The sequence below is a fragment of the Pseudomonas sp. K2I15 genome (assembly GCF_002204795.1).
In the GTDB taxonomy this organism is placed as follows: Bacteria; Pseudomonadota; Gammaproteobacteria; order Pseudomonadales; family Pseudomonadaceae; genus Aquipseudomonas.
Genome location: NZ_NIXO01000023.1, coordinates 1 through 57,671 on the forward strand (window position 1 = coordinate 1; position 57,671 = coordinate 57,671).

46 protein-coding genes and 1 other RNA gene are annotated in these 57,671 nt (G+C 61.2%); 22 read left to right on the top strand and 25 right to left on the bottom strand.

Translation table 11 applies throughout. The annotated features are described in order from the left end of the window. The first annotated feature begins 330 nt into the window (after positions 1 to 330). From ccoG to hemN, 6 genes are all read left to right on the top strand, one after another. Positions 331 to 1,746, top strand: coding sequence for a cytochrome c oxidase accessory protein CcoG (gene ccoG, locus CEC48_RS15485; RefSeq protein ID WP_088424533.1), 1,416 nt, complete (start codon positions 331 to 333; stop codon positions 1,744 to 1,746). A 30-nt stretch (positions 1,747 to 1,776) separates the two neighbouring features. Next, positions 1,777 to 2,316 carry a FixH family protein gene (locus CEC48_RS15490; RefSeq protein ID WP_088424534.1) on the top strand — a complete coding sequence of 180 codons (540 nt, stop codon included), beginning with the start codon at positions 1,777 to 1,779 and terminating at the stop codon, positions 2,314 to 2,316. Between the two features lie 8 nt (positions 2,317 to 2,324). Continuing rightward, positions 2,325 to 4,775 (top strand): heavy metal translocating P-type ATPase, encoded by a 2,451-nt coding sequence (locus CEC48_RS15495; RefSeq protein ID WP_088424535.1) that lies wholly within the window; start codon positions 2,325 to 2,327, stop codon positions 4,773 to 4,775. 22 nt (positions 4,776 to 4,797) lie between these two features. After that, a complete protein-coding gene (gene ccoS / locus CEC48_RS15500; RefSeq protein ID WP_003219033.1) occupies positions 4,798 to 5,016 on the top strand; it encodes a cbb3-type cytochrome oxidase assembly protein CcoS in 219 nt (72 codons plus the stop codon). Next, the gene (locus CEC48_RS15505; protein ID WP_088424536.1) at positions 5,009 to 5,692 is read left to right on the top strand and encodes a sulfite exporter TauE/SafE family protein; all 684 of its coding nucleotides are present in this window, start codon (positions 5,009 to 5,011) and stop codon (positions 5,690 to 5,692) included. The genes ccoS and CEC48_RS15505 overlap by 8 nt, the downstream gene beginning before the upstream one ends. 103 nt (positions 5,693 to 5,795) lie before the next feature. After that, entirely contained in the window at positions 5,796 to 7,178 is a 1,383-nt protein-coding gene (gene hemN / locus CEC48_RS15510) for an oxygen-independent coproporphyrinogen III oxidase (protein ID WP_088424537.1), read from the top strand. Between the two features lie 7 nt (positions 7,179 to 7,185). Here the strand turns inward: hemN and CEC48_RS15515 are convergent, their stop codons facing one another. Then, positions 7,186 to 7,671 carry a hypothetical protein gene (locus CEC48_RS15515; protein WP_088424538.1) on the bottom strand — a complete coding sequence of 162 codons (486 nt, stop codon included), beginning with the start codon at positions 7,669 to 7,671 and terminating at the stop codon, positions 7,186 to 7,188. 154 nt (positions 7,672 to 7,825) lie between these two features. Here CEC48_RS15515 and fnr point away from each other — a divergent pair, with 154 nt between their 5' ends. Next, positions 7,826 to 8,560, top strand: coding sequence for a fumarate/nitrate reduction transcriptional regulator Fnr (gene fnr / locus CEC48_RS15520; RefSeq protein ID WP_003219044.1), 735 nt, complete (start codon positions 7,826 to 7,828; stop codon positions 8,558 to 8,560). A gap of 80 nt (positions 8,561 to 8,640) precedes the next feature. Then, the gene (locus tag CEC48_RS15525; protein WP_010176387.1) at positions 8,641 to 9,189 is read left to right on the top strand and encodes an adenine phosphoribosyltransferase; all 549 of its coding nucleotides are present in this window, start codon (positions 8,641 to 8,643) and stop codon (positions 9,187 to 9,189) included. Positions 9,190 to 9,268: 79 nt separating this feature from the next. Here CEC48_RS15525 and CEC48_RS15530 read toward each other — a convergent pair whose 3' ends face one another. The 5 genes from CEC48_RS15530 to dnaX form a co-directional block, all read right to left on the bottom strand. Continuing rightward, positions 9,269 to 10,417: an acyl-CoA dehydrogenase family protein gene (locus tag CEC48_RS15530; protein ID WP_088424539.1), complete on the bottom strand. Its 1,149-nt coding sequence runs from the start codon at positions 10,415 to 10,417 to the stop codon at positions 9,269 to 9,271. Between the two features lie 200 nt (positions 10,418 to 10,617). After that, positions 10,618 to 11,220 (bottom strand): recombination mediator RecR, encoded by a 603-nt coding sequence (gene recR / locus CEC48_RS15535; protein WP_088424540.1) that lies wholly within the window; start codon positions 11,218 to 11,220, stop codon positions 10,618 to 10,620. A 65-nt stretch (positions 11,221 to 11,285) separates the two neighbouring features. Further along, positions 11,286 to 12,320, bottom strand: a complete 1,035-nt coding sequence (locus tag CEC48_RS15540; RefSeq protein WP_088424541.1) for an NADP-dependent oxidoreductase — start codon at positions 12,318 to 12,320, stop codon at positions 11,286 to 11,288. Positions 12,321 to 12,459: 139 nt separating this feature from the next. After that, entirely contained in the window at positions 12,460 to 12,798 is a 339-nt protein-coding gene (locus tag CEC48_RS15545; protein WP_003193199.1) for a YbaB/EbfC family nucleoid-associated protein, read from the bottom strand. Between the two features lie 43 nt (positions 12,799 to 12,841). After that, the gene (gene dnaX / locus CEC48_RS15550) at positions 12,842 to 14,899 is read right to left on the bottom strand and encodes a DNA polymerase III subunit gamma/tau (RefSeq protein ID WP_088424542.1); all 2,058 of its coding nucleotides are present in this window, start codon (positions 14,897 to 14,899) and stop codon (positions 12,842 to 12,844) included. A 132-nt stretch (positions 14,900 to 15,031) separates the two neighbouring features. Here dnaX and CEC48_RS15555 point away from each other — a divergent pair, with 132 nt between their 5' ends. After that, positions 15,032 to 15,781 carry an ABC transporter substrate-binding protein gene (locus CEC48_RS15555; RefSeq protein WP_088424543.1) on the top strand — a complete coding sequence of 250 codons (750 nt, stop codon included), beginning with the start codon at positions 15,032 to 15,034 and terminating at the stop codon, positions 15,779 to 15,781. A gap of 120 nt (positions 15,782 to 15,901) precedes the next feature. On the opposite strand, the gene CEC48_RS15560 is transcribed toward CEC48_RS15555, so the two are convergent. Together CEC48_RS15560 and CEC48_RS15565 are read right to left on the bottom strand one after the other, a co-directional pair. Next, positions 15,902 to 17,593 carry a bifunctional diguanylate cyclase/phosphodiesterase gene (locus CEC48_RS15560; RefSeq protein ID WP_088424544.1) on the bottom strand — a complete coding sequence of 564 codons (1,692 nt, stop codon included), beginning with the start codon at positions 17,591 to 17,593 and terminating at the stop codon, positions 15,902 to 15,904. Between the two features lie 18 nt (positions 17,594 to 17,611). Beyond that, positions 17,612 to 19,177: a PAS domain-containing methyl-accepting chemotaxis protein gene (locus CEC48_RS15565; RefSeq protein WP_088424545.1), complete on the bottom strand. Its 1,566-nt coding sequence runs from the start codon at positions 19,175 to 19,177 to the stop codon at positions 17,612 to 17,614. 460 nt (positions 19,178 to 19,637) lie between these two features. Here CEC48_RS15565 and CEC48_RS15570 point away from each other — a divergent pair, with 460 nt between their 5' ends. Both CEC48_RS15570 and CEC48_RS15575 read left to right on the top strand, forming a co-directional pair. Then, complete coding sequence (locus CEC48_RS15570; protein ID WP_088424546.1) at positions 19,638 to 19,952, top strand: helix-turn-helix domain-containing protein; 315 nt, start codon at positions 19,638 to 19,640, stop codon at positions 19,950 to 19,952. A gap of 147 nt (positions 19,953 to 20,099) precedes the next feature. Further along, positions 20,100 to 20,471, top strand: coding sequence for a VOC family protein (locus CEC48_RS15575; protein ID WP_088424547.1), 372 nt, complete (start codon positions 20,100 to 20,102; stop codon positions 20,469 to 20,471). Here the strand turns inward: CEC48_RS15575 and CEC48_RS15580 are convergent. After that, the gene (locus tag CEC48_RS15580; RefSeq protein WP_088424548.1) at positions 20,385 to 21,353 is read right to left on the bottom strand and encodes a DMT family transporter; all 969 of its coding nucleotides are present in this window, start codon (positions 21,351 to 21,353) and stop codon (positions 20,385 to 20,387) included. The genes CEC48_RS15575 and CEC48_RS15580 overlap by 87 nt on opposite strands. 97 nt (positions 21,354 to 21,450) lie before the next feature. On the opposite strand from CEC48_RS15580, the gene CEC48_RS15585 reads away from it, so the two are divergent. Together CEC48_RS15585 and CEC48_RS15590 are read left to right on the top strand one after the other, a co-directional pair. Further along, the gene (locus tag CEC48_RS15585; RefSeq protein WP_088424549.1) at positions 21,451 to 22,314 is read left to right on the top strand and encodes a LysR family transcriptional regulator; all 864 of its coding nucleotides are present in this window, start codon (positions 21,451 to 21,453) and stop codon (positions 22,312 to 22,314) included. A 61-nt stretch (positions 22,315 to 22,375) separates the two neighbouring features. After that, on the top strand, positions 22,376 to 23,287 hold the full coding sequence (locus tag CEC48_RS15590) for a DUF2167 domain-containing protein (protein ID WP_088424550.1): 912 nt from the start codon (positions 22,376 to 22,378) through the stop codon (positions 23,285 to 23,287). Between the two features lie 57 nt (positions 23,288 to 23,344). On the opposite strand, the gene CEC48_RS15595 is transcribed toward CEC48_RS15590, so the two are convergent. The 8 genes from CEC48_RS15595 to CEC48_RS15630 all read right to left on the bottom strand — a co-directional run bounded on the left by CEC48_RS15595 (position 23,345) and on the right by CEC48_RS15630 (position 34,714). Beyond that, positions 23,345 to 23,956 carry a hypothetical protein gene (locus CEC48_RS15595; RefSeq protein WP_088424551.1) on the bottom strand — a complete coding sequence of 204 codons (612 nt, stop codon included), beginning with the start codon at positions 23,954 to 23,956 and terminating at the stop codon, positions 23,345 to 23,347. Between the two features lies 1 nt (position 23,957). Continuing rightward, positions 23,958 to 25,004 (bottom strand): N-acetylmuramidase family protein, encoded by a 1,047-nt coding sequence (locus CEC48_RS15600; protein WP_088424552.1) that lies wholly within the window; start codon positions 25,002 to 25,004, stop codon positions 23,958 to 23,960. A 312-nt stretch (positions 25,005 to 25,316) separates the two neighbouring features. Continuing rightward, an RNA gene (ffs, locus tag CEC48_RS15605) (signal recognition particle sRNA small type) lies at positions 25,317 to 25,413 on the bottom strand. Between the two features lie 208 nt (positions 25,414 to 25,621). Further along, a complete protein-coding gene (locus CEC48_RS15610) occupies positions 25,622 to 26,785 on the bottom strand; it encodes a putative zinc-binding metallopeptidase (protein ID WP_088424553.1) in 1,164 nt (387 codons plus the stop codon). 222 nt (positions 26,786 to 27,007) lie between these two features. Next, positions 27,008 to 29,365, bottom strand: coding sequence for an NAD-dependent DNA ligase LigA (gene ligA / locus CEC48_RS15615; protein WP_088424554.1), 2,358 nt, complete (start codon positions 29,363 to 29,365; stop codon positions 27,008 to 27,010). 87 nt (positions 29,366 to 29,452) lie between these two features. Continuing rightward, positions 29,453 to 30,304 (bottom strand): cell division protein ZipA, encoded by an 852-nt coding sequence (zipA, locus tag CEC48_RS15620; RefSeq protein WP_088424555.1) that lies wholly within the window; start codon positions 30,302 to 30,304, stop codon positions 29,453 to 29,455. A gap of 259 nt (positions 30,305 to 30,563) precedes the next feature. Further along, positions 30,564 to 34,052, bottom strand: a complete 3,489-nt coding sequence (smc, locus tag CEC48_RS15625) for a chromosome segregation protein SMC (RefSeq protein WP_088424556.1) — start codon at positions 34,050 to 34,052, stop codon at positions 30,564 to 30,566. A 2-nt stretch (positions 34,053 to 34,054) separates the two neighbouring features. After that, complete coding sequence (locus CEC48_RS15630; RefSeq protein ID WP_088424557.1) at positions 34,055 to 34,714, bottom strand: GntR family transcriptional regulator; 660 nt, start codon at positions 34,712 to 34,714, stop codon at positions 34,055 to 34,057. Between the two features lie 279 nt (positions 34,715 to 34,993). Between CEC48_RS15630 and xdhA the strand changes: the two genes are divergently transcribed. The 4 genes from xdhA to guaD all read left to right on the top strand — a co-directional run bounded on the left by xdhA (position 34,994) and on the right by guaD (position 41,111). Beyond that, complete coding sequence (gene xdhA, locus CEC48_RS15635) at positions 34,994 to 36,442, top strand: xanthine dehydrogenase small subunit (RefSeq protein WP_088424558.1); 1,449 nt, start codon at positions 34,994 to 34,996, stop codon at positions 36,440 to 36,442. Beyond that, complete coding sequence (gene xdhB, locus CEC48_RS15640; RefSeq protein ID WP_088424559.1) at positions 36,435 to 38,834, top strand: xanthine dehydrogenase molybdopterin binding subunit; 2,400 nt, start codon at positions 36,435 to 36,437, stop codon at positions 38,832 to 38,834. Before xdhA ends, xdhB begins: the two co-directional genes overlap by 8 nt. A gap of 122 nt (positions 38,835 to 38,956) precedes the next feature. Next, positions 38,957 to 39,799: a xanthine dehydrogenase accessory protein XdhC gene (xdhC, locus tag CEC48_RS15645; RefSeq protein ID WP_088424560.1), complete on the top strand. Its 843-nt coding sequence runs from the start codon at positions 38,957 to 38,959 to the stop codon at positions 39,797 to 39,799. A gap of 7 nt (positions 39,800 to 39,806) precedes the next feature. Then, complete coding sequence (gene guaD, locus CEC48_RS15650; protein ID WP_088424561.1) at positions 39,807 to 41,111, top strand: guanine deaminase; 1,305 nt, start codon at positions 39,807 to 39,809, stop codon at positions 41,109 to 41,111. A 123-nt stretch (positions 41,112 to 41,234) separates the two neighbouring features. Here guaD and CEC48_RS15655 read toward each other — a convergent pair whose 3' ends face one another. After that, positions 41,235 to 41,999 carry a GntR family transcriptional regulator gene (locus CEC48_RS15655; RefSeq protein WP_003219095.1) on the bottom strand — a complete coding sequence of 255 codons (765 nt, stop codon included), beginning with the start codon at positions 41,997 to 41,999 and terminating at the stop codon, positions 41,235 to 41,237. A 332-nt stretch (positions 42,000 to 42,331) separates the two neighbouring features. Here CEC48_RS15655 and CEC48_RS15660 point away from each other — a divergent pair, with 332 nt between their 5' ends. Next, positions 42,332 to 43,522, top strand: coding sequence for a benzoate/H(+) symporter BenE family transporter (locus CEC48_RS15660; RefSeq protein ID WP_088424562.1), 1,191 nt, complete (start codon positions 42,332 to 42,334; stop codon positions 43,520 to 43,522). A gap of 55 nt (positions 43,523 to 43,577) precedes the next feature. On the opposite strand, the gene CEC48_RS15665 is transcribed toward CEC48_RS15660, so the two are convergent. Continuing rightward, on the bottom strand, positions 43,578 to 43,922 hold the full coding sequence (locus CEC48_RS15665) for a YggL family protein (RefSeq protein ID WP_003219101.1): 345 nt from the start codon (positions 43,920 to 43,922) through the stop codon (positions 43,578 to 43,580). A gap of 237 nt (positions 43,923 to 44,159) precedes the next feature. Between CEC48_RS15665 and dacB the strand changes: the two genes are divergently transcribed. Continuing rightward, entirely contained in the window at positions 44,160 to 45,620 is a 1,461-nt protein-coding gene (gene dacB / locus CEC48_RS15670; protein WP_088424563.1) for a D-alanyl-D-alanine carboxypeptidase/D-alanyl-D-alanine-endopeptidase, read from the top strand. Between the two features lie 157 nt (positions 45,621 to 45,777). Here the strand turns inward: dacB and CEC48_RS15675 are convergent, their stop codons facing one another. After that, complete coding sequence (locus CEC48_RS15675) at positions 45,778 to 48,177, bottom strand: diguanylate cyclase (protein ID WP_088424564.1); 2,400 nt, start codon at positions 48,175 to 48,177, stop codon at positions 45,778 to 45,780. 139 nt (positions 48,178 to 48,316) lie between these two features. Next, positions 48,317 to 50,581 (bottom strand): bifunctional 23S rRNA (guanine(2069)-N(7))-methyltransferase RlmK/23S rRNA (guanine(2445)-N(2))-methyltransferase RlmL, encoded by a 2,265-nt coding sequence (gene rlmKL, locus CEC48_RS15680; RefSeq protein ID WP_088424565.1) that lies wholly within the window; start codon positions 50,579 to 50,581, stop codon positions 48,317 to 48,319. 531 nt (positions 50,582 to 51,112) lie between these two features. On the opposite strand from rlmKL, the gene rmf reads away from it, so the two are divergent. After that, positions 51,113 to 51,328 (top strand): ribosome modulation factor, encoded by a 216-nt coding sequence (rmf, locus tag CEC48_RS15690; protein WP_002553055.1) that lies wholly within the window; start codon positions 51,113 to 51,115, stop codon positions 51,326 to 51,328. Between the two features lie 134 nt (positions 51,329 to 51,462). Here the strand turns inward: rmf and CEC48_RS15695 are convergent, their stop codons facing one another. From CEC48_RS15695 to sctC, 4 genes are all read right to left on the bottom strand, one after another. Beyond that, positions 51,463 to 52,488 carry a quinone-dependent dihydroorotate dehydrogenase gene (locus CEC48_RS15695; protein ID WP_088424566.1) on the bottom strand — a complete coding sequence of 342 codons (1,026 nt, stop codon included), beginning with the start codon at positions 52,486 to 52,488 and terminating at the stop codon, positions 51,463 to 51,465. Between the two features lie 86 nt (positions 52,489 to 52,574). Continuing rightward, complete coding sequence (locus tag CEC48_RS15700; protein ID WP_088424567.1) at positions 52,575 to 53,036, bottom strand: transglycosylase SLT domain-containing protein; 462 nt, start codon at positions 53,034 to 53,036, stop codon at positions 52,575 to 52,577. Further along, complete coding sequence (locus CEC48_RS15705; RefSeq protein ID WP_088424568.1) at positions 53,033 to 53,398, bottom strand: winged helix-turn-helix domain-containing protein; 366 nt, start codon at positions 53,396 to 53,398, stop codon at positions 53,033 to 53,035. Before CEC48_RS15705 ends, CEC48_RS15700 begins: the two co-directional genes overlap by 4 nt. A gap of 173 nt (positions 53,399 to 53,571) precedes the next feature. Beyond that, on the bottom strand, positions 53,572 to 55,035 hold the full coding sequence (gene sctC / locus CEC48_RS15710) for a type III secretion system outer membrane ring subunit SctC (RefSeq protein WP_088424593.1): 1,464 nt from the start codon (positions 55,033 to 55,035) through the stop codon (positions 53,572 to 53,574). Between the two features lie 237 nt (positions 55,036 to 55,272). Between sctC and CEC48_RS15715 the strand changes: the two genes are divergently transcribed. Both CEC48_RS15715 and CEC48_RS15720 read left to right on the top strand, forming a co-directional pair. Next, the gene (locus CEC48_RS15715) at positions 55,273 to 56,472 is read left to right on the top strand and encodes a CmpA/NrtA family ABC transporter substrate-binding protein (RefSeq protein ID WP_088424569.1); all 1,200 of its coding nucleotides are present in this window, start codon (positions 55,273 to 55,275) and stop codon (positions 56,470 to 56,472) included. 12 nt (positions 56,473 to 56,484) lie between these two features. After that, a complete protein-coding gene (locus tag CEC48_RS15720) occupies positions 56,485 to 57,060 on the top strand; it encodes an ANTAR domain-containing response regulator (RefSeq protein ID WP_088424570.1) in 576 nt (191 codons plus the stop codon). The last annotated feature ends 611 nt before the right edge of the window (positions 57,061 to 57,671 follow it).

A 57,671-nucleotide genomic window follows, 5' to 3' on the forward strand; every position in this document is an offset into this window, starting at 1 on the left:
GTGTATCAGTAACCAATAAGTTGACTGACACTGCGCATTCGCGAGCAAGCCCGCTCCCACATCAGACCTGCTTTGTTTTGAAGATCCGGGTCTCTTGGGTGACTGCATTCAGGGCCTGTCCGCCCACCGCAACAGCAAAAACCGTCCATACTTCACAAGTCAATTGATCCAGATCATGTACACCATCAATTGATTTCCCCCAACGCGACCAAAGGTCGCACCCTTTGAAGGGGATCAGGGGCGTATCATTACGCCACTGCAACACCCCTATTTTGACCCCGGCTGGCACGTACTGGCCGAGGCAAATCTCCACTGCCGTGGGATGCAATGATGAGCAATCAGATTCCGGTACAGAACGTTACCCCGCCTGCCAAAAATTCGAATAACACCGTCGATCTCTACGCGTCCCGAGAAAAAATCTACACCCGTGCCTTCACCGGTTTGTTCCGCAATTTGCGGATGCTCGGGGGTGCCGGTTTGTTCCTTCTCTACTTCGGCACGGTGTGGCTGAACTGGGGCGGCCACCAGGCCGTATGGTGGAACCTGCCGGAGCGTAAATTCTTTATTTTTGGCGCGACCTTCTGGCCCCAGGATTTCATCCTGCTATCGGGCATCCTGATCGTGGCGGCGTTTGGCCTGTTCTTCATCACGGTGTACGCCGGCCGCGTCTGGTGCGGTTACACCTGCCCGCAAAGCGTGTGGACATGGATTTTCATGTGGTGCGAAAAGGTCACCGAAGGCGACCGTAACCAGCGTATCAAGCTGGACAAGGCGCCGATGAGCGCCAACAAGTTCCTGCGCAAATTCAGCAAGCACAGCCTGTGGCTGATCATCGGTTTTGTCACCGGCATGACCTTCGTCGGCTACTTCTCGCCGATTCGTGAACTGGTGTTCGACTTCTTCACCGGCCAGGCCGATGGCTGGTCATATTTCTGGGTCGGCTTCTTCACCCTCGCCACCTACGGCAACGCCGGCTGGCTGCGCGAGCAGGTGTGCATCTACATGTGCCCGTATGCGCGCTTCCAGAGCGTGATGTTCGACAAGGACACCCTGATCGTCTCCTACGACCCGCGCCGTGGCGAAGCCCGTGGCCCGCGCAAAAAAGGCATCGACTACAAGGCCGAGGGCCTGGGGGATTGCATCGATTGCACGATGTGCGTGCAGGTGTGTCCCACCGGCATCGACATCCGCGACGGCCTGCAAATCGAATGTATCGGCTGCGCGGCCTGCATCGACGCCTGCGACAACATCATGGACAAGATGGAATACCCGCGCGGGCTGATCAGCTACACCACCGAGCACAATTTATCGGGGCAGAAAACCCATAAGCTGCGCCCGCGCCTGATCGGTTACGCGCTGGTGCTGCTGGCAATGATGAGCTTGTTGGCAGGCGCATTCTTCATGCGCTCCCTGGTAGGTTTCGACGTCAGCAAGGACCGCGTGCTGTACCGCGAAAACGCCGAGGGCCGGATCGAAAACGTCTACAGCCTGAAGATCATGAACAAGGACCAACGCGACCACACCTACGTGCTCGACGCCGCGGGCCTGCCGGACCTCAAGCTGCAAGGCCGGCGCGAGATCAAGGTGGCTGCCGGGGAAATCTTCAGCATGCCGGTCGAGTTGTCGAGCGCACCGGAGCAACTGCCGTCGAGCACCAACGAGGTGAAATTCATCCTCAAGGATGCCGATGACGACAGCGTTCACATTGAAGCCAAGAGCCGATTCATCGGCCCACAAGTCCGCTAAATAAAAAGCCGTTAACAAGAGAGCAGAACGATGCCCGCAGCTACTGCCGCAAGCCCCTGGTACAAGCACCTCTGGCCCTGGATCATCATTGGGATCCTGACCTGCTCGGTGACGTTGACCTTGTCCATGGTGACCATCGCGGTGAACAACCCCGACAACCTGGTCAACGACAACTACTACGAGGCCGGTAAAGGCATCAACCGCTCCCTGGACCGCGAACTGCTGGCCCAGACCCTGCAACTGCGCGCCAAGGTGCACCTGGACGCGCTGACCGGCGAAGTCGAATTGCACCTGACCGGCAACAGCGGGCCCACCACCCTGGAACTGAACCTGATTTCGCCGACCCAGCCGGAGAAGGATCGCAAGATCATCCTCACCCGCAGCGACAGCGAACCCGGCCGCTACATCGGCCAGGTGACCGACAAGGTCGAAGGCCGCCGCTTCGTCGAATTGCTGGGGGTGGAAGGCGACAGGACCTGGCGCATGTTCGAAGAAGAACAGGTCAGCCATGACAAGGACTTGCTGCTGGGCGACGAGCCGCTGCAGGGTGCTGAAGACCTGAAAAAATAGCACCGGCCATGAGCACCCCAATCCCTTGCTACCACTGTGCCCTGCCCGTCCCGCCGGGCAGCCGGTTCACCGCCGTGATCCTCGGCGAGTCCCGCGAGCTGTGCTGCCCGGGCTGCCAGGCGGTGGCCGAGGCGATTGTCGCAGGCGGCCTTGAAAGCTATTACCAGCACCGTAGCGAAGCCTCGGCCAACCCCGAAGCTCTGCCGGTGCAACGGGTGGACGAGCTGGCGCTGTATGACCGTGCCGATGTGCAAAAGCCCTTCGTGCGCCACGACGGCGATCTGTCGCAAGCCACCCTGTTGATGGAAGGCATCAGCTGCGCCGCCTGTGGCTGGTTGATCGAAAAACACCTGCGCAGCCTGCCGGCCGTGTCCGAGGCGCGCCTGAACCTGTCCAACCACCGCCTGCACGTGCGCTGGGCCGACGGGCAATTACCGCTGAGCCAACTGCTCGGCGAGTTGCGCCATATCGGCTACGCCGCCCACCCGTATCAAGCCGACCGCGCCGCCGAACAACTGGCCAGCGAGAACCGCCTGGCCTTGCGCCAATTGGGCGTGGCCGGGCTGCTGTGGTTCCAGGCGATGATGGCGACGATGGCCACCTGGCCGGAATTCAATATCGACCTGAGCCCGGAGCTGCACGTGATCCTGCGTTGGGTCGCGATGTTTCTTACGACGCCGATCGTGTTCTACAGCTGCGCGCCGTTTTTCAAAGGCGCGATGCGCGACCTGCGCACCCGCCACCTGACCATGGATGTTTCGGTGTCGCTGGCGATCGGCGGCGCTTATCTGGCCGGAATCTGGACCGCCATCACCGGCACCGGCGAACTGTATTTCGATGCGGTCGGCATGTTTGCCCTGTTCCTGCTGGCCGGGCGCTACCTGGAACGCCGCGCACGGGAACGCACAGCGGCGGCCACCGCACAGTTAGTCAACCTGTTGCCGGCCTCGTGCCTGCGCATGAGTGCCGATGGGCAAAGTGAACGCATCCTGCTCAGCGAACTGGCCCTGGGCGACCGGGTGCTGGTGCATCCGGGTGCGGTGCTGCCGGCAGACGGCATCATCCTCGACGGCCAGTCGAGCATCGACGAATCGCTGCTGACCGGCGAGTACCTGCCGCAACCGCGACAGGTTGGCGATGCCGTCACCGCCGGCACCCTCAATGTCGAAGGCGCGCTGACCGTTGAAGTGCGCGCCCTGGGTCACGACACGCGCCTGTCGGCCATCGTGCGTCTGCTGGAGCGAGCGCAAGCGGAGAAACCCCAGCTGGCAGAGATCGCCGACCGCGCCGCCCAATGGTTCCTGTTGTGCTCGTTGATCGCCGCTGCGGTGATCGGCCTGGTGTGGTGGGAGCTGGATTCGTCACGGGCGTTCTGGATTGTCCTGGCGATGCTGGTTGCGACCTGCCCTTGCGCGCTCTCCCTGGCAACACCCACCGCCCTGACGGCAGCCACCGGCACCCTGCACAAACTCGGCCTGCTATTGACCCGGGGCCACGTGCTGGAAGGGCTGAACCAGATCGATACAGTGATTTTCGACAAGACCGGCACCCTTACCGAAGGTCGCCTGGCCTTGCGTGCTATCCGTCCGTTGAGCGTGCTGGGCAGCGATGAGTGCCTGAGCCTTGCGGCAGCGTTGGAGCAACGTTCGGAACATCCGATTGCCCGCGCTTTTGGCCGTGCACCACTGGCGGCGGATGAGGTGCTCAGCACGCCGGGCCTGGGGCTGGAAGGACGCGTCGGCAAGCGCCAATTGCGCATTGGCCAGCCGGGCTTTGTCTGCGAGCTGAGCGGTTGTGCCCTCCCCGCCTCGCCGGAGGAAGCTGGGCAATGGTTGCTGCTGGGCGACACCGGCGGCGCCCTGGCCTGGTTTGTCCTGGATGACCGCCTGCGCAGCGACGCACCCGCCTTGCTCGCCGCCTGCAAGGCACGCGGCTGGCGCACCTTGCTGCTGTCGGGGGACAGCTCGCCGATGGTCGCCAGCGTCGCCGCTGAACTGGGTATCGACGAAGCCCATGGCGGCTTGCGCCCCGACGACAAGCTGCAAATGCTGCAACAGTTGCACAAGGAAGGCCGCAAGGTGCTGATGCTCGGCGATGGCGTCAACGACGTGCCGGTACTGGCCGCCGCCGACATCAGCGTGGCGATGGGCTCGGCCACCGACCTGGCCAAGACCAGCGCCGACGCGGTGCTGCTGTCCAACCGCCTCGATGCCCTGGTGCAAGCCTTTACCCTGGCCCGGCGCACCCGCCGGGTAATCATTGAAAACCTGCTGTGGGCCGGGCTGTACAATGGCCTGATGTTGCCATTCGCCGCCCTCGGCTGGATCACCCCCATCTGGGCCGCGATCGGTATGTCCCTCAGTTCGTTGACCGTGGTGCTCAACGCCCTGCGCCTGACTCGCATGCCGAGCGCGCCGGCCGCAAACGCCGCCCCCGTAACCCGTCCGTTGCCGGCTTGAGCCGCGCGGGCATGGAGTGCAGATGCCAGCTCTTTACGTGATGATCCCGGCGGCGCTGTTGATCGTGGCCATCGCCATTTACATCTTCTTCTGGGCGGTGGACAGCGGCCAGTACGACGATTTAGACGGCCCGGCACACAGCGTGCTGTTCGACGACCAGGACCCCAATCACCTGGCGGCCGTCGATGAAGCCAACGGCCCTGAGCAACCGCCCAAGCCCAAAGACCCGCCCCATGCTTGAACTGGCGCCCTTACTGGTCTCGGCGGTGATCCTCGGCCTGCTGGGCGGCGGCCATTGCCTGGGCATGTGCGGCGGGCTGATGGGCGCGCTGACCCTGGCGATTCCCAAGGAGCAACGCAGCCGGCGCTTTCGCCTGCTGCTGGCCTACAACCTCGGGCGCATCCTCAGCTACGCCACCGCCGGCCTGTTGATCGGCCTGGCCGGCTGGGCGGTGGCCAACAGCCCGGCGGCGATGTTCATGCGCATCCTCGCCGGGCTGCTGCTGATCTGCATGGGGTTGTACCTGGCCGGCTGGTGGAGCGGCCTGACTCGTATCGAAAGCCTCGGGCGCGGCCTGTGGCGCCATATCCAGCCGATTGCCAACCGTTTGCTGCCGGTGTCCAGCCTGCCCCGGGCATTGCTGCTGGGCGCGCTCTGGGGCTGGTTGCCGTGCGGGCTGGTCTACAGCACCCTGCTATGGGCTGCCAGCCAAGGCAATGCGCTGGACAGTGCAGTGCTGATGCTCGCGTTCGGCCTCGGTACATGGCCAGTGCTGCTCGCCACCGGGCTGGCAGCCGAACGTGTCACAGCGCTGTTACGCAAACGCAGCGTGCGCATGACCGGTGGCCTGCTGGTGATTGTGTTTGGCCTATGGACGTTGCCAGGCCCGCACCAGCACTGGCTTATGGGCCACTAGATCGCCATGTGGCATAGCGCCGCTCCCCGTTGATGCAAATCAAGATGGCCTCTGCACCCTGCCCCTAGACTCGGCCCACTAGCCTATCCGGGGGAACGCCCGCATGCTCGACGCCATTCGTTGGGACACTGATCTGATTCACCGCTACGACCTGGCGGGGCCGCGCTACACTTCGTACCCCACCGCCGTACAATTCGACAGCCAGGTCGGCACCTTCGACCTGCTCCACGCCCTGCGCGACAGTCGCAAGGCCGCACGGCCATTGTCGCTGTATGTGCATGTGCCGTTCTGCGCGAATATTTGCTACTACTGCGCCTGCAATAAGGTCATCACCAAGGACCGTGGCCGGGCCCACGCCTACCTGCAACGCCTGGAGCAGGAAATCCAGCTGGTGGCCTGCCACCTCGACCCCAAACAGCCGGTGGAGCAACTGCACTTTGGCGGCGGCACCCCGACTTTCCTCAGCCACGACGAGTTGCGCCAGGTAATGGCCCGGCTGCGCCAGCACTTCAACCTGCTGGACGATGATTCCGGCGACTACGGGATTGAAATCGACCCACGGGAAGCCGACTGGGCGACCATGGGCCTGCTGCGCGAACTGGGTTTCAACCGCGTCAGTATCGGCGTGCAGGACCTTGACCCCGACGTGCAGCGCGCGGTGAACCGCCTGCAAAGCCTGGAAGAAACCCGGGCGGTAATCGACGCGGCGCGCACCCTGCAATTTCGCTCGATCAATATCGACCTGATCTACGGCTTGCCCAAGCAGACGCCGCTGAACTTCGCGCGCACCGTGGAGGAAGTGATCAAGCTGCAACCGGATCGCCTGTCAGTGTTCAACTATGCGCACCTGCCGGAGCGTTTCATGCCCCAGCGGCGGATCAACACCGACGACCTGCCCTCCCCGGCCGAAAAACTGTTGATGCTGCAAACCACCATCGAACAGTTGACCCAGGCGGGCTACCGCTACATCGGCATGGACCACTTTGCCCTGCCGGATGACGAACTGGCCGTCGCCCAGGAAGAAGGCAGGCTGCAACGCAACTTCCAGGGCTACACCACCCACGGGCATTGCGATTTGATCGGGCTTGGGGTGTCGGCGATCAGCCAGATTGGCGACCTGTACTGCCAGAACAGTAGCGATCTGAATCAGTATCAGAACGCCTTGGCCTGCGCGCAACTGGCCACCAGCCGTGGCTTGTTGTGCACCACGGATGACCGGTTGCGTCGGGAAGTGATCCAGCAGTTGATCTGCAATTTCAGCCTGGCATTCGAGAAGATCGAACAGGCTTTCAATATCGATTTTCGCGGCTATTTCGACGAACTTTGGCCGCAGCTGGAGGCAATGGCCGAGGACGGGCTGATCGAACTCGACCCACAGGGCATCCGCGTACTACCGGCGGGACGCCTGCTGGTGCGGTCGGTGTGCATGGTGTTCGACGCCTACCTGGAGCACCAGAACCGGCAACGCTTCTCGCGGGTGATCTGAACGTGTGTTACTTCGCCATCAGGCTCATTGCTTCCATCTGAGCCTGAGGCGGCTCGTCTTTCAGGACTTTGGCCAATTGCGTCTGGGCTGTCATCAAGCCGGCCTGAATGGTCGCCACTTCGCCCTGCAAGCCTGCCACTTTGGCCTGGCGCGCCTCCGGGCTCATGGAGGTGTCAGCCATGGCCGCGGAGAGTTCGGCCATCTTTTCGGCCAGTTGCTTTCTCAGCTCGCGGATCATTTTCAACAGTTGCTTGGCGCTGTCGCTCAGGCTGCTTTCATCAATATCGCTATTGGAGGATTTCGCCGCCGAGGCCATGCCCATCCCCGCACCGGAAATGGTGACCTTCACGCCTTCAGTGGCACTGGGCTCGGCAGCCTTGGTTTCAGAAGCCGGGGCCTTGGCGTCGTCTTTTTCCTTGGCTGCATCGGCAGCCTTCCAAATCGACACCGCTGGCGTGTTGATAATCGGGTTTTGGACAGTACTGACTGACATGATCTGAGTTCCAACGTGTAAGAGGTACAACCTTGTATCGGCCTCGACACAATTTCCTTTATACCGTTGCTGCTTTTTTGTACACGCTGGTCGGATCGTCCCCCAGTGCGGTACCCTTACGTCTTATGTGTGTTTTCCCACAAGGATTTAAGAAATGTCCGAGCCAGTCAAACTGCGCGCTCATAGCCAGGCCCATTGCAAGGATTGCAGCCTGGCCCCCCTCTGCCTGCCACTTTCGTTGAATTTGGAAGACATGGAAGCGCTGGACGAAATCGTTAAACGTGGTCGCCCACTGAAAAAAGGCGAGTTTCTGTTTCGCCAGGGCGACAAGTTTGATTCCGTTTATGCAGTACGCTCGGGTGCGTTGAAAACCTTCAGCCTGAGCGATGGCGGCGAAGAACAGATCACCGGTTTCCACCTGCCCAGCGAGCTGGTCGGGCTGTCAGGCATGGACACCGAGATTCACCCGGTGTCGGCCCAGGCCCTGGAAACCACGTCGGTGTGTGAAATCCCGTTCGAGCGCCTGGATGAACTGGCCCTGCAGTTGCCGCAATTGCGCCGCCAACTGATGCGTGTGATGAGCCGTGAAATTCGCGACGACCAACAAATGATGCTGCTGCTGTCGAAGAAAACCGCCGACGAACGGATCGCCACCTTCCTGGTCAACCTCTCCGCGCGTTTCCGCGCCAGAGGCTTCTCGGCGAACCAGTTCCGCCTGAGCATGTCGCGCAACGAAATCGGCAACTACCTGGGCCTGGCGGTGGAAACCGTGTCCCGCGTATTCACCCGCTTCCAGCAGAACGAGTTGATTGCGGCCGAAGGCAAGGAAGTGCATATCCTCGACCCGATCCAGCTCTGCGCATTGGCTGGCGGTTCACTCGACGGTTGATCCAGACGCTTGCGGCCGAGCCAATCGGCTGGGCCGCAGGTATACTTCGAGTCCGTTTTCCTGCCCAGGACTCTTCGACGATGGTCTTCGATTCGTTCGACATCAAATCCCTGATTCGCCCAGTCATCGACTTCCCCAAGCCCGGGGTGATCTTTCGCGACATCACGCCGCTGTTCCAGTCGCCCAAGGCCTTGCGCCTGGTGGCCGACACCTTCGTGCACCGCTACGTCGAAGCAGAATTCACGCACATTGGTGCGATGGATGCGCGGGGCTTTTTGATCGGTTCGATCATTGCCTACCAGTTGAACAAGCCGCTGATCCTGTTCCGCAAGCAAGGCAAATTGCCGGCTGACGTGCTGGCCGAGGGTTATCAGACCGAGTACGGCGAAGCCTTTCTTGAAGTGCACGCCGACAGCCTGTGTGAAGGTGATTCGGTGCTGATGTTCGATGACCTGATCGCCACCGGCGGCACGCTGATCGCGGCGGCTAACCTGGCGCGACGCATGGGTGCGCGGATTTTCGAAGCGGCGGCAATTATTGATCTGCCGGAGCTGGGTGGGTCCCAGCGCCTGGAAGACATGGGGATCCCTACGTTCTGCCTGACGCAGTTTGCTTTAACAGATCGTTAAACCCAGATGCGTGTGGCGAATGATTCGGGGCTGCTTCGCAGCCCAACGGGAGCAAGCTCCCTCGCCACAAAAGCCCTTTTTATAGCCCCATCTGTTTGCTGATGATTTCATTCATCACTTCCCGAGTCCCGCCACCGATGGACAGGATGCGGTTGTCGCGATACAGCCGCTCCACCAGGTTGCCGCGCATGTAACCCTGGCCGCCGAGTATCTGCACCGCATCAAAGGTCACGCGGTCGGCGGTGTCGGTGGCGAGGTTCTTGGCCATGGAAATTTCCTTGATCACACTTTTGCCGGCGGCCATTTTGGCGGCCTGGCGGTAGGTGAATTCCCGGGAGACTTCCACCGCCGTGGCCATTTCCGCCAGGCGATGCTTGAGCACCTGGAATTTGCCGATGGGTTTGCCGAAGGCCTCGCGCTGGGCCGCCCACTTCAGGCTTTCCTCCAGGGCCATCTGCGCCGTCATGTTGGCCATCAAGGCCAGGGCCAGGCGCTCGCTCTGGAAGTTGCCCATGATGCAGGCGAAGCCCATGTTCTCGGCGCCGATCAGATTGCCTACCGGCACGCGGCAATCGTCGAAGAACAGTTCGGCAGTGTCCGACGCCCACCAGCCCATTTTCTTCAGCGGTGTGCCGGTGGTGAAGCCGGGCGTGTCCTTTTCGATCAATAGCAGGCTAATACCGCCAAAGCCCCGCCCGCCGGTGCGTACCGCAACAGTGTAGAAGTCGGCGCGCTGGCCGCTGGTGATAAAGGTTTTGCTGCCGCTGACCCGATAGTGGGCGCCGTCACGCACGGCACGGGTTTGCAGGTTGGCAACATCAGAGCCGCCGCCGGGCTCGGTGACGGCCAGGGCGGCGATCTTCTCGCCGGACAAAACCTGCGGCGCGACGCGATCGCGCACTTCAGGCCGAGCCCATTTGACGATGGGCGGCAAGCCGATATCCAGAGAGCCCAACCCCGCCACCACACCGCCGGAGCCGCAGCGCATCAGCTCTTCGCTGGCCGCGACCTTGGCGAACAGATCACCTTCGTGGCTGCCGCCCAGGGCTTCGGGATAACCGATCCCCAGAATCCCCGCCGCGCCCGCCTTAAGGTACAACTCACGGGGGAAGCTCTCGGCTTCCTCCCACTGCTCGATACCCGGCAACAGCTCGCGCTCGACGAAACGTCGCACGCTGTCACGGACCAATTGGTGGCTGGGGTCGAAGTATTCCTGATAGGCAGACATCGGCAAGCTCCACGGGAAGGTGGAGCGAACTTACCAAGCGCTTGCTTGGTTATCAAGCAAGACGAACGACTCGTGAACACCACAAAACAAATGTGGGAGCGGGCTTGCTCGCGAAGGCGGTGTGTCAGTCGCCAGATGAGTCGACTGAACCAGCGTATTCGCGAGCAAGCCCGCTCCCACATTTTGTCCTGCGGTGTTTGTTACAGGGCGATCGGCTTACGCCCGGCAAACGAATGCGCCAAGGTGCCGCCATCCACCAGTTCCAGCTCACCACCCAGCGGCACGCCATGGGCGATACGTGAAGTGATCAGGCCTTTGTTGGTCAGCAACTGGGCGATGTAATGGGCCGTGGCTTCACCTTCCACCGTAGGGTTGGTGGCCAGGATCACCTCGACAAAGGTGCCCTGCTGCTCGATCCGCGTCACCAGTTGCGGAATACCGATAGCTTCCGGCCCCAGCCCGTCCAGCGGCGACAGGTGGCCCTTGAGCACAAAGTAGCGCCCGCGGTAACCGGTCTGCTCCACCGCGTACACGTCCATGGGCCCTTCAACCACACACAGCACCGTGTCATCGCGACGCGGGTCGGCACATTGCGGGCAGAGTTCTTCCTCGGTCAGGGTGCGGCACTGGCGGCAGTGGCCTACCCCTTCCATCGCCTGGCTCAAGGCCAGGGCCAGCCGGGAGCCGCCGCTGCGATCACGCTCCAGCAATTGCAGCGCCATGCGCTGGGCGGTTTTCTGGCCCACGCCTGGCAAAGTGCGCAGGGCGTCGATCAGTTGACGAATCAGGGGGCTGAAGCTCATGGGCAAAGGTCCGACAAAACAACGAGACGCGGTTTATACCCGCGCCCCGGATTAGCGTCAAATGCTCAATCTTGTGCGACGCGCACCACCAACTTGCCGAAGTTGCGCCCCTCCAGCAAACCGATAAAGGCTTCAGGCGCCTGCTCCAGGCCTTCCACCACGTCCTCGCGGAACTTGATCTTGCCGTCGCGCACCCACGGCGCCATGGCGCTGAGGAATTCCGGCTGGCGGTCGCCGTAGTCGTCGAACACGATAAAACCCTGGATCCGCACACGCTTGGTCAGCAAGGTGCGTTGCAACGCAGGCAGCCGGTCGGGGCCGCTCGGCGCTTCGTGAGCGTTGTAGCCGGCGATCAGGCCGCACAGCGGGATCCGCGCCTTGGCGTTGAGCAGCGGCACGACCGCGTCGAATACCTTGCCGCCGACGTTTTCAAAGTAGATGTCGATGCCCTTGGGGCAAGCATGGGCCAGTTCCTCGGCAAAGTTGTCGCTCTTGTGATCGACGCAGGCGTCAAAACCCAGTTCGTCCACCACATAACGGCACTTGTCGGCGCCACCCGCCACGCCGACCACGCGCAGGCCCTTGATCTTCGCCACCTGGCCGACCACCGAGCCCACCGCGCCGGAAGCCGCTGCCACCACCAGGGTTTCCCCGGACTTGGGTTGGCCGATATCCGTGAGGCCCATATAAGCGGTCATGCCGGGCATACCCAGCACACCCAAGGCCATGGACGGGCTGGCCAGGCCCTTGGGCACCGGTATCAGGTTACGGCCATCGCAGATGCTGTGGCTCTGCCAGCCGGTGGAGCCAACCACCAGGTCACCCACTTCGAACTTGGGATTACGCGATTGCTCGATACGGCTGACAGCGCCGCCGGTCATAACCTCGTCGATTTCTACAGGCGCGGCGTAGGACGGCGCATCACTCATGCGCCCGCGCATGTAGGGATCCAGCGACAGGTAAAGGGTTTTCAGCAGCACCTGGCCGTCAGCCAGTTCCGGCAGCGCGACGCGCTCCAGGCGGAAGTTTTCCGGCACCGGTGCGCCGTGGGGGCGTGAGACCAGCACGATGCGCTGGTTGAGGGTCAATGACTCGGTCATCAGCGAGGCTCCTTCTATCGGTGATTGAATTCAACGGTATAGGGTGCAGACAGCATCCAAGCGTTACGCGTTCGATCAGCTTACGCCCAAAAAAAATGCCAGGCACAGGGCCTGGCATTTTCAGTATCGGGCTTGCCGATCAGAACGGCAGCTTCATACCCGGAGGCAGTTGCATGCCAGCGGTCACGCCAGACATCTTGTCCTGGCTATTGGCTTCGATCTTGCGCACGGCGTCGTTGACGGCCGCGGCGAACAGGGCCTCGAGCATTTCCAGGTCGTCTTCGCCCACGCCTGGCAATACGCTTGGGTCGATGCTCACGCGCTTGATGTCGTGACGACCGGTCATCACCACGCTGACCATATCGCCACCGGCTTTACCGGTGACTTCGGCGTTGGCCAGTTCTTCCTGCATCTTGGCCATTTTTTCCTGCATCTGCTGCGCCTGCTTCATCAGGCCGGCCATGCCACCTTTCATCATGGGAATCACCTCAAAAGTACGTGGATCAATTATTGGCCCCGGCTTATGACGCTTGGGGAACCGGGGCTTCTACAGGTTCAATAGTATCGTGACGCACCACCGCGCCAAACTGCTGCATCATCTGCTGGATGAGCGGATCACCGTGGATCGACTCTTCAGCCTCGCGCTGGCGGTTGACCCGGCGACGGGACGCCGCCTGGGCCGGGGTTTCCTGCTCGGGCTTGATCAGCTCGATGCTGATGGTCAGCGTGCGTTCGTGGAACTGGTTCAGGGCATCGTTGAGCCGGCGCTGCTGGGTCGCGTTGAACAGGGCGCTGTGGGCCGGGTCCAGGTGCAGCAACCAATGGTCGCCGTCCACGGCAATCAACGTGCAGTTGGCGGCGATGCTGCCGGTCATGCCGGAAATCGGCAGTTTCGGGAACAGCTCCAGCCATTGCAACGCCAGGCCGGTGGCCGGCATGGCAGCCGGTTCGGGCTCAGGCTCCGGGCCAGGCTCGGCGGTGTGTTCGCTGGCCAGGTCGTCCAGGTAGCTGTAGGCCGAATCGATGTCCGGCTCGATGTAGTCTTCGTCCAGCGGCGGCTCGTCGTCGAGGTCGGTGCCCGGGGTGGCGGCGTCCACTTGAGCGACGGTCGGCTCCGGTACCGGGGCCGCCACCCACTCGGGCGCGTCCGGCACCACGCTGTCCGGGGTTGGAGACGGCATCGGCGTCAGTTCGGGCTGCTCGGCGGCGGTTTCCAGCACGGGCTCGACGGCCGGCTGCAGCTCGACCTCGGCTTCTACCGGGTCGTTCCACGGCAAATCGACTTCAGGCACGGGCGCAGGCTCAACCACCGGCTCAGGCACGACCACAGGCGCTACTGGTTCGGCGACAACGGGTGCAGGCGCAGGTGCAACAGGCGAAGGCGGTGCAACCACTGGCGCGACAACAGCCGGGCCAGCCACTGGTTTGGCGGAATCAACTGTGGCCTGGCTGATCCCCACTGGCTTTAGCGGCCGTCTCGGCGCATCCGCCGTGTCGGCGGGCCTGAAGGCCAGCATCCGCAGCAGGACCATTTCGAAGCCGCCGCGCGGGTCGGGTGCCAACGGCAAGTCACGTCGGCCAATCAGGCCCATCTGGTAGTAGAACTGCACATCTTCGGCCGGCAACGCCTGGGCCAGGGCCAACACGCGGTCGCGGTCGCCATGGCCGTTGTCGACACCCTCAGGCAAGGCCTGGGCGATGGCGACGCGGTGCAGCACGTTGAGAATTTCCGAGAGCACGCCATTCCAGTCCGGGCCTTGCTCGGACAGGTGGCGCACCGCTTCGAGCAGCGCCTTGGCATCGCCTTCGATCAGCGCGTGCAGCACATCGAACACCTGGCCGTGGTCCAGGGTGCCGAGCATCGCCCGCACGTCGGCGGCCATGACCTTGCCTTCACCGAAGGCGATGGCCTGGTCGGTGAGACTCATGGCGTCACGCATCGAGCCGTCGGCGGCACGGCCCAGCAGCCACAGGGCGTCGTCTTCGAACGGCACGTTCTCGACGCCCAGCACGTGGGTCAAATGCTCGACCACGCGTTCCGGGGTCATGTTTTTCAGGGAGAACTGCAGGCACCGCGACAGAATCGTTGCAGGAAGTTTCTGCGGGTCGGTGGTGGCCAGGATGAATTTGACGTAGGGCGGCGGCTCTTCCAGGGTTTTCAACAAGGCGTTGAAGGAGTGGCTGGAGAGCATGTGCACTTCGTCGATCAGGTAGACCTTGAAGCGGCCACGGCTCGGCGCGTACTGCACGTTGTCGAGCAGCTCGCGGGTGTCTTCGACCTTGGTGCGGCTCGCGGCGTCGATCTCGATCAGGTCGACAAAGCGCCCTTCGTCGATTTCCCGGCACACCGAGCACGTACCGCACGGCGTCGAGGTGATGCCGGTTTCACAGTTCAGGCACTTGGCAATGATGCGGGCAATGGTGGTCTTGCCCACGCCGCGGGTACCGGTAAACAGATAGGCGTGGTGCAGCCGCTGGCTGTCCAAGGCATTGATCAGAGCCTTGAGCACATGGGTCTGGCCGACCATTTCGCGGAACGAGCGCGGACGCCATTTACGTGCAAGAACCTGATAACTCATCGAAAACCGTCGCAACTGGGAAGCGGAAGCGGGTAATGCTAGCGGAGCAAGGGGGAAATTGCATCCGGCACGCTCGTCTAATCTGACTAAGCTGGTCTAACCAAGCCTGAAAAGGCGAAACCCGGAGAGTGTATGCGCGCAGTCCTGGGCGCCTTGTGGATGATTGCCACGGTCAGCCTGGCGGCACCCGCACCTCTGCGTTTCTCGATTTCCGACAGTTGGACCATGCCCATGGTGCAACTCGACCAGGGCCAGCCGACCCAAGGGATTTTGTATGACGTGATGTTGAGCCTGGCGACCCAGGTCGGCCGCCCCGTGAAATTCCATGTACTGCCCCGCGCGCGCATCGACACCGCGATGGAGCGTGGCGACGTTGATGTGCGCTGCTACGTGACACCGGCGTGGCTGAACAACCTGTCGGGCGACTACACCTGGAGCATCCCGCTGATGGTACAGCGCAATGTGCTGGTCACCGCGCACGTGCCGCCGCTGTCAGTGCAGTTGGACAGCCTTGCGCCGCAACACATTGGCACCGTACTCGGTTATCGCTATCCGACCCTGGAAACGCGATTCGCCAGCGGCCAGCTCAGCCGCGACGACAGCCGCAGTGAGGAGCAAGTGCTGCAAAAACTCGCGGCCGGGCGCTTCAAGTACGCGGTGAGCAACGAATGGATTCTCGACCGTTTCAATCAGCAATTACCGCCCACACAGCGCCTGCATAAGGTGGCCGTGATCGAGGAGCAAAGCCTGGGCTGTTACGTGCGCAACGATCCGCAGGTGCCGGGGCAGCAGATTCTGCGCACGTTGTTGCGAATGAAAATGTCCGGGGAGATTGATGAAATCATTCAGCTGTATACCGGAAACAGCGCGCCCGCCCCTTAAGATCATCTGATTTACTCTGTGGCGAGGGAGCTTGCTCCCGCTGGAGTGCGCAGCGCTCCCAAAGATCTTGGGGCCGCTACGCAGCCCATCGGGAGCAAGCTCCCTCGCCACAGTTAAACATCACTCGAGCTTTTGCCACTGCTCAGGCGGCGCAAACCCGTCAACCCACCCCGGCACCTCCCCCGCCGGCATCGGCCGGGCGATGAAATAGCCCTGGGCCACTTCGCAGCCCATGCGCATTAACAACTGCCCGTGCTCCAGGGTTTCCAGGCCCTCGGCGATCACTTCACGGCCAAACGCACGGGCCAGGCCGATCACCGCCTTGGTCAGCGCCAGGTCGTCCTTGTCGTGCAGGATGTCGCGCACAAACGACTTGTCGATCTTGATGGTCTGGGTCGGCAGGCGCTTGAGGTAGCTCAGGGAGGAATAGCCGGTGCCAAAATCATCCAGGGAAAACCGCACACCCAAAGCCTGGCAGGCTTCCAGGTGCTGGGTGACGCGCTGGATATTGTCGATGGCCACCGACTCGGCGATTTCCAGGTCCAGCCGGTGCGGCTCCACCTGCGGGTATTGCGCCAGTAAATCTTGCAGCCGCTCGACAAAATCCTCGCGCTGGAAATGCCGCGCCGCGATGTTCACGCTCACCGACCACCAATGCCCATGCACCTGCCAGCGGTGCATCTGCGCCAACACCTGGGCGATCACCCATTCGCCGATGTCGACAATCAGGTCGGTCTGCTCGATCAGCGGCAGGAAATCCCCCGGCGTCACCAGGCCACGCTCGGGATGCTGCCAGCGTAACAACGCTTCGAACCCCACCACCGTGCCGCAGCGCAAATTGACCTTGGGCTGGTAATGCAGGCACAGCTGGCCGGCCGAGAGGGCCTGGCGAATCTGCTCCACGGTCTGGTGGCTGGCCTTGACCTCCTGCTCCAGAGACACATCAAACAACTGGTAACGGTTGCGCCCACTCTGCTTGGCCACGTACATCGCCTGGTCGGCATGGCGCAGCAGGGTGTCGGCGTCCTCGTCGTCCAGGGGAAACAGCGTGACGCCGATGCTGGCGAACACGTTCAGTTCGGCGCCCTGGATCGAGTACGGCTCGGAGATCGCCTTGAGGATGCGCAGCAAGGCAGCGTTTAGCTCGTCGATATCGCGCACGTAACGCAGGATCAGTACAAATTCGTCACCGGCCAGCCGGGCGACCACGTCTTCGCCGCGAATAATCTCCCGCAGCCGCGTGGCCACCTCCACCAACAACAGATCCCCGCAGGCATGCCCGTAGCCATCGTTGACCGCCTTGAAGCCGTCCAGGTCGAGCATGCAGAGCGCCAGTGGAATGTCTTCGCTGCGGGAGAATTCCAGGGACTGGTTGAGCAACTCGGACAGATAGGCGCGGTTCGGCAAGCCGGTCAGCACGTCGTGGCCGACCCGCCATTGCAGGGTGTGCAACAACTGGCGCTTTTCGCTGACGTCAAAGCGGATCGACACGTACTTCTGCACCCGCCCGGTCTGCTCATCGAGCAGCGGCACCATGGTGCTGTCCACCCAATACAGGGTGCCATCCTTGGCCCGGTTGCAGATCTCGCCACGCCACACCCGGCCTTCGCTGATGGCCTGCCACATGCCCTGGAAAAACCCTGCCGGGTGCAGCCCCGAGCTGAGGATCCGGTGGTTTTGCCCCAGCAATTCGTCACGCCCGTAGCCGGACATGCCGCAGAACTGGTCATTGACGTAAGTGATGCAGCCCGCCAGGTCTGTCTCGGAGAAAATGGCGGCTGCATCCACGGCCCTGCGGTATTTCTCGTCCATGAGTCAGGCTCACTGTGGCTAGCGGTTGAACCGCTCGACCAGGGCGCGCAACCCGGAAGAGATGCTTTCGAGTTCCCTGCCACGGGTGACTGCAGCGTTGGCATTGCCCGCTGTCTTTTGCACTGTGGCGGCGACGTTATTGATCTGTTGTGAAACTTCCTCGGCGACGTGGGATTGTTCCTGGGAGGCGGCCGCCATTTGCTGACTCATGCCGGTAATACGCTCCACCGCATGACGAATGCCTTGCAGCGCCTGCTGCGCTTGAAGCACTTGCTGCACGCCCTGCTCGGCTTCGTGAATGCCCAGGCTCGCGATCTCGACCGCCTCATCGGCACCGGTCCGCAGGTTCTGGATGATGCCCTGGATCTGCTGGGTCGACTCACGCGTCTTGCCCGCCAGTGCACGCACCTCATCGGCCACCACCGCAAAACCGCGCCCTTGCTCGCCGGCGCGGGCCGCTTCAATGGCCGCATTGAGGGCCAGCAGGTTGGTCTGGTCGGCGATCGCCTGGATCATGCTCGCGGCCACCTGGATCTGCTGGGTTTGCCCGGCCAGGTTGCCCACCGCCTGGTTGATCTGGGTGACGGTGCCGGCCAGCAACTGGATCGCCTCGCGGGAGGTGCCGGCCACCTGGCTGCCCTGCTCGGCAAGGGTGTTGGCGGTGTGGGCTTCGCTGGCGGTTTGTTGCACGTGCACTGCCACCTCGGCGATGGAGGCGGCCATCTCGGTCATGGCGGCGGCGGTCATGTCGGTCTCGGCGCGCTGTTCCAGCAGCGCCGATTCGGTGGTGCTCGACAGCACGCTGGAGTGGGCGGCGGCTTCGGCCATCTGGTTGGCCAGGTCACTGAGGCGCGTAAGGGCAGTTTTAAGGCGCGCCTCTTCGCTGATCAGGATCATTTCCAGCTGCGCAGTCGGGCCCAACGCATCGCTGTAGGTCATGGCACTGATGGGATCGGAAAAGGCGTTGGGCGTGTTCTGCACGATCCGCTTGAGCTGTAGGCCCAATCGCTGATGGCCCCACATGCCCACGCCGAGAAACAAGCCGACGGTCAACGCCTGGGCCCACACACCCGGAATCCATTGGAACGCTGCGAGGCTGGCGGCGGCGGCCAGCAGTGGCAAAGCCAACGCCTGGGCCACAGAGGCCAGGCGCCGCACCGGCGAAACCGCCGCGCCACCGGCCTGCAAACGCGCGTACAGCGCTTCGGCGCGCCGCACCTGTTCGCGAGTAGGCTTGACCCGCACCGACTCGTAGCCCTTCAGCCGCCCGTCTTCGAGAACCGGCGTCACATAGGCGCTGACCCAATAATAGTTGCCGTTCTTGCAGCGGTTTTTCACCACGCCCATCCAGCTATGCCCGGCCTTGAGGTGGCTCCACATCAACTGGAACACAGCGGGCGGCATGTCCGGGTGGCGCACCAGATTGTGGGTGCTGCCGATCAGCTCGGCCTGGGTAAAGCCGCTCATCGCGGCAAACTCGGCGTTGCAGTAGGTAATATGGCTGTTGATGTCAGTTGCGGAAATTAGCCGTTGCTGCTCCCCAAAAGTCTGTTCAACAGCAGTGACCGGCAAGTTGAGACGCACGTTAAAGCTCCATGGACAGCATTCGATCGCTCTCTCAACCACCGGGTAGGCAGGACAGGCGGATTCGTATTCCCAGTCGGGCTGCGCCGTCGATCGGCTGGTTGGCCGCAAAGGTACGCAAACCCACGATTTTGCACAGCAATTGATCATCCATTCAGTGATGATCAACTAGGCTTTAATTCGGGTATCCGGCACGTGAGGCGTGATGAAGCGTGGCACTGACTAGCGACATTTCGGTCCCTGCCAAGCGTCCGTTTTATGGGCACATTTATGAGAGTGAGGAGAGAGCAATGATTTCCTGTTTCATAAACCTGCCTTCTGAAACGAGACCACCAAACACTTGTCCTAGATGCTGATTCTACGAATTACATCACACTTTGCAAGAAAAGGTGATGGTAAATGCGGTTGTCTAATTTTAATATTTATCGTTAAGTTCTTGATTCTAAATGGGAATTGAGCGATGCACATTTCAAGTTTGGGTCCGGCCATCAGACGTTACCGCAAGGTCGCAGGGCTTACTCAGGCTGAACTAGGTGAGAAAACCGGTTTTGACCCTAAAACCATCAGCCGCTTCGAAACCGGCACCTATACACCCAGCGTCGAGGCTCTGTTCTTGTTCGCAGAGGCGCTGGGAGTGAAGCTGAAAGTCTTTTTCGTAGACCTGGTCGACGAGGAAGAACAGCGCGCTTATCTGTTCGGTGTCATTCATAAAGCCACCCCGAAGGATCTGGGAAAGCTGATCGCGGCGGTAGACCAGGCCTTGTCCAAGCCTTAGAGCTCGTAACACAAGTGCACGCAATAAAAAGAGCAGGCAGCCAGGCTGTCTGCTCTTTGCTGGATGACTCCTGACATGAACTGACAGGACAGCCCCTTAGACTAGGGACTGAGCCGCGCCATTGCTGCGCACTATCAGGGAGTCATCATGAATAGCATTGCCCACTACTTTTTGTTGTACGTCGACAGCCCGGCCACCAGCGCCAACCTCTATAGCCGCCTGTTGGATAAACCGCCTGTGGAGCTGGGGCCGACCTTTGCCCTGTTCATCCTCGACAACGGGGTGAAGCTCGGCCTGTGGTCACGCCATACCGTGGAGCCTGCGGCCCAGGCCACGGTCGGCGGTGGCGAGGTGGGTTTCTGCGTCGCTGACGTCGCAACGGCAGATGAGCTGCACACGCGCTGGGTGGAACTGGGGTTGAGCATCATCCAGTCACCGGTCGAGGCGGACTTCGGCTACACCTTTGTCGCCCAGGATCCCGACGGTCACCGCCTGCGGGTGTTCACCGTCAACCCTTGACGGCTTGCGGCGCCAGCGCCCTTCCAGGCTGATGGCGCCGACACTCGCCAGCACGATCAGGCCACCCAGCACCACGCGCATCGACACCTGCTCGCCCAACAGCGTGGCGGCCATCACCATCGCCACCGGTGGCACCAGGTACAACGCCACCGAAGCGCGGCTGACCTCGACATGCCGCAACACATACGCCCAGGCCAGGTACGCCAGGGCGCTGGGGAACACGCCAAGCAACAACACCGCGAGGTTAGCCTGCGCTGATGCCTGCGACACCACCGCCGGCAAACCTGGCAAATAGACACACAGCAGCAAAGTGCCCGACCACACCGTGTAGCACACCGTAGTCAGCGGGCTGTAGCGCCGGGAATAGTGTTTCTGGATCGTGAAGTAAAGGCTCCACGCCAGCGCCGCCGCCAGGATCATCAAGCCACGGGGATCAATCTCACCCAAGCCATGCTCGCCCCAGATCACCACCAGCACCCCGCTCAAACCCAGCAACACGCAACCCCAGCGCCAGCCAGTGACCCGCTCCTTCAAACCGAAAAACGCCACCAGCACCGTAAACAACGGGACCGACTGCGCCAGCACGCTGGACGCGGCAGCCGTCACAAATTGTTGCCCGAAGTTGATGGTCAGGTGATGCAGGAAAATCCCGAAAAACCCCAGCACCAGCAGCCACGGCAGGTCCCGCAGACGTGGCCGCTCGATCTTCGCCACCAGCGCCACACCGGCCATCAACACCGACGCAATCAGAAACCGCCCCAACGCCAACTGGCCCGGACTGTAACTGTGCAAGGCCCTATGAACGCCAATCGGCGAATACGCCCAACAGAGGATGACGCAGGCAGTGACTAGCGTAAGCTTTACAGGTGACGGGGCTTTCATGAACGGCGTCCAGCAGTGGGAATGCCGTCAGTCTTGGCCCCGGCAAGGTGCAGGACAATTAACCGTTTCTGACTTCTGTAATCACTGGAACTGAGCGATGGAACTGGCCCAACTGAAAATGGTGAAAGCCGTGGCGCAAACTGGCAGCGTGGCCCAGGCCGCCCTGCAATTGCACTGCGTGCCCTCCAACATCACCACGCGCATCAAGCAGTTGGAAAGCGAATTGGGTACCCCGCTGTTCATTCGTGCCGGGCGCGGGTTGGCGATCAGTGCCGCCGGGGAGGTGTTTCTCGACTACTGCGAGCGCATCCTGGCGCTGGTGGAAGAGTCCAAGCGCGCCGTCGACAGCAACGCGATTCCTCGCGGCAAACTGCGCATTGGCGCGGTGGAGTCCAGCGCCAGTGGCCGCCTGCCGCCGTTGCTGGCTGAATACCATCGGCGCTATCCACAGGTGGAGTTGGAACTGGTGACCGGCGCCTGGGCGCAGTTACTCGATGACCTGCAACACCACCGTATCGATGCCGCGCTGGTAGCCGCCGGCGGCAAACGCCCGAAGCTCGAACAGAGCGTGGTCTACAGCGAGCGCCTGGTGCTGATCACCAGCGCCTCCAGCGCGCCGATCGAGGATGCCCTGGACCTGGCTGGCCGCACCTTGCTGGTCTGGCCGCCCGGCTGCCCGTACCGCGCCGCCCTGGAAAACTGGCTCAAGCCCCACGACATCAAACCGGCCATCGCCAGCTACGCCAGTTGGGGCACGATCATTGGCTGTGTCAGCGCGGGGATTGGCGTGGCACTGGTGCCGGAAGGCATCCTGGCGCGCTACGAGCAGGCCAACCAATTGACGTCGTATCGCTTCGACGAATTGGCGGCGGTGGATAACCTGCTGTTCTGGCACAAGGACACCCAGCGCCACCTGGCGCGGGACGCATTTGCGGGGCTGCTGCGGGAAACATTCGGCTAACCCGTTACAGCATGTTTCAGTTATCCTGCCGTGAAATTAATTCAATTTGTAAGGGACTACCATGAATTACTTCCGCCTGTTGCTGGCGGCGGCCGCCCTGAGCCTGCCTGCCGCACCCGCCTTTGCTGCCGCAAAACCTGCACCCGTTGAAGCCGCAGCCCCTGCCGAAGCACCCGAAACCGCCGAACACTTTCTGGGCTCGCTCAAGCAGAAGACCGGCACGATCACCCTGCCCGGCGACATCGCTACCCTCAAGCTCAACGACGAGTTCTACTACCTCGACCCTACAGACACCGAGCGCTTGCTGACCGATGGCTGGGGCAACCCGCCAGGCTTCAAGACCCTGGGCATGATCGTGCCAAAAGCCGTCAGCCCGCTGTCGGAGCGCGGCTGGGGCGTGATCGTCAGCTACAAGGCCGACGGGCACATTTCCGACGAAGACGCCGCGAAAATCGACTACACCGAACTGCTCAAGCAAATGCAGGACGAAGACGTCGAAGACAACAAGGCACGCCAGAAGCAAGGTTACGCAGGCCTGCACCTGCTGGGCTGGGCCGAGCCGCCGCACTACGACGACACCACCCACAAGATGTACTGGGCCCGCGAGCTGAAAGCCGACGACGCCAAGCAGACCACCCTCAACTACAGCATCCGCGTGCTGGGCCGTGAGGGCGTGCTGGAACTCAACGCCGTCGCCGGGATGGCTGACCTCGCCACCATCAAGCAGGAGTTGCCCAAGGTCCTGGCCTTTACCAACTTCACCGATGGCAACCTGTACACCGACTTCAATCCGAAGACTGACAAACTCGCGACCTACGGCCTCGCTGCACTGGTTGCCGGCGGGATCGCGGCCAAGGCCGGGCTGTTCGCCAAGATCGGCATCTTCCTGCTGGCGGCGAAGAAGTTCCTGATAATCGGTGTAGTAGCGCTGTTCGCCGGCGTCCGCAAGCTGTTCAACCGCAACAAGGCCTGATTTGCGGGCATAAAGAAGCCGCGGTGTGCCTGGCACACCGCGGCGCGGGGAACATCTTCAGCCTTTAGGGACCAGCCTGGCGTACTGGTCCTGGCTGATCCAGCCCTTGGAAGAACGGCCTTCGCCGTTGATGAACTCGACCTGGGCCCAGCCATCCTTGAACGCCAGCACCGCGACCACATCGTCCTTGACCACATAGGCACGATGACTGGCCTTGGCGTCCGGGGTCTTCTGCAAGAAGGCCTTGTCGGCCGAGACGGTCACCAGGCCAATCCACTTCTTGGCAGCCGTCTGGGTCAGGTCCAGGCCGGTGGCGATTTCGGGCATCAACACACTGATGCAGCCAGGATGTTCGCGGCCCTTCTCCACGGTCAGCGTCACACCGTCCGAGGAAGCCGCAACCGTTCCGGGATAGGCCGCATCCAGCCACGTCGACACCGACGCCTTCGCGCCGTCGACCTTGCCCTGCAGGAAGAACGTGCACGTGCGGGTCACGCCCTCGCCCATCGCTTCAGAATAAAAACCCTCCACCTGATGCTCAGGCGTTACGGCCAACATCAGCGCTTCGTACTTGCCCGAATGCAACGTAGCGGCAAACGCCGGCGTTCCCGCAGCAACACAAACAAAAGAGGCAACCCACAACCGGCACAGGCAACGTTTGAACGGCATACTATTTTTTCCCTTCAAGTGCTTCGTAGGCATGTTTGATTCGTTGGTCATAGTCGCCATAATCCTGGCCGTTATAGTTAATAGCCATGGCGACATAGTCCTTGTTCTTCATGGCCTTGACCAAGGCCGGGCTCTGGCTGCAAAAGCCGAGAAAGCCCTTTAGTTGATTGCCGGCATTGATCTTCATCGCCGCACTGAATTCAAACACGGTTTTATAACCGCAGGCCGCGAAGTTGAACCCCATCATCTGAAACATGCCCCACGACGCCGACAACAACGCCGCTTCCTGATCCAGCGCAAAGGCGGTGGCCATGGTGTCCCAAGCCTTGACCTGATCCTTGTTGTTGGCCTTCCACTGGGGGCCGGCCTTCTTCACGTAGGGGTACGACAACAGCGGGTGGGTCTGATCGTATTTACGCTTGGTGTACTTGCGAAAGTGGTGCCCTTCAAAGGCAATCACCGGCAACTTGGCCGGCCCAAACCCGGAGCGCCCGCCCGACTCCACCGTGGCGAAGGCCTTGATGATATTGACGGATATACCATTACCCAATTGCGTGGCGGCGTTCTGGAAATCCGCGTCCGTCAGCGTCATACCGCCGTCGCACGTGGCCTGGAGCATCATCTGCCGGTTGCGTCGCTCGGCCTCGATCATCGCCCGCATGCGGTCCAGGTAATGGTTGACCGTGGCCTGGACCATGTCGGTGCTGGTGTTGCCGAACACATTGAGGAACGTCGGAATGCGCAAGGTCGGGTGCGGTTTGACCGGCACCTTCACCGCCTCTTCGATCAGGCTATTGAAGGTACGCCCGGTGGGGTCGATAACGCCGTCGGGGTGGGCGTACTTGAGGTAGCGGAACTGATACTGGCTGATGCACTGCACCAGTTGGCCGTCGCACTTGCCGTTTTCGGCCAGGGGAAAACTCAACTTGGGGATGATCAAGTTGAACAAATACTGGATGCACTGAACATCGGCGGGCACGTTGCGGGCTTTACCCGGCGCACCGACGGAAGCGCTGATGAGCGTGGGCAACCCTTGCAGGCTTTTCATTACCGACATCCTTGTTAGTTGGGGTGAATGAGCAATAAAGTGCCATCACCTTAATATCACCCCTGTGCCGCCGACATATTTTGAAATATGTGGCTGGCGAAAACTAGCAAGGCAAGTAGGGGCTGTCCAGAGTGGATGCTTAAAGTTGTGAAAGAGGCCTCATGGGTTTTTGCTGGCAGCGATTGTTTGCGGGCCAGTGAGTGCTTTTCCGATGGGCGAACAGCAGAAATCGCTTCGCAGATGACGATTGTCAGCAAAGGGTTTCATAAGCGTATTTTTTTGAATCTGGGAGGGGTGACGTTATGGAGGCAACCCCACCAGCCACACCCCGGCACACAATGTTCCCGCTGTGGCTGCTGCCTTCCGGCTCTGACCAGGTTCACGGGTAATCGTTGCGGGGGGACCGATGGGGTCACCATAACGACGCTCGCCTCTCGGCAAGCCGCGCCATTGTACCGATCTCATCGGAAGTTACAACCGTTCACGCGGGATTAAAAATATCTGATGGTTCAAGTACTTGCCTGTGGGCGGGAGCATGCTCGCGAAGAACGCAAACACGCCGCGTTCATTCAGGATAGGCACGTCATCGTTGACGACCTTCGCGAGCAGGCTTGCTCCTACAAAAGCACGACATCATCCGCCCGACCGCCCTCTTGCTGGATCACCAGGTGAATGAAGTGCAGCTTGGCAATCACCGCAGGCGGCAGGACGAACGGATAGAAATCCGGCTGGCCCATGCTGCGGGACAGTTCGTTGAGCATGCCGGCCAGTTCGATCCACGCATTGACGAATGACAGGAACGCCGCGCCGCCGGGATGTTCAGGGTCATAGAGGGTGCTCAGGGGAAACGGCTGGTAATCCAGGTCCATCTCCCGGGCGCTCATGCCAAAGCCCAGCGCGGTGTCGACGGCGTCCATCATGTGCAGGTAATGCGCCCAGGTTTCCGCCCAGTCTTCCCACGGGTGCATGGTGGCATAGGCGCTGACGCAGGTTTGCTGCCAGTCCGGGCGCGGGCCGTTCTGGTAGTGCTGCTCAAGGGCGTCGGCGTAGCTGGCGCGCTCGTCGCCGAACAGCGTGCGGAACGGTTCCTGCCAGTGGCTGTTGGCGATCAGGCGGTCCCAGTAGTAATGGCCGACCTCATGGCGAAAGTGCCCGAGCAAAGTGCGGTAAGGCTCGCGCATCTGTACGCGAATTTTCTCGCGGTGGGCGTCGTCGGCTTCTTTGATGTCGAGGGTGACCAAGCCGTTGGCGTGGCCGGTGGTGGGCGCGTTGCCTTCCAGGTCGATGCCGACGAAATCGAAGGCCAGGCCGGTGTCTTCATCGACGGCCTTGGGAATCACCTGCAAGCCCAGGCTGATCAGTTGCGCCACCAGGCGGCGCTTGGCGGTTTCGACCTTGCGCCAGCGTTCGGGGTTCTCAGGGATCGACAGATCGGGAATGGTGCGGTTCAGGCTGCAGGCCACGCACAAGGTCTGGCCGTTGTCGGCGGGCAACAGCCAATTGCAGGAGGCTGGGGTGTCGAGGTTAGCGCAGCGGCGAAATACACCGGCTTCAGGGTCGGCGTCCAACAGCCACGTGTCGGCGTATGGGCCAGGCTGCAACGATGTCAGGCGACTCTGCTCCGGCTGATAGCCCAGCAGCGCCGAACAGGCCAGGCACTGGCTGTTGCGAAAGAATAGAGACTGCCCGCAGCGACACTGCCAAACCTTGCTGTTGCGCGAGGTCTCGGCCATGAACGGTGCGGCAATGCGCGAACTGAGTTGTTCGAAGAAGCGGTACATGGCGATCTCTCCCAGGGCTGCCCAAGACTAGATCATGGTTACGAGCTGATCGTTCCAGTTTTTTACGTGTGGGCCTATTACTTGTGGTGAGGGGGCTTGCCCCCCGTTGGGCTGCGAAGCAGCCCCAGCAAGCTCAACCAGTACTTTCAGGTAGAACTCGGTAAGGGGTTCTGGGGCCGCTACGCAGCCCAACGGGGGACAAGCCCCCTCACCACAAAAGCATCAGACCGTGATGTTGTGCTTGGCCAAAAACGCGACGAACGCTTCTTCATCCAGCACTTTCAAACCCAACTCACTGGCCTTGGCCAGCTTCGAACCCGCGCCGGGCCCGGCCACCACACAATGGGTTTTCGCCGACACCGAACCCGCCACCTTGGCGCCAAGGCTTTCGAGTTTTTCCTTGGCGACATCGCGGCTCATCAGTTCCAGGGAGCCGGTGAGCACCCAGGTATGGCCAGCCTCAGGCAAACCTTCGACGACCTTCTTCTCGCTCTGCCAGTGCATGCCGAAGTCTTTGAGCTGCTGCTCGATGGCCAACGCGCGATTGGCGTTTTCTTCAATGTCGAAGAAATCCCGCACGGCCTTGGCCTGCTTCTCCGGCAACGCCTGGCGCATGTCGAGCCAGTCGGCCTTGATCACGCCTTCGAGGGAGCCAAACTTGTCGGCCAGTTTCTGCGCGGCGCCCGGCCCTACCGACGGCACGTGCAGCTTGTCGAGCAAGCCGCCCAGCGTGGTGCTGGCCGCAAACTCGGCGCTCAGGTCGCCCTGCTCTTGCAACTCCAGGCCGCACTCGTCCTTGGCGATCAAGGCACCGATCACTTCCTGGTTATGGCTGTCTTCAAAGAAGCTGTGAATCTCGTGCGCCACTTCCAGGCCCACGTCCGGCAAGTACGTCAGCACTTCCGGCAACGCCTGCTGCACGCGCTCAAGGGACGCCAGGGAGCGCGCCAGCACCTTGGCGGTCTCCTCGCCGACATCGGGAATACCAAGGGCGTAGATGAACCGTGCGAGGGTCGGCGTCTTGCTGTTTTCAATGGCGGTGATCAGCTTCTTGCTGGAAACGTCGGCAAAGCCTTCGAGGTCGATGATCTGTTCGTACTTGAGCTTGTAGAGGTCAGCCGGCGAACCGATCAGTTTCTCGTCCACCAGTTGCTCGATGGTCTTGTCGCCCAGGCCATCAATGTCCATGGCACGGCGCGAGACGAAATGGATGATCGCCTGCTTGAGTTGCGCACCACAGGCCAGGCGCCCGACGCAGCGGTACACCGCGCCTTCGCTGACGGTTTCCTTGCCTTTGCTGCGCTTGACCAGTTGCGTGCGCTCAACGTGGGAACCACACACCGGGCAGCTTTCGGGAATTTGCACCGCGCGGGCGTTTTCCGGACGACGCTCGGTCACCACCGACACCACCTGCGGGATCACATCACCGGCACGACGGATGATCACGGTGTCGCCGATCATCAGGCCCAAGCGCGCCACTTCGTCCATGTTGTGCAAGGTGGCGTTGGACACGGTCACACCCGCGACCTTGACCGGTTTCAAGCGCGCAACCGGCGTTACAGCACCCGTGCGGCCGACCTGGAATTCAACGTCCAGCAGTTCGGTCAGCTCTTCCATCGCCGGGAATTTGTGGGCAATCGCCCAGCGCGGTTCGCGGGCGCGGAAGCCCAGTTCGCGTTGGTAGGCAATGCTATTGACCTTGAACACCACACCGTCGATTTCATACGCCAAGGCATTACGCCGCTCACCGATATCGCGGTAGTAGTCGAGGCAATCCTGAATCCCCTTGGCCAGCTTCAGCTCGTGGCTGATGGGCATGCCCCATTTCTTCAGCTGTTGCAGGTTGCCGATATGGGTATCGCTGATATCCGTGGTCACGCCGTAGCAGCAGAATTCCAGCGGACGGCTGGCGGTAATCTTCGAATCCAGCTGGCGCAGGCTACCCGCAGCAGCGTTGCGCGGGTTGGCGAAGGTCTTGCCGCCGACTTCCAGTTGCGTGGCGTTCAGCCGCTCGAAACCGGCCTTGGACATGAACACTTCGCCGCGCACTTCCAGGGTCGCCGGCCAGCCGGTGCCGTGCAGTTTCAGCGGAATATTGCGCACGGTGCGCACGTTGACGCTGATGTCTTCACCGGTGGTGCCATCGCCGCGCGTAGCGCCACGCACCAGTTCACCGTCCTGATACAGCAGACTGACCGCCAGGCCATCGAGCTTCGGCTCGCAGCTGTATTCCACCGCCGCGCCGCCGCCAAACAGGTCGCCCACCGGCAGGTCGAGGCCTTCGGTAACCCGGCGATCGAATTCAAGCATGGTGCTCTCATCAAAGGCGTTGCCGAGGCTGAGCATCGGGATTTCGTGACGCACCTGAGTGAACGCAGACAATGCCGCACTGCCGACCCGCTGCGTCGGTGAATCACGGGTTACCAGGTCCGGATGCTCGGCTTCCAGGGCCTTGAGCTCATGGAACAACCGGTCGTACTCGGCGTCCGGGATGCTCGGTTCGTCGAGGACGTGGTAACGGTAGTTGTGCTGATCCAGTTCAGCGCGCAGTTCGAGGATGCGGGTGTGGGCGGCGGTCATGGGTGTTCTCTCATAAAGCAAAAGAGCAGCCGAAGCTGCTCAATATGTTAGTGCATGGATTCTACAGGCAACGCTTAAGCTTGAACCTCAGCGCTTCTGTGTCAGGGCGCGACGCTCGAACTCGACGATGCGCTGACGGTAATGCTCGATGGTCTGGGCAGTGAGGACGCTGCGTTGATCATCCTTGAGTTCGCCGTTGAGTTCCTGGGACAGCTTGCGGGCTGCGGCCACCATCACGTCGAATGCTTGTTTCGGGTGACGCGGGCCAGGCAAACCGAGGAAGAAGCTCACCGCCGGGGTGCTGAAATGGTCGATGTCGTCCAGATCAAAGATGCCCGGCTTGACCGCATTGGCCATGGAGAACAGGACTTCACCGTTGCCGGCCATGCTTTCGTGACGGTGAAAAATATCCATCTCGCCGAAACGCAGGCCGCTTTCCAGAATATTTTGCAGCAGGGCCGGGCCTTTGAAGCCGGCGGCGTCGCGGCAGATCACGCTGATCACCAGCACCTCTTCGGCAGCCGGTTGATCCTTGACGGATTCTTTATGGGTGCTCTTGGCCGGGGCTTCATCCGGGAAGTCATCGTCACGGCTGCTGAAGCTCGGGCCTTCTTCCAGGTCCAGGTTCAGGTCGCCCTGGGATGGCTCACTGGCCCCGCCACGCTTGCCACGTTTTGGCTCACGGGCTTCACGCACCGGCGCGCTCATCGACGGCAGGTCGTGCTCGTCCAGTTGCGGCTCTTTATGGTTGTCCAGGACACGCGGTGGCCCCAGCAGCTCGGCGCTGCCGTCGTCGTCCGGCAAATTGGACAGGTTGCGGTCCAGGCGGAATTTCAACTTGCCCTTGCCGCCGCGCATCCGACGCCAGCCATCAAAAAGAATACCGGCAATGACAATAATGCCGATGACGATCAGCCACTCGCGCAGACCGATTTCCATGTAATCCCGTGCCTCTAATAAAAAATGCTGAAAAATAAGGGGTTTAGCACCGTGCAAACCGCTTTAAAACGTGGCGCCAACTCTATGTTCTGAATGACGTTTTGCCCACGCATACGAAAATTTGACATTAAACTAGCACGACCAAAGATAACTTTACACCGTCTGTCAAAATGCCTTGAACAAATATGTCCATTTGCCACTTTTCCCAGACGGGTAAATCACCTGACATCCTGCTGAAAATTCTCCTTCGACGTACGACTCAGGATTCCACCAGCGCCATCGCCGCTTCGACATCCACCGCCACCAACCGCGAACAACCCGGCTCATGCATCGTCACGCCCATCAACTGATCGGCCATTTCCATGGCGATCTTGTTGTGGGTGATATAGATGAACTGCACCGTCTGGGACATCTCCTTAACCAGTCGGGCATACCGTCCAACGTTAGCGTCATCCAGCGGGGCGTCAACTTCGTCGAGCATGCAGAACGGCGCCGGGTTCAACTTGAAGATCGCAAATACCAGGGCCAATGCGGTCAGTGCCTTCTCGCCACCGGACAACAAATGGATGGTGCTGTTCTTCTTGCCCGGAGGCCGCGCCATGATCGTTACCCCTGTATCGAGTAGATCTTCGCCCGTCAGTTCCAAGTAAGCGCTGCCACCACCAAAAACTTTCGGGAATAACGCCTGTAAACCGCCATTAATCTGATCAAAGGTATCTTTGAAGCGATTACGGGTTTCCTTGTCGATCTTGCGGATCACGTTTTCCAGGGTGTCCAGGGCTTCCACCAGATCGGCGTTCTGGGCATCCAGGTAACGTTTGCGCTCGGACTGCTGCTGGTACTCGTCGATGGCGGCGAGGTTGATCGCGCCGAGTCGTTGAATGCGCGCTGCAATCCGTTCAAGTTCTTCTTCGGCTTCTTTCTCGTTGGCCTGGGCGGTCAGGGTGTTGAGCACGCCGTGCAGGTCGTAGCCGTCTTCCAGCAATTGGTCTTGCAGGGTTTTGCGGCGCACCGTCAGGGCCTGCCATTCCATGCGCTGCTGTTCGAGCTGACCACGGATCAGTTGTGACTGTTGCTCGGCCTGGGTCCGGCGTTTTTCGGCGTCGCGCAGTTCGCGGTCGGCGTCTTCCAGGGCGATTTGCGCGGTCTTGAGTTCTTCGTCGACGGTCATGCGCTTGTCGAGCAACTCTTCGAGTTTGAGGCGCAGCTCTTCCAGCGGGGCTTCGCCCTCCTCCAGGTTGAGGCTCAGTTGCTCGCGCTTTTCAGTCAGGCGTTCGGACTGCATTTCCAGGCGTTCAAGGGCCTGGCGCGTGGAGTCGTGTTGCGCGCGCAGGGAACCGAGGCGCACGGCCAATTGATGGGCGTGGTCCTTGTGCTGGCGGGCTTCCTGGCGTACCCGGTCGAGGCGCTCACGCAGGCTGTCACGCTGGGCCAGCAGCAACTCGCGCTGCTCGGTGTCCAGGGCCATGCTGTCGAGGGCTTCCTGCAGTTGCAGGCGCGCTTCGCCGACTTGTTCGTGTTCGAGGGCGCGTTGCTCGCCCATCTCGGCCACTTCTTCGTCGAGACGGGTGCGGCGCAGGGTCAGTTGCTCGACCTTGGCCTTGCTCGCCGAAAGCTGGGCTTTCAATTCGCCTTGCTGGCGCGCTTCGTCCTGCAACAGCCGGCGCAGGTGTTCGCGGCCGGTCTCTTGCTGGCGCTGGGTGGCGCGCAGGGTTTGCAGCTGGTTTTCCAGGGACTCAAGCGTCGCTTCGCGCTCTTCGCGCTCGGCGGTCAGGTTGACGATTTCCTGGCCTCGAGCCAGAACGCCGCTTTCCGCTTCACTGGCGCGGCGCACCCGCAAAAAGTGCCGGCCTACCCAAAAACCGTCGCGGCTGATCAGGCTTTGCCCGGCCGCTAATTGGCCGCGCTGGGCCAGGGCTTGCTCAAGGCTGTCTAACGGCTTGACCTGGCCGAGCCAGGGCGACAGATCAATCGCCGCCTCGACCTTGTCCAGCAGGCTGCCCGGCACCCGAGTGCCGTCCGCCGCCGGGCTGAGCAAACGCAAATCACCTTGGGCAAATCCAGCCAGATCGAAGCCGCCAAAATCATCCACCAACACTGCTTGAAGGTCGGCGCCGAGCACGGTTTCCACCGCCAGCTCCCAACCGGCTTCAACCTTCAAGCCTTCAGCCAGGCGCGGGCGCTCGGCCAGGTGTTGGTCGCGCAGCCATTGCGCCGTGCCGGTGCCCGGGTCGAGCGCCGCTTGCTGCAAGGCTTCCAGGGAGGCCAGCCGGCCATTGAGCCGCTGCAAATCGCCTTGGGCCGTTTGCTGGGCCTGGGTCGCGTGTTGCAGTTGCTGACGCAATTGCTCCAAGCGCTCCACTTGTTGTTCTTCGCTGGCTTCCAGCTCTTCCAGCGTCATTTCGCTTTCGGCCAGTTGCTCGCTCAGGTCGAGGATCGCCGCGTCTTCCGGGTCGGCAGCGAGCAGCACGCGCTCTTCCACCAAACGCCGCTGACGCTCGGCCAAACGCTCCATGCTGGTTTCCAGTTGCTGGATGCGCGACTGCTGCACCTCAGCCTGGCGACGCGGTTCGGCGGATTGCAGGTTGAAGGTGTCCCACTGCTCCTGCCAGCCGTGCATGGTGGTTTCGGATTCTTCCAGGGCCGCAGCGGCTTCCTCGGCAGCAGCGCTGGTGACTTCCTGCTCGGGGGTGAGCATGCCCAGCTCCTCCCCAAGGGTCAGCAGCAAGGTGCGGTCGTGACCCAGGTGCGATTCGGTTTCCAGGCGCGCGCGTTCGGCTTCTTTCAGGTCATCCTGCAACTGGCGCAAACGCTGCTGGCCATGCTGGATGCTCTGCTCGACCCGGGCGATATCGCCGCCCACCGAATAGAAGCGCCCCTGCACCAGATTGAAGCGCTCGGACAGGTCATGGTGACCGTCCCGCAGGCGTTCGATGCTGGCGTCGGCGTTGCGCTGTTCGGCCACCAAGGCTTCGAAGCTGATTTCCTGAGTGCCGATGATCGCTTCGCGCTGGCCCACCTGATCGTTCAACGCCTGCCAGCGCAGGGCCGACAGTTGTGCCTTGAGCTGACGCTCCTCGCCCTTGTATTCCTGATACTTCTCGGCGGCCTGGGCCTGGCGGTGCAGGCGCTCCAACTGGCGCTCCAGCTCTTCGCGCAGGTCAGTCAGGCGGGCGAGGTTTTCATGGGTGCGGCGGATACGGTTTTCGGTCTCGCGGCGGCGCTCCTTATACTTGGAGATGCCGGCCGCTTCTTCGATAAAGTTACGCAGGTCTTCGGGTTTGGCTTCGATCAGCTTGGAGATCATCCCCTGCTCGATGATCGAGTAGCTGCGCGGGCCCAGGCCGGTACCGAGGAAGATGTCGGTAATGTCCCGGCGGCGGCACTTAGTGCCGTTGAGGAAGTAGCTGTTCTGGCTGTCGCGGGTCACTTTGCGGCGAATGGAAATTTCCGCATAGGCCGCATACTCGCCGACCAGGGTGCCGTCTGAGTTGTCGAACACCAGTTCGATGCTGGCCTGGCTCACCGGCTTGCGGCTGGTGGAGCCGTTGAAGATGACGTCGGTCATCGACTCGCCACGCAGGTTTTTCGCGGAGCTCTCGCCCATCACCCAGCGTACGGCGTCGATGATGTTCGACTTGCCGCAGCCATTGGGCCCCACCACTGCCGCCATGTTACTGGGGAAGTTCACCGTGGTCGGGTCGACGAAGGATTTGAACCCCGCCAGTTTGATGCACTTGAGCCGCACGCTTAGGCTTCCGCCAACGCAGCGACGACCAGCGAGCAACTGCGCTCGCCGTAGGCCGAGAGCACCTGGCGAATCTGTGGCAGGTCACGGGCCAGTACGGCGGCGAGCAATTGCTCAAACAACACCAGGTACTCGCTCATGGACGCCTTGCGTTGATCCAGTGCCAGGTAATAGGCACGGTTCATCGCCGGCTGCAGGTTCTCGACGGTTTCCTGCAGGTACGGGTTGTTGGCGAACGGATAGGCGGCGCGCATCACATTGAAGCTTTCTTCGACGAAGGCGCGGATGTCCTGGCGGTCGAAGCTGGCGACCAGGCGCTGCTGGATTTGCACGAACGGCGCCATGTCGGCCTGGGTCTGCCAGCCGGCGGCCACTGCGTTGCCCAGCAGGATGTACAACTCGCCCATCAGCGTGCACAGGCTCTGCACCTTGTGGGCGGTAAGCTCGGTGACGTGGGCGCCACGGCGCGGCAGGATCGCGATCAGGTGCCGGCGCTCAAGGATCAGCAAAGCTTCGCGCACGGAGCCACGGCTGACATTAAGCGCCAGTGTGACCTTTTGCTCCTGGATCCGCTCCCCAGGCTTGAGGTCGCCGCGAATGATACGTTCGGCGAGGTGGTGAGCGATTTGCTCGGCAAGACTATCCGGCGCCTTGAACGTCATGTTTTCCCTTCAAAATCTTCTATCGGTACAAGCGCGGCAGTGTAGCGCACTTGCCCATTGATGGCGTACGGCCCACAAGCATGAATTTGGCATGAAATAAGCAGCCGTTAAAGTCCAGAAGCCCCCAAAAACGGCGGTTCCAGAGAACTGAACCATAATTAAGGATGTTGAGATCGCATTTTCTTGACCCTTAGGTCAGAAAATCGTTGACCGAAAAGTCAGACATGACTAGATTCGGCGCAAAGCGGTAACAACAATAATGAGTCTGCGAGGCCTTCCGTGATCCAGTTTTTACTAAACCAGGAGCTCCGTAGCGAGCACGCCCTGGACCCGAACCTGACCGTGCTCAACTATTTGCGTGAGCACCTGGGCAAATCCGGCACCAAGGAAGGCTGCGCCAGCGGCGACTGTGGCGCCTGCACCGTGGTGGTCGGCGAGTTGCACACCGACCATCAAGGCGCCGAGCAGATTCGCTATCGCAGCCTCAACTCGTGCCTGACCTTCGTCTCGTCCCTGCACGGCAAACAACTGATCAGCGTCGAAGACCTCAAGCACCAGGGCCAACTCCACAGCGTGCAACAGGCCATGGTCGAGTGCCACGGTTCGCAATGCGGCTTCTGCACCCCGGGTTTTGTGATGTCGCTGTTCGCCCTGCAAAAAAACAGCGATGCACCCGACAGCCAAAAGGCCCACGAAGCCCTGGCCGGCAACCTCTGCCGCTGCACCGGCTATCGTCCGATTCTCGCGGCTGCCGAACAGGCCTGCTGCAACAAGCCCCAGGACCAGTTCGACAGTCGCCAGGCCGAAACCATCGCCCGCCTGAAATCCATCGCGCCGACTCAAACCGGTGAACTGAACAGCGGCGACAAACGCTGCCTGGTGCCGTTGACCGTCGCCGACCTGGCCGACCTTTACGACGCGTACCCACAAGCCCGGCTGTTGGCGGGCGGCACCGACCTGGCGCTGGAAGTCACCCAGTTCCACCGCACACTGCCGGTGATGATCTACGTCGGCAATATCGAAGAGATGAAGCGCATCGAAAGCTTCGACGACCGCCTGGAAATCGGCGCCGCCACTTCGTTGTCCGATTGCTACACCGCACTGAACAACGAATACCCGGACTTCGGCGAATTGCTCCACCGCTTCGCCTCGTTGCAGATCCGTAACCAGGGCACCCTGGGCGGCAACATCGGCAACGCCTCGCCCATCGGTGACTCGCCGCCGCTGCTGATCGCCCTCGGCGCGCAGATTGTGCTGTGCAAGGGCAACACCCGCCGTACTTTGGCGCTGGAAGACTACTTCATCGACTACCGCGTGACTGCCCGCCAGGACAGCGAATTCATCGAAAAAATCATCGTACCCAAAGGCGTGCCGCTGTTCCGTGCCTACAAGGTTTCCAAGCGTCTGGACGACGACATTTCTGCCGTCTGCGCCGCCTTCAATCTGAAAATCGATAACGGTGTAATCGCCGACGCCCGCGTCGCCTTCGGTGGCATGGCCGCCACCCCAAAACGTGCGAAAAACTGCGAAGCCGTGCTGAACGGCGCCACCTGGAATTCTGCCACCGTGGAAAAAGCCTGCGCTGCGCTGGCCGAAGATTTCACCCCGCTGTCGGACTTTCGCGCCAGCAAGGAATACCGCCTGCTCAGCGCACAGAACCTGCTGCGCAAATACTTCATCGAACTGCAAACGCCGCACATCGAGACTCGGGTGACCGCTTATGTCTAACCATCACGCTGTGGAAAAATCCCAGGCCGAACTCGCCGAACTGTTTGCCCAGGACCTGACCAGCGGAGTCGGTCGCAGCGTCAAGCACGACAGCGCTGCCAAGCACGTGTCGGGCGAGGCGCAGTACATCGATGACCGGCTGGAATTCCCTAATCAGTTGCACCTGTATGCACGCATGTCGGACCGCGCCCACGCGAAGATCATCAGCATCGACACCGCGCCCTGCTACGCCTTCGAAGGCGTGCGCATCGTCATCACCCACGAAGACGTGCCGGGCCTGAAAGACATCGGCCCGCTGATGCCCGGCGATCCGTTGCTGGCCATCGACACCGTGCAGTTCGTCGGCCAGGTGGTACTGGCCGTCGCCGCCCGCGACCTGGAAACCGCGCGCAAAGCCGCCATGGCCGCCGTGATCGAATACGAAGACCTGGAGCCGGTGCTGGACGTGGTCGAGGCGTTTCGCAAAAAGCATTTCGTACTGGACAGCCACACCCACCAACGCGGTGATTCGGCAGGCGCGCTGGCGACGGCAAAAAACCGTATCCAGGGCACCCTGCACATCGGCGGCCAGGAACACTTCTACCTGGAAACCCAGATCTCCTCGGTGATGCCCACCGAAGACGGCGGCATGATCGTCTACTGCTCCACGCAAAACCCTACCGAAGTGCAGAAACTGGTGGCCGAAGTACTCGACGTCTCGATGAACAAAATCGTGGTCGACATGCGCCGCATGGGCGGCGGTTTCGGCGGCAAGGAAACCCAGGCGGCAAGCCCTGCATGCCTGTGCGCGGTGGTCGCACGCCTCACCGGCCAGCCGACCAAAATGCGCCTGCCACGGGTCGAAGACATGCTGATGACCGGCAAACGCCACCCGTTCTATATCGAATACGACGTGGGCTTCGACGACACCGGCCGCCTGCACGGTATTAATCTGGAACTGGCAGGCAACTGCGGCTGCTCACCGGACCTGTCGAACTCGATTGTCGACCGCGCGATGTTCCACTCCGACAACTCGTATTACTTGGGCGATGCCACGGTCAACGGTCACCGCTGCAAAACCAACACTGCATCCAACACTGCTTACCGTGGCTTCGGCGGCCCCCAAGGCATGGTCGCGATCGAGGAAGTGATGGACGCCATTGCCCGGCATCTGGCCCTCGACCCGCTGACGGTACGCAAGGCCAACTACTACGGCAAGACCGAGCGTAACGTCACCCACTATTACCAGACCGTCGAGCACAACATGCTCGAAGAGATGACCGCCGAACTCGAGCAAAGCAGCCAGTATTTCGAGCGCCGCGAAGCGATCCGCCGCTACAACGCCAACAGCCCGATCCTGAAAAAAGGCCTGGCGCTGACACCGGTGAAATTCGGCATCTCCTTCACCGCCAGCTTCCTCAACCAGGCCGGTGCGCTGATCCACATCTACACCGACGGCAGCATCCACCTGAACCACGGCGGCACCGAGATGGGCCAGGGCTTGAACATCAAGGTCGCGCAAGTGGTTGCCGAGATATTCCAGGTGGAAATCGACCGCGTACAGATCACCGCCACCAATACCGACAAGGTGCCAAACACCTCGCCTACAGCCGCTTCCAGCGGCGCAGACCTGAACGGCAAGGCCGCGCAGAACGCTGCCGAAACCATCAAGCAACGCCTGGTGGAATTTGCCGCGCGCAAGTATGAAGTCAGCGAGGCCGACGTTGAATTCCACAACGGGCATGTGCGGGTTCGCGATCACATCCTGACGTTTGAAGCGTTGATCCAGCAGGCGTATTTCGCCCAGGTGTCGCTCTCCAGCACGGGCTTCTACAAGACCCCGAAAATCTTCTACGACCGCAGCCAGGCGCGCGGTCGGCCGTTCTATTACTTCGCGTTCGGCGCCGCGTGTTGCGAGGTGATCGTCGACACGCTGACCGGTGAGTACAAGATGCTGCGCACCGACATCCTGCATGACGTAGGCGCCTCGCTGAACCCGGCCATCGACATCGGCCAGGTCGAAGGCGGCTTCATCCAGGGCATGGGCTGGCTGACCATGGAAGAGCTTGTCTGGAATAACAAGGGCAAGCTGATGACCAACGGCCCGGCCAGCTACAAGATCCCGGCCGTGGCCGACATGCCGCTGGACCTGCGGGTGAAGCTGGTGGAAAACCGCAAGAACCCGGAAGACACGGTGTTCCATTCCAAGGCCGTGGGTGAGCCTCCGTTCATGCTCGGCATCGCTTCGTGGTGTGCGATCAAGGACGCCGTGGCGAGCCTGGGTGACTATCGCCATCAGCCGAAGATTGATGCACCAGCGACCCCGGAGCGGGTGTTGTGGGGTTGTGAGCAAATGCGGCAGTTGCAGGTGGCGACGGCTGTGGAAACTGAAACCGAGCTGGCTTCGCTTTAGACCGAGGCGCTGCCTTCGCGAGCAAGCCCGCTCCCACATTTGAATGTGTTCACAAATCAAAATGTGGGAGCGGGCTTGCTCGCGAAGGCGGTCGAACTGACAACAGAGATGTTGAGGTAAACATGAACAACTGGATCAGCGCCCTCGCCGACCTGCAGAACCAGGGTGAACCCTGCGTGCTGGTAACCATCATCGAAGAGCTTGGCTCCACGCCGCGCAATGCCGGTTCGAAGATGGTCATCAGCGCCGCCCACACGTTCGACACCATCGGTGGCGGGCACCTGGAATACAAAGCCATGCAGATCGCCCGGGACATGCTCGTGCGTGGCCAGCAGAACACGCATCTGGAGCGCTTCAGCCTCGGCGCCAGCCTGGGCCAGTGCTGCGGCGGCGTGACGGTGCTGTTGTTTGAACCGATGGGCCAGGTGCAGGCACAGATCGCGGTGTTCGGCGCCGGCCATGTTGGCCGTGCGCTGGTGCCGTTGCTGGCCAGCCTGCCGTGCCGGGTACGCTGGATCGATTCCCGGGAACAGGAATTCCCGGAACACATCCCCCAAGGCGTGCGTAAAATCGTCAGCGAAGAGCCGGTGGATGAAATCGACAACCTGCCTGTGGGCAGTTACTGCATCGTCATGACCCACAACCACGCACTGGACCTGGAACTGACCGCCGCCCTGCTCAAGCGCAATGACTTTACCTACTTCGGCCTGATCGGCTCGAAGACCAAGCGCGTCAAATTTGAACACCGCCTGCGGGATCGCGGTTTCGACACCGCGCAGTTGCAACGCATGCATTGCCCGATGGGGCTGACTGAGGTCAAAGGCAAACTGCCTGTGGAAATCGCCATCTCCATCGCCGGCGAAATCATCGCCACCTATAACGCCAATTTCGGCCAGCACACTGCGAGCGCCGAACCCATTGCCAAACTGCTGCCGGTTTCACGCCGCAGCCAAGCGACTAACTGAGACGACCATGCCTTTGACACGTAAAGCCTACCGTGCCGCCATCCTGCACAGCATCGCCGACCCTGCCGAGGTAGGCATCGAAGCCTCCTACGAGTATTTCGAAGACGGCCTGCTGGTGATCGACAACGGCCAGATCAGCGCCCTGGGCCACGCCAGCGAACTGCTCGCCAGCCTGCCCGCCGACATCGAAGTCACCCATTATCAGGACGCGCTGATCACGCCCGGCCTGATCGACACCCATATTCACCTGCCGCAAACCGGCATGGTCGGTGCCTATGGCGAGCAACTGCTCGACTGGCTCAACACCTACACCTTCCCGTGTGAAAGCCAGTTTGCCGACAAGGCCCACGCCGAAGAAGTCGCGGATATTTTCATCAAGGAACTGCTGCGTAACGGCACCACCACGGCCCTGGTATTCGGCAGCGTGCACCCGCAGTCGGTGAATTCGTTTTTTGAAGCGGCCGAGAAGCTCGACCTGCGGATGATCGCCGGCAAGGTGATGATGGACCGCAACGCGCCGGACTACCTGACCGACACTGCCGAATCCGGCTACCAGGAAAGCAAGGCACTGATCGAACGCTGGCACGGCAAGGGCCGTTTGCACTACGCGGTGACGCCACGTTTCGCACCGACCAGTACGCCTGAACAATTGACCCTCGCCGGGCAGTTGCTGGGGGAATACCCGGACCTGTACATGCAGACCCACATCAGTGAAAACCTGCAGGAAGTGGAATGGGTGAAAGCGCTGTTCCCGGAGCGCAGCGGCTACCTGGACGTGTACGACCATTACAAACTGCTGGGTGAGCGCTCGGTGTTCGCCCACGGTGTGCACCTGTGCGATGACGAGTGCGCGCGGCTGGCAGAAGCCGGTTCGGCTGTGGCGTTCTGCCCGACTTCAAACTTCTTCCTGGGCAGCGGGTTGTTCAACCTGCCGATGGCCGAGAAGCACAAGCTGAATGTCGGCCTGGGTACGGATGTCGGTGGCGGCACCAGCTTCTCGCTGCTGCAAACCCTGAACGAAGCGTACAAGGTGATGCAGTTGCAAGGCGCGCGCTTGAGCCCGTTCAAGTCGCTGTACCTCGCGACCCTGGGTGGCGCGCGGGCGCTGCGGTTGGAAGACAAGATCGGCACGCTTCAGCCGGGTACTGATGCAGACTTTTTGGTGATGGATTACAACGCCACGCCGCTGCTCAGCTATCGCCTGAAGCAGGCGAACAACATCGCCGAGACGCTGTTTGTACTGATGACGCTGGGGGATGACCGGGCAGTGTTGCAGACGTATGCGGCGGGGCAGCTCGTGCATCAACGCTGATTCAGCAAACACCCCAAAACAAATGTGGGAGCTGGCTTGCCTGCGATGCACACACCTCGGTGTATCAGTGATACCGAGGTGATGCTATCGCAGGCAAGCCAGCTCCCACATTTTTGATCGGGTTTACAACTTTACAGACGAGCGCCCTGGCTTCTTGGTCTGCAACAAATGCGAGAACACCGCGTGCAGGTCATCCGACGCACTTTCCTCATCGAGGTTGAGCTTGCTGTCGATGTGATCCATGTGGTGCATCATCAGGTTCACCGCCAAATCCGCATCCCGCGCTTCGATCGCGTCGATCAACTGGGTGTGCTCATCGTAGGAACAGTGCGAGCGGTTGCCGCTTTCGTACTGGGCGATGATTAATGAGGTCTGGGACACCAGGCTGCGCTGGAAGCTGATCAGCGGGGCATTCTTCGCCGCTTCGGCCAGCTTCAGGTGGAACTCGCCGGAAAGCCGGATACCCGCCCCGCGATCACCCCGGGAAAAGCTGTCGCGCTCATCGTTGACCATCTGCCGCAGCTCGGCCAGTTGCTCGGCCGTGGCATGCTGCACCGCCAATTCAGTGATCGCGCGCTCCACCAGGCGCCGGGCGAGGAACACCTGGCGGGCTTCCTCGACACTCGGGCTGGCCACTACCGCGCCGCGATTGGGCCGCAGCAGTACCACGCCTTCATGGGCCAGGCGCGACAGCGCGCGGCGAATGATGGTGCGGCTCACGCCGAAGATTTCGCCCAGTGCTTCTTCACTCAATTTGGTACCGGGCGCCAGGCGTTGTTCGAGGATCGCCTCGAAGATATGCGCGTAGACGATATCGTCCTGGGTTCCACTGCGACCGGCCTTACCGGCTCGCGGTTGTTTCTTGAGGGGCTGCAACTGTTCGTTCATGGGCACTCGGGTCGGGAGAACGGCGGCGAATTGACGTTGACTGTAATACGGCACAGAGGGTCACTGGCAAGTATCGCGTAAAATCAGCGCACATTGTACACAACCCACTGCGCCAACACACTGTACGGCTGTTTGCGCCGCCGGCTGTATTGCAATGAATCATTACGTTTGAGTTTAGGCTTGATTCCACATTTTCTCCTTTGTAGGAGCGAGCTTGCTCGCGAAAAACCTGAGGGCGCCGTTGGGTGTCAGCAAACCAGCGTCATCGTTAACGACCTTCGCGAGCAAGCTCCCTCCTGCAAAAACAGCCCGGTAAAAGGAACACCGCCCCAATGTCCGACCTCCCCCAAGCGCGATTACGCCCACTGGCCGACACTTCGCCTTCGGCCATCGTCGCCGGTTTCATTGCCATGATGACCGGCTACACCAGCTCCCTGGTACTGATGTTTCAGGCAGGCCAGGCCGCCGGCCTGACTACAGCGCAGATTTCCTCGTGGATCTGGGCGATCTCCATCGGCATGTCGGTGTGCAGCATTGGCTTGTCCCTGCGCTATCGCACGCCGATCACCATTGCCTGGTCCACACCGGGCGCGGCGCTGTTGATCACCAGCCTGGGTGGCGTGAGTTACGGCGAGGCCATTGGCGCCTATATCACCTGCGCGGTGCTGGTGACGATCTGCGGGCTGACCGGTAGCTTCGAAAAACTCGTCAAGCGCATCCCGGCTTCCCTGGCAGCCGCCTTGCTGGCGGGGATTCTGTTCAAGATCGGCAGCGAGATTTTCGTCGCCGCGCAGCACCGTACCGGGCTGGTGTTGGGGATGTTCTTCACTTACCTGATCATCAAGCGCCTGTCGCCGCGTTATGCGGTGCTCGCGGCATTGCTGATCGGCACTGCGTTGTCCGGCCTGATGGGGCTGCTGGACTTCAGCGGTTTCCACCTCGAAGTGGCAACGCCGGTGTGGACCACGCCGCACTTCTCCCTGGCCGCGACCATCAGCATCGGCATCCCGCTGTTCGTGGTGGCCATGACCTCGCAAAACATGCCCGGGGTCGCGGTGTTGCGAGCCGATGGCTATAACGTGCCGGCTTCACCCTTGATCACCACCACCGGCCTGGCCTCACTGGTGCTGGCGCCGTTTGGCTCCCATGGCATCAACCTGGCGGCCATCAGTGCGGCGATCTGCACCGGGCCCCACGCCCATGAGGATCGCAACAAGCGCTATACCGCCGCGGTCTGGTGCGGGATTTTCTACGGGGTTGCCGGGGTGTTTGGCGCGACGCTGGCCGCGCTGTTCGCAGCCCTGCCCAAGGAACTGGTGCTGTCGATTGCGGCACTGGCGTTGTTTGGCTCGATCATCAATGGCCTGAGCATCGCCATGAATGAGCCAAGGGAGCGGGAAGCAGCGCTGATCACCTTTATGGTCACCGCGTCAGGGTTGACGTTGTTTTCCATCGGTTCGGCGTTCTGGGGGATTGTCGCGGGGGTGTTGACGCTGGTGATTCTGAACTGGCGCAAGGCCTGATTCTTTAGGACCCGGTAACGAAAAAGCGACCCGGGCGGGTCGCTTTTTCATGACATCAGACTGCCGGGTTGATCGGCTTTTCTGGATGCCAAGCGTCCAACAGGGCGCTGACTTCAACGCGGGTCAGCTCTGGACGAGCCTTCAGCCACGCTTCAACAGCGGCACGCTGCTCTTCGTTGACCGAACCACGGGTGGCTTTGCAAACCAGACCGAAGTCATCACCGCCGACGTAGTCCAGGCCGTTGCCGTCCATCGCTTCAGTCAGGAATGCTTCGAGGAAAGCGTCAACCGCTTCATCGTCCAAACCTTCTTTGAAGTCCAGGTTCAGTTCGAAACCCAGCTCTTGAAATTCATCAACGCACAGTTTTTTGCGCAGACGCCGGGAACGGTTAGTCGCCATTGGAACAATCCTCTTAAGTAATAACGGGCCGCACTTTAGCAGTTTAAGCAGGCTTTTGCCCGATTCTCTGGGACGAGCGGCAGAGTGCCAGTAAAAAAAACCGCGAATAGCAGCTATCGTTCAGGCACAAGTGCGACTGCCTTGGGGCATAATGCCGACACTTTCATGACCATTGAGGGATTTTTCGTACATACCCCTCACGTTTTTTACCCCCTCAGCAGTAGGGTTTTAATTCTTATGATCAAATCTTTGCGTCCACTGTTACTGGCCAGTTTTCTTCTACCCCTGACCTTTTCCGTTACTGCCGCCCCGATCAACACTTCCCTGCCGCCCAAAGTCCAGGAAGCCCTCCAGAAAGCCAAGCTGCAAAACAACGCCTTGTCCCTGGTGATGATTCCCCTCAATGGCCCGGGCACCCCTACCGTATTCAACGCCGACGTATCGGTGAACCCTGCCTCTACCATGAAGCTGGTCACCACCTACGCAGCCCTGGAAATGCTCGGCCCCAACCACCAGTGGAAGACCGAGTTCTACACCGACGGCACCCTGAGCGGCGGCATCCTGAACGGTAACCTGTACCTCAAGGGCGGCGGCGACCCCAAGCTGAACATGGAGAAACTCTGGCTGCTGATGCGCGACCTGCGGGCCAACGGCGTGCAGCAAGTGACCGGCGACCTGGTACTGGACCGCGGCTTCTTCATCCCGCCGCAACTGCCGGAGTTCAATGACGACGGCAACGACGAGAACAAGCCATTCCTGGTCAAGCCCGATGCCCTGATGGTCAACCTCAAGGCGCTGCGCTTCGTCACCCGCAATGATTCGGGCAAGGTGCTGGTGTCGGTCGAGCCGCCGATTGCGAGCATTCGCATCGACAACCAGGTCAAGGTCTCCAACGCCAAGCAATGCACCGGCGATGTGCGCTACAGCCCGATGACCGCCACCGATGGCAGCGTCACCGTGACCGTCAGCGGCCAATTGGCGGATGGCTGCAGCTCGCAGACCTATCTGTCATTGCTGGACCACGCCACCTACACCGCCGGCGCCGTTCGGGCGATCTGGAAGGAACTGGGCGGCAGCATTCAGGGCCGCGATATCCAGGCGCCGGTGCCGAAGAATGCCAAAGTGCTGGCCCGGGCGTTCTCGCCGGACCTGGCGGAAATCATCCGCGACATCAACAAATACAGTAACAACACCATGGCCCAGCAGTTGTTCCTGAGCCTGGGCGCGCAGTTCCGCACCGATGCCGACGGCGACGACGCCAAGGCAGCCCAGCGCGTGGTGCGCCAGTGGCTGGCGAAAAAAGGCATCACCGCGCCGCACCTGGTGATGGAGAACGGTTCGGGCCTGTCCCGTGCCGAACGGGTCAGCGCCCGCGAGATGGCGACCATGCTGCAAGCCGCGTGGAGAAGCCCGTACGCGGCGGAATACATCAGCTCGCTGCCGATTGCCGGCACCGACGGCACTATGCGTAAACGCCTGAAGACCACCGCCATGCGCGGTGAAGCCCACGTCAAGACCGGCACCCTGAACACCGTGCGGGCAATTGCCGGGTTCAGCCGCGACAACAACGGCAATACCTGGGCGGTGGTGGCGATTCTCAACGATACAAAACCGTGGGGCGCTTCTTCGGTGCTGGACCAGGTGCTGCTGGACCTGTATCGCCAGCCGAAGCTGGCGGCCGCTGCGCCGGTTCTATAACGGTCACCGAAGATCAAATGTGGGAGCTGTCGAGCTTTAGCGAGGCTGCGATGCAGGCGCCGCGGTGCATCAGGTACACCGCGGTGATCCTATCGCAGCCTCGCTAAAGCTCGACAGCTCCCACACTGATGTCTATCCACTTGAATAGCCGGGCACTTCAAGCAAGCGCCCGCTCTGCCTCAACTCTATCCCTGCCCGCCTGCTTCGCCGCATACACCCCCGAATCCGCCCGCAGCAACAAGCCGTCAACGCCCTCCTCGACTCGCCAACTGGCCACCCCAAAACTGGCGGTCACGGTACCGACACCTTCCATCGGCGCACCGCGCAACGCTTGCCACAACTCCAGCGCAACACTGAAGGCCTGGCTGCCGTCGGTATTGGGGCACAGCACCACGAACTCCTCGCCCCCCAGCCGGCAAAACACATCCGTGCGCCGCAACCGCTGGCCGATGCGCCGGCACAACTCCTTGAGCACTTCATCGCCCACTGCATGGCCGTGCTGGTCGTTGATACGCTTGAAGTGGTCGATGTCAAGCATGATCACCGACAACGACCCCGAGGCGCGCTTTACCCGGACCATCTCGGCTTTCAGGCGGTCCTGGAAGTAGCGCCGGTTATGAATGCCCGTCAGCGAGTCGGTAATTGACAACGCCCGTAGCTCTTCCTCCACCCGCTTGAGATCGGAAATATCCGATACATAGCCATGCCATAACGTACCTCCGCCGGGCAGCTCTTCCGGTGTCGCTTCACCGCGAACCCAGCGCAGCCCTCGCAGGGGCAATTGCACCCGGTACTCTTCACGCCAATGGCTCAGTTGCAGGGTAGACAAGCGAATGGACTCGCGTACCCGTTCGACGTCCTGGGGATGAATACGCTCAAACACCTTTCTCGCATCCTGCTGCAACAGCCCCGGCTCGATTTCGTAGATATCGCGAATACCGTCACTGGCATAAAGGAAACGCGAGATGCCGTTCGGCTCCAGGATGAACTGGAAAATACCGCCGGGCACGTGGGCACTCAGTTTCTTCAGCAGGCGGTCTCGCGCAGCCAGTGCCTCATAGGCGCGCTTTTGCTCGGTGACATCCAGGCAGATCGCCAGGTACCCGACCCACAGGCCATGCTCATCCAGCAACACGGTGGCGAGCATGTTCACCGTCAGTTGGCTCCCGTCCTTGCGCACCAGCGTCCACTCGCTGGCCTCATGCTCCGCATCGGCGCCGTCCACCAGCATCGCCTGGCCTGGCGCGATGCGCTTGCCCAGTGCCGCGCTCAACTGAACAGCACGGGCTTCCAGCTCGGGTGCTAGGTGCAGGCTCTCGAGGGTCAGGTGGCCCAATACCTCATCCGCCTCAAAGCCCAGCATCTGCTCGGCGCCGGCGTTGAAGGTGGTGATCACACCGCGCAGGTCGGTGGCAATGATCGCCACTTGGGTTGCCGCATTGAGCACACTGCGCAGTTGACCGTGGGTGCCCCGCAGTTCCTGTTCACGCTGACGCAATTGGGCGGTGCGCTGTTCTACCAGCTTCAATGCGCGTTGGCGCTGGCTGACCAACACATAGAGCAACGCACTGAGCAGCAGGCTCAGCAGGCTGCCCATGACCAGGATACTGAACAGCGAAGAACGATTGCCCTGCTGGAACACCTGGCTGGGGCGCAGGTTCAAGGTGTAGATGTGGTCACCCAGCGTCAGCCGGCGTGCGGCCATCAGGTCGCTGTCTGCCAGGGCGTTATTGGATTCAAACAGCACCCGTTTTTCTGCGTCGGAGGTGTCGACGATCTGCATCACCAGGTTGTCCCGAGCAGCCTTGGGCAAGCCATCGGCCACCAGCTGGCGCATGCTGATCACCGCCATCACGTAGCCGTAAGGTTCACTGATGGGCGCTTGTGTCGTCCGTGCCCGGCTGACCGGCGCCACCAGCAGCACGCCCATGGCGTAGGCAGGCTCCACACCCACCAGTTGCATGGGCTGGGACACCGCCATTTTCCCGGACTGTTGCGCACGCTCCACCGCCGAACGCCGCAGGGGTTGGGCCAACAGGTCAAAACCCAATGGCGAGCCGAGCAGGCTCTGGGTCTGGCTGTAGAGCACCGGCACATACTCATCGCGATCAGTGGCCGGGGTCAATTCGCCTGCAGCGTTCAATTCGCGAATGGAGAAACTCGCGCCGCGCTCAGCCGTGATCTCCTGCTCAAACGCGCTGCGCTGGCCACGCAAAACACGGGGCGCCCAGGCATACGCGCGGGCACGCAACAACAGGGGCTGCGCGAAACCGTCGAACTCTTCGCGAGAGACCGTATTGGAATTGACGAAGAACCGTCGCAGGCTGCCCAGGCGTTGTTCCTGGTCTTCGAAACGTTCCTGGAGGCGGCTGTAACGCTCGTTGACCAGTAACTCAAAGCGCTGGCGCAACTGCTGCTGGTAGAGATCGGAGGCGGCCCAGGTGACGATGATCGTCAGTGCGATACCAACCAGAAACACTACCACCGCCACCAGCCACGCCGACACCTGCTCATTGATAAAGCCTAGGATTTTCGGGCGGACGGCATGCAGCGGCATAGACAAGACTCGGAACGCCAGCGTGCGGGTGCGTCACTTTGGCCAGGCCTTAAGTTATAGCCACAGGACTTACGTTTGACCAGCGCAAAAAAGCCGCAAGGCCGGAATAATCCAGGCTTGCGGCTTTAGAAGGGTGCGATCAGCGAGCGGTGATTTTCCACGCCCGATGGATCTTGGCGTTGCGCGCAAAATCCGGGTCGATGGTCTTGTCACTGATCTCCTCGACGGCATAACGCTCGACGAGGTTGTCTTCCAGCTGGAACTTGCGGAAGTTGTTCGAGAAGTACAACACACCGCCCGGTGCCAGGCGTGCCATGGCCAGGTCCAGCAACTGCACGTGGTCACGTTGCACGTCGAAAATACCTTCCATGCGCTTTGAGTTGGAGAAGGTTGGCGGGTCGATGAAGATCATGTCGAACTCATCACGACTGGCTTCCAGCCACGCCATTACGTCGCCCTGCTCCAGGCGGTTCTTGTCAGAGAAACCGTTAAGCGAGAAGTTGCGGCGCGCCCAGTCCAGGTAGGTTTTCGACAGGTCGACGCTGGTGGTGCTGCGCGCGCCACCCTTGGCGGCGTGCACACTGGCCGTGGCGGTGTAGCAATACAGGTTGAGGAAGCGCTTTCCGGCTGCCTCTTTCTGGATGCGCATGCGCATTGGGCGGTGGTCGAGGAACAGGCCGGTGTCCAGGTAATCGGTCAGGTTGACCAACAACTTGACGCCGCCTTCGCTGACCTCGGTGAACTTGCCCTGGGCGCTCTGGCGCTCGTACTGCTTGGTGCCGCTCTGGCGCTCGCGTCGCTTGACCACCACGCGGTTCTTGTCGATACCCAGCGCTTGGGGGATGGCCGCCAGGGCATCGAACATGCGTGCCGAGGCTTTTTCCGGGTCGATGGACTTGGGCGCCACGTATTCCTGGACGTGGACCCAGTCGTGGTACAGGTCGATGGCCATGGAGTATTCCGGCATGTCGGCATCGTACACACGGTAGCAATCGACGCCTTCGCGCTTGGCCCACTTGCCCAGCAGCTTCAGGTTCTTTTGCAGTCGGTTGGCAAACATCTGCCCGCCTTCGCTCAAGCGCGCCTGCTCGACCACCGGGGCCGGCGCAGGTTTGATCGGGTTACCGTTTTTGTTGTACTGGCGCTCTTGCGGCTCGGTCGGCGCCTGGTCGTAGGCAGCTTGCTCGCGTTCGGCCTGGCGTTGCTCCGGGGTGCGACGCTCGCCGGTGACGAACTGGTCCGGGGTGACCTTGATCAGCAGCAATTTGCACGGCAAGGCGCCGTTCCAGAACGAATACTGTTTGTGGCTGCGGATACCCATGCGCTTGCCCAGGTCCGGGGCGCCGGTGAACACCGCCGCTTCCCAGCCCAGGCAGGCCTGACGCAGACGCTCGCCGAGGTTTTGGTAGAGGTACAACAGGCTGGCTTCGTCACCCAGACGCTCGCCATAAGGCGGGTTGCAGATCACCAGGCCTTTCTGGTTCTGGTCCGGGCGCGGCTCGAAGGTACCGACTTCGCCCTGGTAGATCTTGATCCAGTGGCTCAGGCCTGCGCGTTCGATGTTGTTACGGGCCGGCTGGATCAGGCGCGGGTCCGCTTCGTAACCACGGACCCACAGCGGTGGCTTGGCCATGCCGATGGCAGCACGTTCGCTGGCCTCTGTGTGAAGTTTCTTCCACATCGCCGGAACGTGGCCGAGCCAGGCGGTGAAACCCCACAGCTCGCGGTTCAGGTTGGGGGCCATGTCGGCGGCGATCATCGCGCCTTCTACCAGGAAGGTACCGACGCCGCACATCGGGTCAGTCAGCGCGCCGCCTTCGGCAGCGATGCGCGGCCAGCCGGAGCGAATCAGGATTGCTGCCGCCAGGTTCTCTTTCAACGGTGCGGCGCCCTGCTGCAGGCGGTAACCGCGCTGGTGCAGGCTGTGGCCGGACAGGTCGAGGGAAAGGATCGCTTCGCCACGGTCCAGGCGCAGGTGAATGCGCAGGTCCGGGTTGATCTTGTCGATGGACGGACGTTCGCCGGTCGGGGTGCGCAGCTTGTCGACAATCGCATCCTTGACCTTCAGCGCGCCGAAGTGGGTGTTGTCGATGCCCGAGCCATGGCCGCTGAATTCAACGGCCAGGGTGCCGTCGGCGAGCATGTGGTCTTCCCACTCGATGTCCAGCACGCCGTGGTAGAGGTCTTCGGCGTCCTTCATCGGGAAGCGCTTGAGCACCAGCAGCACGCGGTTGGCCAGGCGCGACCAGAGGCACAGGCGGTAGGCGGTCTCCATGTCGGCCATGCCGCGCACGGCCGAGGTGTGCTCGCGGGCTTCCTCAAGGCCAAGCCCGACGGCTTCCTCGATCAGCAGGCCTTCGAGGCCCTTGGGGCAAGTGAGGAAGAGTTCAAAACGGTCCGACATGGGGCATTCCAGGCTTTTCAGCAATAAGTGAACGGGCGACGCATCGCGCGTTCGGTTTTCAATCAAGCGCTTTTCTTGAAGAGCGCTCGTGTGGCACGAATGTGCCGTTCCACCCGGGCTACAGGCCTTTGCGGCCTTTATCGACGGGGCAGTTCAAGTATTTGATGCAACAAAAAGAAACATTGTGACCCTTCGTCGAATAATAACCGACTGCAGCAGGCGGGCATTCTCACTAAAGGATTAAACCCATCCTCTTTGAAGGGCACATCATAGCTGGGTTTGCCCAATAAAAGGGGCGAAAAGCCATCCCAGCTTATGGCTATAGCATCATTATCGTTACGTGCTTATGACAAAACGATCATTGAATCCATGTGACCTATTGGTTAGAACTCAACACAGGTTGGCGTCGTAACGGCGCCGACACAGTGCTCGCCACGCCGGCAGCGAGCGCACCAACGGCAGAAAAACTCTGCCCGGCCCCAGACGGGGCCGAAGGATATCAAGACAGTCAACAAGTGAGGGAAACACCCTATGAGAAGACTTAAGCGTGATCCGTTGGAAAGAGCATTTTTACGCGGATATCAATATGGCGTTCATGGCAAATCCCGTGAGCTTTGCCCATTTACTCTACCGTCGGTACGCCAAGCCTGGATCAACGGCTGGCGAGAAGGACGCGGCGACAACTGGGACGGTATGACTGGCACTGCGGGAATCCACAGACTCAACGAACTTCACGCCGTCGGCTAATCAAGGGCATTTAATTCCGACACCATCACGAATACGCAACACCTTAACCACGCACGCCCCATCCGGGCGGCGGGCTTCGGCCCAGGGGCTCCTTCGAGGAGCCCTTTTTATTGCGTGTTCTTTATTGTCTGCTGTCAGCCTCGTGGCAATGCCGCGATCGCGTCCACCGACTGGCGAATCAACGCCGGGCCCTTGTAGATAAAGCCGGAATACAACTGCACCAGGCTGGCGCCGGCGGCGATTTTCTCGGCCGCGTGCTTGCCTTCGGTGATGCCGCCCACGGCAATGATCGGCAAGCGCCCTGCCAACTCGGCTGCCAGCACCTTGACGGTATGAGTGCTTTGGTCGCGTACCGGCGCACCGGACAGGCCGCCCGCCTCGTCACCAAAGGCCAGGCCTTCGACGCCGACACGGCTCAGGGTGGTGTTGGTGGCAATCACCGCATCCATGCCCGAGTCCACCAGGGCCTGGGCCACCAGCACGGTTTCTTCGTCGCTCATGTCCGGGGCAATCTTGATTGCCAAAGGCACACGCTTGCCGTGGCGCACAGCCAGGTCTTCCTGGCGCTGGCGCAAGGCTTCGAGCAACTGCTTGAGGGAATCGCCGAACTGCAGGCTGCGCAGGCCCGGGGTGTTCGGCGAGCTCACGTTGACCGTGACATAGCTGGCGTGGGCATAGACCTTGTCCAGGCAAATCAGGTAGTCGTCCACGGCACGCTCCACCGGCGTGTCGAAGTTCTTGCCGATGTTGATCCCCAGGATGCCTTTGTACTTCGCCGCCTGAACCCGCGACAGCAGGTTATCCACACCCAGGTTGTTGAAGCCCATGCGATTGATGATCGCCTCGGCTTCCGGCAGGCGGAAGATGCGCGGCTTTGGGTTGCCCGGTTGCGGTCGTGGGGTCACGGTGCCGATTTCGACAAAACCAAAACCCAACTGCGCAAAACCGTCGATGGCCGCGCCGTTCTTGTCCAGGCCCGCAGCCAGGCCTACCGGGTTGGGGAAATCGAGCCCCATCACCGACACCGGCATTTTCGCCGGGGCCTTGCACACCAGACCATTGAGCCCCAGGCGGCCACCGGCACCGATCAAATCCAGGGACAGATCGTGGGAGGTTTCCGGAGAGAGTTTGAACAACAGCTGGCGGGCCAGGGTATACATGGGCGGGATTGACTCGGATGGCGGCGAAAGGTGGCGGCGATTATAGCCGGGGTGACGGGCTGCATGCGAGGCGTGCCGTCCAATCGTCAGCTGCGGTTCGCCATCAGTTGCTCGTAGCGAACCCAAATCTTTTGCGCGTAGCGAAGGCGCAGGGCCTCACGCTGAGGCCCTGGGCCGCCACCCACATTGTAGGAACCGATCGCCGTCCAGTTGTAGCCGAACTGTTTGACAAAGTCGGCCAGGATCGACGCGCCGACCTCTACGGACAAGCAAGGCTCATCCAGCAAGCGTTGCTCGGTAATGCCCTCTTTGAGCAGGCGTGGCAGATGAATGCTGTTGATCTGCATCAGCCCGATATCACGGGTGCCATTGTTGTTGGCGTAATTCATGGCCTCGGCACGATAGCCCGACTCCACCGCGGCGATGGCCTGCAGCAGCTCCGGCTCGATACCGTATCGGTTGGCCGCCTCTGCCCAGCAATAGGCCCGGGCTTCATTGCCGAAGCCGAGTAAGAGCAGCAGCGCGCCCTTGCGCCAGACGCCCCTCATGCCTGCCCACGACCGCAGGTGGAACAGACGTGGCTCGCCGACTTGACCGGACAGGTCACGCGATACCCCTTGCCATACACCGTTTTGATCAGCGCCCTGCCATCCTTCAAGTATTTGCGCAGCGAACAGATGCAACGGGTCAGGGACTCTTCCGCCGCTTCGTTGTGGGGCCATGCCTGTTCCAGCAGGCGATCCTTGCTCACCAGCATACCGGCCGACGCCAGCAACAGGCGCAGCACCTGCGACTCCTTGGGCGGTAGTTGAATATCCGAGTCTTCGCCGGTCAGCCTGCCGTCGCCGTGCAACGTCCAGCGATCAAAGACCATAGGGGCAGCCATTACCCCATCAATCACCACAGCCATTCGCACCTCCGCACCCCACTCCCCCTCATTTCCAACACGGTCTCCTGCAAGGTCGCGACTATAAAAAGCTCACCCTCTGTATAGGAGAGGCAAAGGCCCACAGGCACGGTATTTTTCAGACTGGCTGCGTAAGACTTTTCGACGCCACCCGCTCCGGGGGCCGGCCAAAGGTTTCATCCCTCTGATACGCGGGAAAATGCTCGTTTCACTCGCTCATGCTGGGAGGGTGTCAACGGCGGCGCCTGCCCAGGCTCGGCACCCGTATGCACGGCATCGCCCACCGCCGTCGCCTGAATGACAAACAGCCGCACGCTATTGGCCATGGGCCCGTAGTAACGCCCAGACAAGGCGGCGCCGGTATCACGCTGAAAATCCCCCACTAGCAGCCGCCTGCCCGGCGCCACACGCACCACCGTGTTGATCCCCAAGCGCTCCACCGCCGCCGAGCGCTTGTCGCGACTGCCAGCCTTGCCCATCTGGCGCCCATCCTCGACAGTCAGCTGCATCTCGATTTCATTCGCCTCGGCAAAGCGCGGCAGGACGCTGACCTGTGTGCCATAGACCACCGGTTGCCACTCATCACTGTCCTCAACCGGCCGGGGCAGATAGAACGTTTGATTGTCGTTGAAAACCGCCGGTACATTTTCCTGGGTAAGAATCACTGGCAACGCCGTGACCTTCGCTCGCCGACGCTGCTCCAGTGCCGTAATCCGCTTCATGAAACCGTCGTCCTCGATGGGCGCCATGACCCGGGTTGCTGAAGGCTTGTCGGCGCCCTTGTGCATGGCCGCGCCCACCTTCTTGAGTTCATCACGGTCCACATCTACCAGCCACAGCGAAACCTCCACCGCACGTTTGGGCACGTCCAGTTCCGCCACCAGTCCTTCAATAAAGCTCACCTGCGCAGGCTTGCCCTTGATCAACAAGCTATTGGTGTCGGGGTACGCGAGCACTGAGATATTCTTGTCAGCCAGTAATCCGGGTTGCCGCGCAGATGCACTCGCCTGCTCGACGGCCAGCAGTTTTTCGATCATCGAGGCCATGCCCGGCACCGTGACGGTTTTGTCGCCCATGTCGTACTCGCGGTCTGCAACGTGGGTGTTGAGCACCTGCACCACGCCGATCCGCTGCGGCCCCATGCGCAGTTGCGCACGCTGGCGGTCCATCAGTTGCGCGAGGCGCAGCACATGGTCGACATAGTTCGGCGGCCCGGACACATAGAACACCCGCGCCCCACTCGCCCGCAGCGGATAATGCGCCTCGTCGAGCCCCGAGCGACGCATGAACCCGCGCAAGATATCGACCGAAATATGCCGCAGGGTCACCACCGAGCTTTTCGCCTCGTCGGCGTCATAGAGGTAAAGCACTTGGCCGTCGCTGTACCAGATCAGGCCGTGCTGCTGGGCAACCGATTCCAGGAGCGGTTGGGCCGAATCGAAATCGAATGCCCCGCTGATACGCTTGCGGGCTGCCGCCTGGCTGACAACGATCGGCTGCCCCAACGGCAAGGACAGCGCGGTAAAAAAGGTGTGCAGGCTTTCATCACGCGCCTGGTACGGCTGCGCGACCAAGCAGGAACTGCCCAGCATCAACAGCCAGAAAAACACAGTCGTAAAACGGTGGCGGTTGATGAACATGCCTGCAAAGCCCGGGATCAAAGAGCGGCCATACTGCGAGCCAAGCCAGTTTCAATCCTGATGGGAAGCTGACGGCCTGCCGAGCTTCCCCGGCCCGTGGCATGTGCCTTGCTTTGCCTTGCTTATCGCAGCCCGCGCCAACGCCGGAACGGGTTCAAGGACAAAGACGTCGTTACCCCGGGACACCCCTGTGAGTGGCCCGACGGAGCGGCGTTTTTTTATGAAAGGTACCTGTAGATGAGTGATCCCCTGGCTTGGGTCAATGGCAGCGATGCCCCGGAAAAGAGCAGCCTCAACCTGGGCTTCATGGCCCTGAGCGATTGCGCCTCGGTGGTGGTTGCCGCCACTCAGGGCTTCGCCCAGCCCTATGGCCTGACGCTGAACCTTGCGCGCCAGTCGTCGTGGGCCAGCCTGCGGGACAACCTGGTCAGCGGCGAACTGGACGCCGCCCACAGTTTGTACGGCCTGATCTACGCCGTGCACCTGGGCATCGGTGGCGTGGCACCCACCGACATGGCAGTGCTGATGGGCCTGAACCAGAATGGCCAGAGCATCAACCTGTCCCATGGCCTGCAACAGCTGGGCGTGACCAGTCCTGAGGCACTGGACCGTCACGTGCACCAAAGCCGAACAAAACTCACCTTCGCCCAGACCTTTCCCACAGGCACCCACGCCATGTGGTTGTATTACTGGCTGGCCAGCCAGGGCATCCATCCATTGCAAGATGTGGACAGTGTGGTGGTGCCGCCGCCGCAAATGGTTGCGCACCTGCAAGCCGGGCGCATCGACGGGTTTTGCGTGGGCGAGCCCTGGTGCGCCAGTGCGGTGAAGCAAAACCAGGGCTTCACCCTGGCCACCACCCAAGCGATCTGGCCAGACCATCCGGAAAAAGTCCTCGGCTGCACCCAGGCATTTGTCGAGCAATACCCCAATACCGCCCGGGTGCTGGTGATGGCGATTCTGCAGGCCAGCCGGTTTATCGAAGAAAGCGCGGAAAACCGCCGCTCTACTGCCCAACTGCTGAGCGCCCCGCAATACCTCGACGCACCGCTCGATTGCATCGAACCACGGCTGCTGGGCAACTATGACGACGGCCTCGGCAACCATTGGCAGGATCCCCACGCCCTGCGTTTTTATGGCGACGGCGAGGTCAACCTGCCTTACCTGTCTGATGGCATGTGGTTCATGACCCAGTTCCGCCGCTGGGGCCTGCTGCGCGAAGACCCGGATTACCTCGGCGTCGCCCGGCGCGTGCAGCAACTGGACCTCTATCGCCAGGCGGCCAGCGCCGTGGGTGTGCCTGCCGGTGGCGAGGCCATGCGCAGCAGCCAACTGATCGACGGCAAGGTGTGGGATGGTTCGGACCCGGTCGGGTATGCCCGCAGCTTTCGCCTGCATGCCATGGCAGACGTTGCCAGCCGTCAAGCCTTGCGCTGACAGGAGGACCTTATGTTGCGAATCCTGTTGATCAATGACACACCGCGCAAGGTTGGACGGCTCAAGGCCGCGTTGACCGAGGCCGGGTTTGACGTGATCGATGAGTCGGGGCTGACGATTGACCTGCCGGCGCGGGTTGAGGCGGTGCGCCCGGATGTGATTTTGATCGATACCGAGTCGCCGGGGCGCGATGTGATGGAGCAGGTGGTGCTGGTGAGTCGTGATCAGCCGCGGCCGATTGTGATGTTTACTGATGAGCATGATCCGGGGGTGATGCGTCAGGCGATCAAGTCTGGAGTCAGTGCGTATATTGTCGAGGGGATTCAGGCGCAGCGGTTGCAGCCGATTCTGGATGTGGCGATGGCACGGTTTGAGAGTGACCAGGCGATGCGCGCTCAGCTGCAGGCGCGGGATCAGCAGTTGGCGGAGCGTAAGCGGATCGAAACGGCCAAGGGGCTGTTGATGAAGATGAAGGGGTGTAATGAGGAAGAGGCCTACACGCTGATGCGGCGTCAGGCGATGAGTCGGCAGCAGAAGCTGATTCAGGTGGCAGAGCAGATTATCGCTATGAGTGAGTTGTTGGGGTGAGGGTTTATTTGTTGTGTGTATATCCGTTTCTTCGGTAACGGCTGCTATTGGTTCCGCTCTTACAGCGGCTCACTTTTGAACAGCGCAAAAGTAAGCAAAACGCTCTTGCCCCACCACTCGGCACCTCGCTTAGGCTCGGTGTGCCCTCTCTCCGGTAGTACTGCGCGGGCCGCCGCGACGGGGCGTCCCTGCCCCGTCGCGGCTAAACCGGCGTCCTGCCGGTTTACCCGCTCCGTACTACCTGCGTTCGGCCAGCGTGGTTTAACGGGGCGCCTAAGATCAAGATCAACAGCAGATCAAGAACACAGCGGCCTGCCGGCCGGCTTGAGTGTGGTGAAGCAACAGCAAAATCAAAAGCGGGCACGGTCAACTGTGAGAGCTGGCTCTGGCTCTGGCCCTTGCCCTTGCCCTTGCTTCTAACACTCAGGTCGGCTTTCAGGCCGCCGTGCTCTTGATCTGCTTTTGATCTTGATCTGCGGGCCCCGTTAACCACGATGGCCGCAAGCAGGCACGGTGGAGCGGGTAAACCGGCAAGGATGCCGGTTTAGCTGCGCTGGGCCAGGGATGGCCCATCGCAGCGACCCGCGGAGCCGTGCCGGAGTGCGGGCATG

Coding starts and splice junctions, on each gene's coding strand:
- sctC (WP_088424593.1), bottom strand. CDS start 55,035: ATGTTCATCAACCGCCACCGTTTTACGACTGTGTTTTTCTGGCTGTTG.
- CEC48_RS15560 (WP_088424544.1), bottom strand. CDS start 17,593: ATGGACGAGAAATACCGCAGGGCCGTGGATGCAGCCGCCATTTTCTCC.
- zipA (WP_088424555.1), bottom strand. CDS start 30,304: ATGGAAATCGGTCTGCGCGAGTGGCTGATCGTCATCGGCATTATTGTC.
- fnr (WP_003219044.1), top strand. CDS start 7,826: ATGTCCGAGCCAGTCAAACTGCGCGCTCATAGCCAGGCCCATTGCAAG.
- CEC48_RS15700 (WP_088424567.1), bottom strand. CDS start 53,036: ATGAGGGGCGTCTGGCGCAAGGGCGCGCTGCTGCTCTTACTCGGCTTC.
- CEC48_RS15595 (WP_088424551.1), bottom strand. CDS start 23,956: ATGCCGTTCAAACGTTGCCTGTGCCGGTTGTGGGTTGCCTCTTTTGTT.
- rlmKL (WP_088424565.1), bottom strand. CDS start 50,581: ATGTCGGACCGTTTTGAACTCTTCCTCACTTGCCCCAAGGGCCTCGAA.
- dnaX (WP_088424542.1), bottom strand. CDS start 14,899: ATGAGTTATCAGGTTCTTGCACGTAAATGGCGTCCGCGCTCGTTCCGC.
- CEC48_RS15655 (WP_003219095.1), bottom strand. CDS start 41,999: ATGAACGAACAGTTGCAGCCCCTCAAGAAACAACCGCGAGCCGGTAAG.
- CEC48_RS15495 (WP_088424535.1), top strand. CDS start 2,325: ATGAGCACCCCAATCCCTTGCTACCACTGTGCCCTGCCCGTCCCGCCG.
- CEC48_RS15590 (WP_088424550.1), top strand. CDS start 22,376: ATGAATTACTTCCGCCTGTTGCTGGCGGCGGCCGCCCTGAGCCTGCCT.
- CEC48_RS15570 (WP_088424546.1), top strand. CDS start 19,638: ATGCACATTTCAAGTTTGGGTCCGGCCATCAGACGTTACCGCAAGGTC.
- recR (WP_088424540.1), bottom strand. CDS start 11,220: ATGAGCTTCAGCCCCCTGATTCGTCAACTGATCGACGCCCTGCGCACT.
- CEC48_RS15695 (WP_088424566.1), bottom strand. CDS start 52,488: ATGTATACCCTGGCCCGCCAGCTGTTGTTCAAACTCTCTCCGGAAACC.
- CEC48_RS15665 (WP_003219101.1), bottom strand. CDS start 43,922: ATGGCGACTAACCGTTCCCGGCGTCTGCGCAAAAAACTGTGCGTTGAT.
- xdhB (WP_088424559.1), top strand. CDS start 36,435: ATGTCTAACCATCACGCTGTGGAAAAATCCCAGGCCGAACTCGCCGAA.
- xdhC (WP_088424560.1), top strand. CDS start 38,957: ATGAACAACTGGATCAGCGCCCTCGCCGACCTGCAGAACCAGGGTGAA.
- ccoS (WP_003219033.1), top strand. CDS start 4,798: ATGCCAGCTCTTTACGTGATGATCCCGGCGGCGCTGTTGATCGTGGCC.
- dacB (WP_088424563.1), top strand. CDS start 44,160: ATGATCAAATCTTTGCGTCCACTGTTACTGGCCAGTTTTCTTCTACCC.
- CEC48_RS15720 (WP_088424570.1), top strand. CDS start 56,485: ATGTTGCGAATCCTGTTGATCAATGACACACCGCGCAAGGTTGGACGG.
- CEC48_RS15630 (WP_088424557.1), bottom strand. CDS start 34,714: ATGACGTTCAAGGCGCCGGATAGTCTTGCCGAGCAAATCGCTCACCAC.
- CEC48_RS15660 (WP_088424562.1), top strand. CDS start 42,332: ATGTCCGACCTCCCCCAAGCGCGATTACGCCCACTGGCCGACACTTCG.
- CEC48_RS15585 (WP_088424549.1), top strand. CDS start 21,451: ATGGAACTGGCCCAACTGAAAATGGTGAAAGCCGTGGCGCAAACTGGC.
- CEC48_RS15490 (WP_088424534.1), top strand. CDS start 1,777: ATGCCCGCAGCTACTGCCGCAAGCCCCTGGTACAAGCACCTCTGGCCC.
- CEC48_RS15525 (WP_010176387.1), top strand. CDS start 8,641: ATGGTCTTCGATTCGTTCGACATCAAATCCCTGATTCGCCCAGTCATC.
- CEC48_RS15515 (WP_088424538.1), bottom strand. CDS start 7,671: ATGTCAGTCAGTACTGTCCAAAACCCGATTATCAACACGCCAGCGGTG.
- CEC48_RS15530 (WP_088424539.1), bottom strand. CDS start 10,417: ATGTCTGCCTATCAGGAATACTTCGACCCCAGCCACCAATTGGTCCGT.
- CEC48_RS15675 (WP_088424564.1), bottom strand. CDS start 48,177: ATGCCGCTGCATGCCGTCCGCCCGAAAATCCTAGGCTTTATCAATGAG.
- ligA (WP_088424554.1), bottom strand. CDS start 29,365: ATGACCGCCGCCCACACCCGCATCCTCGAACTGCGCGCTGAACTGGAT.
- CEC48_RS15575 (WP_088424547.1), top strand. CDS start 20,100: ATGAATAGCATTGCCCACTACTTTTTGTTGTACGTCGACAGCCCGGCC.
- CEC48_RS15705 (WP_088424568.1), bottom strand. CDS start 53,398: ATGGCTGTGGTGATTGATGGGGTAATGGCTGCCCCTATGGTCTTTGAT.
- CEC48_RS15610 (WP_088424553.1), bottom strand. CDS start 26,785: ATGTACCGCTTCTTCGAACAACTCAGTTCGCGCATTGCCGCACCGTTC.
- CEC48_RS15715 (WP_088424569.1), top strand. CDS start 55,273: ATGAGTGATCCCCTGGCTTGGGTCAATGGCAGCGATGCCCCGGAAAAG.
- CEC48_RS15580 (WP_088424548.1), bottom strand. CDS start 21,353: ATGAAAGCCCCGTCACCTGTAAAGCTTACGCTAGTCACTGCCTGCGTC.
- CEC48_RS15545 (WP_003193199.1), bottom strand. CDS start 12,798: ATGATGAAAGGTGGCATGGCCGGCCTGATGAAGCAGGCGCAGCAGATG.
- CEC48_RS15540 (WP_088424541.1), bottom strand. CDS start 12,320: ATGACCGAGTCATTGACCCTCAACCAGCGCATCGTGCTGGTCTCACGC.
- CEC48_RS15555 (WP_088424543.1), top strand. CDS start 15,032: ATGCGCGCAGTCCTGGGCGCCTTGTGGATGATTGCCACGGTCAGCCTG.
- hemN (WP_088424537.1), top strand. CDS start 5,796: ATGCTCGACGCCATTCGTTGGGACACTGATCTGATTCACCGCTACGAC.
- CEC48_RS15600 (WP_088424552.1), bottom strand. CDS start 25,004: ATGAAAAGCCTGCAAGGGTTGCCCACGCTCATCAGCGCTTCCGTCGGT.
- ccoG (WP_088424533.1), top strand. CDS start 331: ATGAGCAATCAGATTCCGGTACAGAACGTTACCCCGCCTGCCAAAAAT.
- guaD (WP_088424561.1), top strand. CDS start 39,807: ATGCCTTTGACACGTAAAGCCTACCGTGCCGCCATCCTGCACAGCATC.
- CEC48_RS15505 (WP_088424536.1), top strand. CDS start 5,009: ATGCTTGAACTGGCGCCCTTACTGGTCTCGGCGGTGATCCTCGGCCTG.
- rmf (WP_002553055.1), top strand. CDS start 51,113: ATGAGAAGACTTAAGCGTGATCCGTTGGAAAGAGCATTTTTACGCGGA.